The sequence below is a fragment of the Mesorhizobium sp. L-8-3 genome (assembly GCF_016756615.1).
In the GTDB taxonomy this organism is placed as follows: domain Bacteria; phylum Pseudomonadota; class Alphaproteobacteria; order Rhizobiales; family Rhizobiaceae.
Window position 1 is genome coordinate 2,782,844 of the sequence record NZ_AP023262.1, and the last position, 56,865, is coordinate 2,839,708.

General features: G+C 62.9%; 52 protein-coding genes and 2 pseudogenes (1 of these 54 running past the window's edge). 30 read left to right on the plus strand and 24 right to left on the minus strand.

Features of this window, described 5'->3' with window-relative positions; all coding sequences use genetic code 11:
* Positions 1–463: 463 nt before the first annotated feature.
* Positions 464–712, plus strand: coding sequence for a type II toxin-antitoxin system Phd/YefM family antitoxin (locus JN302_RS13100; protein WP_202333162.1), 249 nt, complete (start codon positions 464–466; stop codon positions 710–712).
* The gene (locus JN302_RS13105; RefSeq protein WP_202333163.1) at positions 702–983 is read left to right on the plus strand and encodes a type II toxin-antitoxin system RelE family toxin; all 282 of its coding nucleotides are present in this window, start codon (positions 702–704) and stop codon (positions 981–983) included. The genes JN302_RS13100 and JN302_RS13105 overlap by 11 nt, the downstream gene beginning before the upstream one ends.
* Before the next feature lie 13 nt (positions 984–996).
* On the opposite strand, the gene JN302_RS13110 is transcribed toward JN302_RS13105, so the two are convergent.
* The 4 genes from JN302_RS13110 to puuE all read right to left on the minus strand — a co-directional run bounded on the left by JN302_RS13110 (position 997) and on the right by puuE (position 4,457).
* Positions 997–1,590 carry a nucleoside deaminase gene (locus JN302_RS13110; protein ID WP_202333164.1) on the minus strand — a complete coding sequence of 198 codons (594 nt, stop codon included), beginning with the start codon at positions 1,588–1,590 and terminating at the stop codon, positions 997–999.
* 4 nt (positions 1,591–1,594) lie between these two features.
* Positions 1,595–2,095: an ureidoglycolate lyase gene (locus JN302_RS13115; protein ID WP_202333165.1), complete on the minus strand. Its 501-nt coding sequence runs from the start codon at positions 2,093–2,095 to the stop codon at positions 1,595–1,597.
* Between the two features lie 83 nt (positions 2,096–2,178).
* Positions 2,179–3,012 carry a bifunctional allantoicase/(S)-ureidoglycine aminohydrolase gene (locus tag JN302_RS13120; RefSeq protein WP_202333166.1) on the minus strand — a complete coding sequence of 278 codons (834 nt, stop codon included), beginning with the start codon at positions 3,010–3,012 and terminating at the stop codon, positions 2,179–2,181.
* Between the two features lie 11 nt (positions 3,013–3,023).
* Positions 3,024–4,457 carry an allantoinase PuuE gene (gene puuE, locus JN302_RS13125; protein ID WP_202333167.1) on the minus strand — a complete coding sequence of 478 codons (1,434 nt, stop codon included), beginning with the start codon at positions 4,455–4,457 and terminating at the stop codon, positions 3,024–3,026.
* 184 nt (positions 4,458–4,641) lie between these two features.
* On the opposite strand from puuE, the gene uraH reads away from it, so the two are divergent.
* The 9 genes from uraH to JN302_RS13170 all read left to right on the plus strand — a co-directional run bounded on the left by uraH (position 4,642) and on the right by JN302_RS13170 (position 15,186).
* Positions 4,642–5,007, plus strand: a complete 366-nt coding sequence (gene uraH, locus JN302_RS13130) for a hydroxyisourate hydrolase (RefSeq protein ID WP_202333168.1) — start codon at positions 4,642–4,644, stop codon at positions 5,005–5,007.
* Between the two features lie 2 nt (positions 5,008–5,009).
* Complete coding sequence (gene xdhA / locus JN302_RS13135) at positions 5,010–6,491, plus strand: xanthine dehydrogenase small subunit (RefSeq protein WP_202333169.1); 1,482 nt, start codon at positions 5,010–5,012, stop codon at positions 6,489–6,491.
* An 11-nt stretch (positions 6,492–6,502) separates the two neighbouring features.
* Positions 6,503–8,848, plus strand: a complete 2,346-nt coding sequence (xdhB, locus tag JN302_RS13140) for a xanthine dehydrogenase molybdopterin binding subunit (protein WP_202333170.1) — start codon at positions 6,503–6,505, stop codon at positions 8,846–8,848.
* A gap of 177 nt (positions 8,849–9,025) precedes the next feature.
* Positions 9,026–10,006, plus strand: coding sequence for a xanthine dehydrogenase accessory protein XdhC (xdhC, locus tag JN302_RS13145; RefSeq protein WP_202333171.1), 981 nt, complete (start codon positions 9,026–9,028; stop codon positions 10,004–10,006).
* A 605-nt stretch (positions 10,007–10,611) separates the two neighbouring features.
* A complete protein-coding gene (locus JN302_RS13150) occupies positions 10,612–11,781 on the plus strand; it encodes an ABC transporter substrate-binding protein (protein ID WP_202333172.1) in 1,170 nt (389 codons plus the stop codon).
* A gap of 75 nt (positions 11,782–11,856) precedes the next feature.
* A complete protein-coding gene (locus JN302_RS13155; RefSeq protein ID WP_202333173.1) occupies positions 11,857–12,717 on the plus strand; it encodes a branched-chain amino acid ABC transporter permease in 861 nt (286 codons plus the stop codon).
* The gene (locus JN302_RS13160; protein WP_202333174.1) at positions 12,714–13,745 is read left to right on the plus strand and encodes a branched-chain amino acid ABC transporter permease; all 1,032 of its coding nucleotides are present in this window, start codon (positions 12,714–12,716) and stop codon (positions 13,743–13,745) included. Before JN302_RS13155 ends, JN302_RS13160 begins: the two co-directional genes overlap by 4 nt.
* Positions 13,742–14,488, plus strand: a complete 747-nt coding sequence (locus tag JN302_RS13165) for an ABC transporter ATP-binding protein (protein ID WP_202333175.1) — start codon at positions 13,742–13,744, stop codon at positions 14,486–14,488. Before JN302_RS13160 ends, JN302_RS13165 begins: the two co-directional genes overlap by 4 nt.
* A complete protein-coding gene (locus JN302_RS13170) occupies positions 14,488–15,186 on the plus strand; it encodes an ABC transporter ATP-binding protein (RefSeq protein WP_202333176.1) in 699 nt (232 codons plus the stop codon). The genes JN302_RS13165 and JN302_RS13170 overlap by 1 nt, the downstream gene beginning before the upstream one ends.
* Positions 15,187–15,280: 94 nt before the next feature.
* Here JN302_RS13170 and ligM read toward each other — a convergent pair whose 3' ends face one another.
* Together ligM and JN302_RS13180 are read right to left on the minus strand one after the other, a co-directional pair.
* The gene (gene ligM, locus JN302_RS13175) at positions 15,281–16,696 is read right to left on the minus strand and encodes a vanillate/3-O-methylgallate O-demethylase (RefSeq protein WP_202333177.1); all 1,416 of its coding nucleotides are present in this window, start codon (positions 16,694–16,696) and stop codon (positions 15,281–15,283) included.
* 154 nt (positions 16,697–16,850) lie between these two features.
* Positions 16,851–17,585: a GntR family transcriptional regulator gene (locus JN302_RS13180; RefSeq protein WP_202312716.1), complete on the minus strand. Its 735-nt coding sequence runs from the start codon at positions 17,583–17,585 to the stop codon at positions 16,851–16,853.
* Between the two features lie 175 nt (positions 17,586–17,760).
* Here JN302_RS13180 and JN302_RS13185 point away from each other — a divergent pair, with 175 nt between their 5' ends.
* From JN302_RS13185 to JN302_RS13200, 4 genes are read left to right on the plus strand one after another with little or no spacing between them, the layout of a single operon-like run.
* Entirely contained in the window at positions 17,761–18,501 is a 741-nt protein-coding gene (locus JN302_RS13185) for an alpha/beta fold hydrolase (protein WP_244846310.1), read from the plus strand.
* The gene (locus tag JN302_RS13190) at positions 18,494–18,847 is read left to right on the plus strand and encodes an extradiol ring-cleavage dioxygenase (protein ID WP_202312717.1); all 354 of its coding nucleotides are present in this window, start codon (positions 18,494–18,496) and stop codon (positions 18,845–18,847) included. The genes JN302_RS13185 and JN302_RS13190 overlap by 8 nt, the downstream gene beginning before the upstream one ends.
* Complete coding sequence (locus JN302_RS13195; RefSeq protein WP_202312718.1) at positions 18,840–19,682, plus strand: class III extradiol dioxygenase family protein; 843 nt, start codon at positions 18,840–18,842, stop codon at positions 19,680–19,682. The genes JN302_RS13190 and JN302_RS13195 overlap by 8 nt, the downstream gene beginning before the upstream one ends.
* 5 nt (positions 19,683–19,687) lie before the next feature.
* Entirely contained in the window at positions 19,688–20,011 is a 324-nt protein-coding gene (locus JN302_RS13200; RefSeq protein ID WP_202333178.1) for a YciI family protein, read from the plus strand.
* A 54-nt stretch (positions 20,012–20,065) separates the two neighbouring features.
* Here JN302_RS13200 and JN302_RS13205 read toward each other — a convergent pair whose 3' ends face one another.
* The 6 genes from JN302_RS13205 to JN302_RS13230 are packed head-to-tail and all read right to left on the minus strand — an operon-like array spanning position 20,066 to position 25,251.
* Positions 20,066–20,929, minus strand: a complete 864-nt coding sequence (locus JN302_RS13205) for an NAD(P)-dependent oxidoreductase (protein ID WP_202333179.1) — start codon at positions 20,927–20,929, stop codon at positions 20,066–20,068.
* A gap of 8 nt (positions 20,930–20,937) precedes the next feature.
* Positions 20,938–21,786, minus strand: coding sequence for a formyltetrahydrofolate deformylase (purU, locus tag JN302_RS13210; protein ID WP_202333180.1), 849 nt, complete (start codon positions 21,784–21,786; stop codon positions 20,938–20,940).
* Positions 21,787–21,821: 35 nt separating this feature from the next.
* A complete protein-coding gene (locus JN302_RS13215; protein WP_244846648.1) occupies positions 21,822–22,844 on the minus strand; it encodes a 4-oxalomesaconate tautomerase in 1,023 nt (340 codons plus the stop codon).
* A gap of 43 nt (positions 22,845–22,887) precedes the next feature.
* Entirely contained in the window at positions 22,888–23,559 is a 672-nt protein-coding gene (locus JN302_RS13220) for a 4-carboxy-4-hydroxy-2-oxoadipate aldolase/oxaloacetate decarboxylase (RefSeq protein ID WP_202333182.1), read from the minus strand.
* The gene (locus JN302_RS13225; protein WP_202333183.1) at positions 23,559–24,287 is read right to left on the minus strand and encodes a PIG-L deacetylase family protein; all 729 of its coding nucleotides are present in this window, start codon (positions 24,285–24,287) and stop codon (positions 23,559–23,561) included. The genes JN302_RS13220 and JN302_RS13225 overlap by 1 nt, the downstream gene beginning before the upstream one ends.
* 4 nt (positions 24,288–24,291) lie before the next feature.
* Entirely contained in the window at positions 24,292–25,251 is a 960-nt protein-coding gene (locus tag JN302_RS13230) for a VOC family protein (RefSeq protein ID WP_202333184.1), read from the minus strand.
* Between the two features lie 552 nt (positions 25,252–25,803).
* Between JN302_RS13230 and JN302_RS13235 the strand changes: the two genes are divergently transcribed.
* The gene (locus tag JN302_RS13235; protein WP_202333185.1) at positions 25,804–26,724 is read left to right on the plus strand and encodes a methylenetetrahydrofolate reductase; all 921 of its coding nucleotides are present in this window, start codon (positions 25,804–25,806) and stop codon (positions 26,722–26,724) included.
* 89 nt (positions 26,725–26,813) lie between these two features.
* Here the strand turns inward: JN302_RS13235 and JN302_RS13240 are convergent, their stop codons facing one another.
* Positions 26,814–27,734, minus strand: coding sequence for a LysR family transcriptional regulator (locus JN302_RS13240; RefSeq protein ID WP_202333186.1), 921 nt, complete (start codon positions 27,732–27,734; stop codon positions 26,814–26,816).
* Positions 27,735–27,870: 136 nt separating this feature from the next.
* On the opposite strand from JN302_RS13240, the gene JN302_RS13245 reads away from it, so the two are divergent.
* The 4 genes from JN302_RS13245 (at position 27,871) to JN302_RS13260 (ending at position 32,736) form a co-directional block, all read left to right on the plus strand.
* Positions 27,871–29,091 carry a urate hydroxylase PuuD gene (locus JN302_RS13245; RefSeq protein WP_202333187.1) on the plus strand — a complete coding sequence of 407 codons (1,221 nt, stop codon included), beginning with the start codon at positions 27,871–27,873 and terminating at the stop codon, positions 29,089–29,091.
* Positions 29,092–29,232: 141 nt separating this feature from the next.
* On the plus strand, positions 29,233–30,555 hold the full coding sequence (gene guaD / locus JN302_RS13250; protein ID WP_202312730.1) for a guanine deaminase: 1,323 nt from the start codon (positions 29,233–29,235) through the stop codon (positions 30,553–30,555).
* 132 nt (positions 30,556–30,687) lie between these two features.
* On the plus strand, positions 30,688–31,191 hold the full coding sequence (locus JN302_RS13255; protein ID WP_202333188.1) for a heme-degrading domain-containing protein: 504 nt from the start codon (positions 30,688–30,690) through the stop codon (positions 31,189–31,191).
* 267 nt (positions 31,192–31,458) lie between these two features.
* Positions 31,459–32,736, plus strand: a complete 1,278-nt coding sequence (locus JN302_RS13260) for a glycerate kinase type-2 family protein (protein WP_202312732.1) — start codon at positions 31,459–31,461, stop codon at positions 32,734–32,736.
* Between the two features lie 20 nt (positions 32,737–32,756).
* On the opposite strand, the gene JN302_RS13265 is transcribed toward JN302_RS13260, so the two are convergent.
* Together JN302_RS13265 and JN302_RS13270 are read right to left on the minus strand one after the other, a co-directional pair.
* Positions 32,757–34,142: a glutamine synthetase family protein gene (locus JN302_RS13265; protein WP_202333189.1), complete on the minus strand. Its 1,386-nt coding sequence runs from the start codon at positions 34,140–34,142 to the stop codon at positions 32,757–32,759.
* A gap of 38 nt (positions 34,143–34,180) precedes the next feature.
* On the minus strand, positions 34,181–35,563 hold the full coding sequence (locus tag JN302_RS13270; protein ID WP_202333190.1) for an aspartate aminotransferase family protein: 1,383 nt from the start codon (positions 35,561–35,563) through the stop codon (positions 34,181–34,183).
* 790 nt (positions 35,564–36,353) lie between these two features.
* Between JN302_RS13270 and JN302_RS13275 the strand changes: the two genes are divergently transcribed.
* Positions 36,354–37,535, plus strand: coding sequence for a Fic family protein (locus tag JN302_RS13275; RefSeq protein ID WP_202333191.1), 1,182 nt, complete (start codon positions 36,354–36,356; stop codon positions 37,533–37,535).
* A 503-nt stretch (positions 37,536–38,038) separates the two neighbouring features.
* Here JN302_RS13275 and JN302_RS13280 read toward each other — a convergent pair.
* Positions 38,039–38,995: a LysR family transcriptional regulator gene (locus JN302_RS13280; RefSeq protein ID WP_244846311.1), complete on the minus strand. Its 957-nt coding sequence runs from the start codon at positions 38,993–38,995 to the stop codon at positions 38,039–38,041.
* A gap of 131 nt (positions 38,996–39,126) precedes the next feature.
* Here JN302_RS13280 and JN302_RS13285 point away from each other — a divergent pair, with 131 nt between their 5' ends.
* From JN302_RS13285 to acuI, 6 genes and pseudogenes are all read left to right on the plus strand, one after another.
* Complete coding sequence (locus JN302_RS13285) at positions 39,127–40,815, plus strand: GMC family oxidoreductase (protein ID WP_202312737.1); 1,689 nt, start codon at positions 39,127–39,129, stop codon at positions 40,813–40,815.
* Between the two features lie 24 nt (positions 40,816–40,839).
* Positions 40,840–43,353 (plus strand): CoA transferase, encoded by a 2,514-nt coding sequence (locus JN302_RS13290; RefSeq protein WP_202312738.1) that lies wholly within the window; start codon positions 40,840–40,842, stop codon positions 43,351–43,353.
* Positions 43,354–43,470: 117 nt separating this feature from the next.
* The gene (locus tag JN302_RS13295) at positions 43,471–44,472 is read left to right on the plus strand and encodes an ABC transporter substrate-binding protein (RefSeq protein ID WP_202333193.1); all 1,002 of its coding nucleotides are present in this window, start codon (positions 43,471–43,473) and stop codon (positions 44,470–44,472) included.
* An 88-nt stretch (positions 44,473–44,560) separates the two neighbouring features.
* On the plus strand, positions 44,561–45,448 hold the full coding sequence (locus JN302_RS13300; RefSeq protein ID WP_202312740.1) for an ABC transporter permease: 888 nt from the start codon (positions 44,561–44,563) through the stop codon (positions 45,446–45,448).
* Complete coding sequence (locus JN302_RS13305) at positions 45,441–46,520, plus strand: quaternary amine ABC transporter ATP-binding protein (RefSeq protein WP_202333194.1); 1,080 nt, start codon at positions 45,441–45,443, stop codon at positions 46,518–46,520. Before JN302_RS13300 ends, JN302_RS13305 begins: the two co-directional genes overlap by 8 nt.
* A 34-nt stretch (positions 46,521–46,554) precedes the next feature.
* A pseudogene (acuI, locus tag JN302_RS13310) lies at positions 46,555–47,546 on the plus strand (acrylyl-CoA reductase (NADPH)).
* A gap of 430 nt (positions 47,547–47,976) precedes the next feature.
* Here acuI and JN302_RS13315 read toward each other — a convergent pair.
* Both JN302_RS13315 and JN302_RS13320 read right to left on the minus strand, forming a co-directional pair.
* Entirely contained in the window at positions 47,977–49,173 is a 1,197-nt protein-coding gene (locus JN302_RS13315; RefSeq protein WP_202333196.1) for an MFS transporter, read from the minus strand.
* A gap of 160 nt (positions 49,174–49,333) precedes the next feature.
* Complete coding sequence (locus JN302_RS13320; protein WP_202333197.1) at positions 49,334–50,191, minus strand: class I SAM-dependent methyltransferase; 858 nt, start codon at positions 50,189–50,191, stop codon at positions 49,334–49,336.
* A gap of 155 nt (positions 50,192–50,346) precedes the next feature.
* Here JN302_RS13320 and JN302_RS13325 point away from each other — a divergent pair, with 155 nt between their 5' ends.
* Entirely contained in the window at positions 50,347–50,943 is a 597-nt protein-coding gene (locus JN302_RS13325; protein WP_202312747.1) for a TetR/AcrR family transcriptional regulator, read from the plus strand.
* Between the two features lie 181 nt (positions 50,944–51,124).
* Here the strand turns inward: JN302_RS13325 and JN302_RS39125 are convergent.
* The 4 genes and pseudogenes from JN302_RS39125 to JN302_RS13340 all read right to left on the minus strand — a co-directional run.
* Positions 51,125–51,367: pseudogene (locus JN302_RS39125) on the minus strand (aldo/keto reductase); the annotation flags it as partial.
* 126 nt (positions 51,368–51,493) lie between these two features.
* Complete coding sequence (locus JN302_RS13330; RefSeq protein WP_202333198.1) at positions 51,494–51,832, minus strand: membrane dipeptidase; 339 nt, start codon at positions 51,830–51,832, stop codon at positions 51,494–51,496.
* Entirely contained in the window at positions 51,829–52,230 is a 402-nt protein-coding gene (locus JN302_RS13335; protein WP_202333199.1) for a membrane dipeptidase, read from the minus strand. Before JN302_RS13335 ends, JN302_RS13330 begins: the two co-directional genes overlap by 4 nt.
* Before the next feature lie 298 nt (positions 52,231–52,528).
* The gene (locus JN302_RS13340; protein WP_202314736.1) at positions 52,529–53,644 is read right to left on the minus strand and encodes a pyridoxal phosphate-dependent aminotransferase; all 1,116 of its coding nucleotides are present in this window, start codon (positions 53,642–53,644) and stop codon (positions 52,529–52,531) included.
* Positions 53,645–53,779: 135 nt separating this feature from the next.
* Between JN302_RS13340 and JN302_RS13345 the strand changes: the two genes are divergently transcribed.
* Together JN302_RS13345 and cml are read left to right on the plus strand one after the other, a co-directional pair.
* Positions 53,780–54,451 (plus strand): GntR family transcriptional regulator, encoded by a 672-nt coding sequence (locus JN302_RS13345; protein ID WP_202333200.1) that lies wholly within the window; start codon positions 53,780–53,782, stop codon positions 54,449–54,451.
* A 443-nt stretch (positions 54,452–54,894) separates the two neighbouring features.
* Positions 54,895–56,094, plus strand: a complete 1,200-nt coding sequence (gene cml, locus JN302_RS13350) for a CmlA/FloR family chloramphenicol efflux MFS transporter (RefSeq protein WP_274609265.1) — start codon at positions 54,895–54,897, stop codon at positions 56,092–56,094.
* Between the two features lie 5 nt (positions 56,095–56,099).
* On the opposite strand, the gene JN302_RS13355 is transcribed toward cml, so the two are convergent.
* Both JN302_RS13355 and JN302_RS13360 read right to left on the minus strand, forming a co-directional pair.
* Entirely contained in the window at positions 56,100–56,366 is a 267-nt protein-coding gene (locus JN302_RS13355) for a hypothetical protein (protein WP_202333201.1), read from the minus strand.
* Positions 56,367–56,459: 93 nt separating this feature from the next.
* Positions 56,460–56,865: the end of an oxidoreductase gene (locus tag JN302_RS13360; protein ID WP_202333202.1), read on the minus strand. The gene runs 1,577 nt beyond the window's last position; only the last 406 of its 1,983 coding nucleotides appear in the window; its start codon lies off the right edge, out of view; the stop codon is at positions 56,460–56,462.

Sequence of the window (56,865 nt, forward strand, 5' to 3'; positions counted from 1 at the left end):
CACTTCCTCGAAATCGCAGTTGAAGGCCGGGCTTTCGCCTGGATGGGCCTCGATGCGACCGGTCAAAAGAACACTGTCCGCGTCGCACCGGCACAAAGCTGAAGGTTTGCGAGCGCTCGGACTGTTCTTTTCGCGACGGCGCCTGTGTCCGATGCGTCGGGCCACGCGTCGCCGCGGATCGTTGCGTAGCGGTGGCCGGCGAAACAAGGATGGCCAGGGGCGTTACGATCCGGCAGCCGGCAACCATCCGACATGACGATACACCCAGTCGCGGAACTCGACGACCTCGCGCGGGAGCGGCCGGTTCCCCGAATTCTTGTCCCCATTCGTCGCGATACCCTGTCAGAAACGCCACGAGCGCCGCGAAGGTGTCCCAATTTCTCCTCGTTAGCTTGATGAAATACCCATTGCCTGTATCTAATTTGGTATTATTTTAGGTGCCATATTTAGAACGGAGATTGGTATGCCCCATACGATCCTGGCCGAGGTGACGGCGAGCGTTTCGGAGCTGAAGAAGAATCCCATGGGTACGGTCGCAGCAGGGGACGGCTTCCCGGTGGCAATCCTCAATCACAACGAACCGGCCTTTTACTGTGTTCCTGCAAAGGCTTTCGAAGCGCTGATGGACCGGCTCGAGGACCTGGAGCTCAATGCCATCGCAGATGCCCGCAAGGATGAACCGCGGGTCCCGGTCAATCTCGATGAAATATGACATCGAGTTCCTCGAACCCGCCCTGAAGGAATGGAAACGGCTTGATGCCAATACGCGTGACCAGTTCCGAAAGAAGCTGAAGGAACGGTGCGAGAATCCTCGGATTCCGGCAGCGAAGCTGTTCGGAGCGAAGGACCGCTACAAGATCAAGCTGCGGAGCATCGGCTACCGGCTGGTCTATGAAGTCGTCGATGACAGGCTGGTGGTTCTCGTCATCGCCATCGGAAAACGTGAGCGATCGGAGATATACGAGACGGCGAAGAAGCGCTGAATGGATGCCGCCGTCAATTCAGGGGAATGTCGTTGTCCTGCTTGCCGGACTGATAGGTCTCGGACAACCGGTCGTAGCGGGCCGCGATCGCTCCGGCGCGCGCTTCCAGCCGGGCGCGCTCGGCCTCGGGCAACTGACGCATCAGCTTGCGCAGCGAAAAGCTCTTCCAATAGGCGTTCTCGGCGTTGTAGCCGCCGGGTTCGAGCGTGAAGACCTCCTTGAGGATCTTCAGATCGTGCGGGATCGCGAAGGAGTCGCGCGAATCCTCGTGGCTGAACAGGTAGTAGAAATTGTCGAAGCCGGTCCAGGTGATCGCCGACAGGCAGAGCGAGCAGGGCTCATGCGTGGCCAGGAACACGCAATCCTTCGTGTCGGGCCGATCCGCCTTCGACATCTCGTAGAAACGCTTCAGACAGTGCACCTCGCCGTGCCAGAGCGGATTCTCCGTCTCGTTGTTGGTCTCGGCGAGCACGAGCGAGAGATCGTCCTTCCTGAGGATGGCGGCGCCGAACAGCTTGTTGCCGTGAGCCACACCTTCGGCCGTCTTCGGCACGATGTCGTGTTCGATCACGTCGAAGAGCCTGTCGATCAGCGAGACATCGGTCATGGGTTCAATCCTCGACAGGGAGATGGATTTCATAAGGGTGCGAGAAGTGGAACTCCTCGAGGTTGGAGCCGTCGCCGCCGCGATCGACGACGACGAAATCCTGCGGCTCGCCGACCGGCGTCAGCACGCCATGCCAGAGATTGCGTGGATAGTTCACGCCCTGGCCGGGCCTGGTCAGGAAGGCATGCGGCGTCGCCGGGCCGTCCTCGCCGTCATGACAGACCACCACGACAAAGGGGTGCGGCGACAGCGGGATGAAGGCCTGGCTGCCGAAGGGATGGCGCTCGACCATCGAAAGCTTCAAGGGAAAATCATAAGGGGTGCCCCTGAACAGATTGATCAGCACATGGCCGTTCGGCCCGGCCGCCTCGGCCCGGGCCAGGGCATGGTAGCGCTCGGCCTTGCCGCCATTGATCGGATAATGGTTGTCCGTCGCGGTATCGATCACGTCGCCGAACTCGGCGAAATTCTCCCGCGTCAGGATCCTGGCGACGATCCGCTGCATGGCATTTTCCTCCAGTCTGGCGTCAGCCGCCCTTGGAGCATCGGACACGAAAGTGGACCCGGTTTCGGGGCAAATCCGATGCTCTATCGCCGGCCTGCGCCGAGCTTCATGTGTCGGTTGACGTCCTTGTAGAGCAGGTAGCGGAAATTGTCGGGGCCGCCGGCATAGCAGGCCTGCGGGCAGAAGGCGCGCAGCCACATGAAGTCGCCGGCCTCGACCTCGACCCAATCCTGGTTGAGCCTGTAGACGGCCTTGCCTTCGAGCACATAGAGCCCGTGCTCCATGACATGGGTCTCGGCGAAGGGGATGACCGCGCCCGGCTTCAGCGTCACGATGGTGACATGCATGTCGTGGCGCAGGTCGGCGGGGTCGACGAAGCGGGTCGTGGCCCAGCCGCCGTCGGTGCCGGGCATCGCGCTCGGCTCGATCCCGGCCTCGTTGGCGAAGAAGGCCTCGGGAATGTCGATGCCGTCGACGAATTCGTAGCTCTTGCGGATCCAGTGGAAACGGGCCGTGCCGCCGCTCTCGTTGCGCAGCGACCAGCGGCTCGCGGGAGGCAGGAAGCCGAACCCGCCCTTTTCGACGATGTGCTTCCTTCCCGCGACCGTGACGGCGATCTCGCCCTCGACGACGAACAGCACGCCTTCCGCGGTGCTGTCGGGCTCGGGGCTGTCGCTGCCGCCGCCGGGGGCAACTTCCATGACGTATTGCGAGAAGGTTTCCGCAAAGCCCGACAGGGGGCGAGACAGCACCCAGAGCCGCGTGCCTTCCCAATGCGGCAGGAAACTCGTGACAATGTCCTGCATCACCCCTTTCGGGATGACCGCATAGGCTTCGGTGAACACGGCGCGGCCGGTCAGGAGCTGGCTCTGCGGGGGATGTCCGCCCCGGGGGGCGTAGTAGGTGCGGTCGACCATGGGCACGTTTCCTAGGCGGGCAGAATGTCTTTCAGCCTGAGCAGGGCGATGCGCTCGACCTGCCGGCAGGCTGTGGCGAATTCGGTGGCGCGGTCATTGCCGATCCGGGTCTCGAAGGCAGCCAGGATTTCGGCCTTGGTCTTGCCGCGCACCGCGATGATGAACGGGAAGCCGAAGCTGGCGACATAGTTGGCGTTCAGCCTGGTGAAACGCTCGCGTTCAGCATCGGTGAGGGCGTCGAGCCCCGCCGAAGCCTGCTCGCTCGTCGATTCCGCTGTCAGGCGCTTCGCCTGGGCGAGCTTGCCCGCGAGATCCGGATGCGCCGTCAGCACGCCGAGCCTTTCGGCTTCGCTGGCTGAGCGGAACACCCGGCACAGCGCATTGTGCAGCCCGCCGGCGCTGTCATGGGCCGGGCCGAGTTCGAGATCGAAGGCGCGCTCGGCGATCCAGGGCGAATGCTCGAAGATGCCGCCGAACTTCGCGACGAACTCGTCGCGCCCGAGGCGCGAGGGACGCAGCGCCGGCGCGCTGTAGGGATGATGCTCATGCCAATGGCGGGCGATATCGATGCGCCGGGCGAGCCAGACCTTGTTGTGGCTCTTCACATAGTCAATGAAACGGCGGAGTGCGGCGGCGCGGCCTGGCCTGCCGACAAGCCGGCAGTGCAGGCCGATATTCATCATGCGCGGCCGGCCGGCCTTGCCTTCGGCATAGTGGGTGTCGAAGGCATCCTTCAGATAGGCGAAGAACTGGTCGCCCGAGTTGAAGCCCTGGGGTGTCGCGAAACGCATGTCGTTCGCGTCGAGCGTATAGGGAATGACGAGCTGCGGCCGGATCGGATTGCCGTGGCCGTCGTGATCGAGCCAGTAGGGCAGTTCGTCGTCATAGGTGTCGGAGACGTAATCGAAGCCGCCTTCTTCCGCCACCAGCCGGACGGTGTTGGCGGATGTGCGTCCCGTATACCAGCCTGTCGGCCGCTCGCCGGTGACCTCGGCGTGCAGCCGGACCGCTTCGGCCAGGTCACGGCGTTCGTCCTCGGCGCCGTAGTCGCGGTAGTCGATCCACTTCAGGCCGTGCGAAGCCGTTTCCCAGCCGGCTTCCTGCATGGCCGCGACCTGGTCGGGGGAGCGGGCCAGCGCGGTGGCAACACCGTAGCAGGTGACCGGCACGCCGGTTTCCACGAACATGCGATGCAGCCGCCAAAAGCCGGCCCGCGCACCATATTCGTAGATCGATTCCATGTTCCAATGACGGAGGCCGGACCACGGCTGTGCGCCAACGATCTCCGACAGGAAGGCTTCGGATGCGGCGTCGCCGTGGAGCACGCAATTCTCGCCGCCTTCCTCGTAGTTGACGACGAACTGAACCGCGACATAGGCGCCGCCCGGCCACTTCGGATCGGGGGGATTGGCGCCGTAGCCGCGCATGTCTCTGACGTAACGCATCGAACTCTCCGAATTGCCAAAGGCAGGATATCAAAGGGCCGGGGCTTCATTCCCTCGAAAATTTTTGAAAGTCTTTTTGTGACGCTCCGCTTCACCGGGTTTTATCCTTGGCCTCTAATGCATAGCCCTCAATTCGGGCATAGATTACCGTTCGCGTTCGAATGTACCGGCAATGGGAGGCCGAATGTCGATTGAGAAAACCGGGCGTCTGACGACCCACGTGCTTGATACGGCATCCGGCAAGCCCGCCGCGGGCCTATCCATCTCGCTCTACCGCCTGAGCGGCGAGACCCGCACGCATCTGAAGACCGTCACGACCAATGACGACGGACGCTGCGATGCCCCGCTGCTGCAGGGAGCGGAGTTCGCGGCCGGCGAATACGAGCTGGTCTTTTCCGCCGGCGACTATCTGCGCCGGCAGGGCGCCGCGCTGCCTCAGCCGGCATTCCTGGACATCGTGCCGATCCGCTTCGGCATGGCGGAGGCCGCGCATTACCATGTGCCGCTGCTGATCTCGCCCTATGGCTATTCGACCTATCGCGGGAGCTGAGCATGGCCAAGATGAAGACCCGAAACACGCTCCGCTTCATCCTCAACGGCGAGGACGTCTCGCTGGCCGACGTCGCGCCCGACGAGACCCTGCTCGACTATCTGAGGCTGCGCCGTGCGCTGCGCGGCAGCAAGGAAGGCTGCGCCGAGGGCGACTGCGGCGCCTGCACCGTGCTGATCGGCAAGCTGGTCGACGGCCGGCTCGTCTATGAAAGCGTCAACGCCTGCATCCGCTTCCTCGGATCGCTCGAACGAACCCATGTCGTGACCATCGAACATCTCAAGGGAAGCGACGGCCAGCTCCACCCCGTCCAGCAGGCGATGGTCGACTTCCACGGTTCGCAATGCGGCTTCTGCACGCCGGGTTTCGTCATGTCGCTCTACGGTCTGTGGATGCAGAACCCGCAGCCCTCCGACGCGGCGATCGAGAAGGCCCTGCAGGGCAATCTCTGCCGCTGCACCGGCTATGAGGCGATCATGCGCGCCGCGCGCGCCGTATCGAACTACGGGAAGGCCGCGAAAGACCCGCTGGCGGCCGAGCGCAAGGCCGTGGCGGCGCGCCTGGCGGCGCTCGCCGACGGGGCCCGGGTCGAGATCGGCGAAGGGCGGAAGCGCCTGGTGGTGCCCGCCAATGTCGACGATTTCGCCAGGGTGCTCGAGGCAGAACCCGAGGCGACCGTCGTGGCCGGCGCGACCGATGTCGGCCTCTGGGTGACAAAGTTCATGCGCGAGATCTCGCCTGTCGTCTTCATCGGCGGGCTCGACGAACTGCGCGCGATCACGGAAGAGAAGGGGGCGGTCACCATCGGCGCCGGCGTGACCTACACCGAAGCCTTCGCGACCTTGTCGAAAAAGATCCCGGCGCTGGGGCCCCTCATCGATCGCCTCGGCGGCGAGCAGGTCCGCAACATGGGCACGATCGGCGGCAACATCGCCAACGGTTCGCCGATCGGCGACACGCCGCCGCCGCTGATCGCGCTCGGGGCGGAACTCACGCTGCGCAGAGGCAAGAAACGGCGCACGATCCCGCTCGAGAGCTTCTTCGTCGCCTATGGCAAGCAGGACCGCAGGCCCGGAGAATTCGTCGAGTCGGTGCGCGTTCCCTTTCCGGCGAAGACCAGCCGCTTCGCCGTCTACAAGGTGTCCAAGCGCCGCGACGAGGACATCACTTCGACGCTTGGCGCGTTCCATCTGACGCTCGCCAGGGATGGAACGGTCGGCAGCATCCGCATCGCTTATGGCGGCATGGCTGCCACGCCGAAACGCGCGGCGGCGGTCGAGGCGGCGCTCATGGGCAGGCCGTGGACCGAGGCCACGGTCGAGGCGGCCATTGCCGCCTTCGACAAGGACTTCACGCCGCTCACCGACATGCGCGCCTCGGCCGATTACCGGGCGCTCGCCTCGAAGAACCTGCTTCGGCGTTTCTTCGCCGAAACCAGCGGCACGCCCGGACCGATCCAGGTTACCCGCTACGAAGCGGCTTGAGGGGAATGGCGATGAACAAGCACGCGGCAGTCGACCTGAAAGCGGCGAAGATCACCGGCGGGGTCGGTAACGACCAGCGCCACGACTCGGCCCACAAGCATGTGTCCGGAGAAGCCGTCTATATCGACGACATGCCCGAGCCTTCCGGCACGCTCCACGGCTGCCTCGGTCTCGCGACCGTCGCGCATGGCACCATCCGCAAGATGGACCTCGCCGCGGTGCGAGCCGCGCCCGGCGTCGTCTGCGTGCTGACGGCGAAGGACGTGCCGGGCGAAAACGACATTTCGCCGACCGGACGCCATGACGAGCCCGTGCTGGCCGACGGCAAGGTGCAGTTCCACGGCCAGCCGATCTTTGCGGTCATCGCCGGGACCCGCGAGGAGGCGCGCCGCGCCTGCCGGCTGGCTGTTGTCAAATACAGGGAGTTGCCCGCCATCATCGACATCGGCGGGCTCGATCCTGACAAGGACAAGCTGGTCACTCCGCCGCTCACGCTGAAGCGCGGCGACGCCGGCGAGGCCATCGCCAAGGCGCCGCGCCGCGTGAAAGGCAAGATGCGGATCGGCGGCCAGGACCATTTCTATCTCGAAGGCCATATCGCGCTCGCCATTCCCGGCGAGGACCACGACGTCACCGTCTATTCCTCGACCCAGCATCCGAGCGAGGTCCAGCATATGGTGGCGCATGCGCTCGGCGTGCCGAGCCATGCGGTCACGGTCGAGATCCGGCGCATGGGGGGCGGCTTCGGCGGCAAGGAGACCCAGTCGAACCAGTTCGCCGCGCTCGCCGCGATCGCCGCCAAGAAGCTCGGCCGCGCCGTGAAGATCCGGCCGGACCGCGACGACGACATGACGGCAACAGGCAAGCGGCACGATTTCCTGGTCGACTATGAGGTCGGCTTCGACGACGAAGGCAACATCCTCGGCGTCGACTACAGCTATGCGGCGCGCTGCGGCTTCTCCTCGGATCTGTCGGGCCCTGTGACCGACCGGGCGCTGTTCCACTGCGACAACGCCTATTTCTATCCGAACGTCCATGCCCGCTCGGCGCCGCTCTACACCAACACCGTGTCGAACACCGCCTTCCGTGGTTTCGGCGGCCCGCAGGGCATGGTAGCGGCCGAACGCGTCATCGACGAGATTGCATTCGCCACAGGCAAGGATGCGCTCGACATCCGCAAGCGGAATTTCTACGGCACCACCGACCGCAACGTGACGCCGTATCACCAGAAGGTCGAGGACAACATCATCCACCGCATCGTCGCCGAACTCGAGGAGAGCTCGAACTATGCGCGACGCCGGCGGGAGATCGCGGCCTTCAACAATAACAGCCGCATCGTCAAGCGGGGCCTGGCGCTGACGCCCGTCAAGTTCGGCATCTCCTTCACCGCCACCCACTACAACCAGGCCGGCGCGCTGGTGCATGTCTATACGGACGGATCGGTGCATCTCAACCATGGCGGCACCGAGATGGGGCAGGGGCTCTATCTCAAGGTCGCGCAGGTGGTGGCCGAAGAGTTCCAGATCGATCTCGACAAGGTCAAGATCACCGCCACGACGACGGGCAAGGTGCCGAACACATCGGCTACGGCTGCTTCGTCCGGTTCCGATCTCAACGGCATGGCCGCGCAGAACGCGGCGCGGCAGATCCGCAAGCGGCTCGCCGATTTCGCCGCCGACAAGTTCCAGGTGCCGGCCGACCAGGTCGTGTTCCTGCCCAACCGGGTGCGGATCGGCAACCAGGAGATTCCCTTCGCCGAACTGGTGAGGCAGGCCTATTTTGCCCGCATCCAGCTCTCCGCGGCCGGCTTCTACAAGACGCCGAAAATCCATTGGAACCGCGACAAGGGCGAGGGGCATCCCTTCTATTATTTCGCCTATGGCGCGTCCTGCTCGGAGGTCTCGGTCGACACGCTGACGGGCGAATATATGATCGAGCGCACCGACATACTGCACGAGACCGGGCGCTCGCTGAACCGGGCGATCGATCTCGGCCAGGTCGAAGGCGGCTTCGTCCAGGGCGTGGGCTGGCTGACCACGGAGGAATTGTGGTGGGACGACAAGGGCCGGCTCAGGACGCATGCGCCCTCGACCTACAAGATCCCGCTCGCCTCGGACCGGCCCAAGGTGTTCAACGTGACCCTTGCCGACTGGCCGGAAAATCACGAGCCGACCATCCACCGCTCGAAGGCCGTGGGCGAGCCGCCCCTCATGCTGGGCATGTCGGTGCTGCATGCGCTGTCCGACGCGGTGGCGAGCGTGGCCGACCACAGGATCTGTCCCCGGCTCGACGCGCCGGCGACGCCGGAACGTGTGCTGATGGCGATAGAAGAGCTGCACGCCGAAGCTGCGAAGTAGCAAGGTCCGATCGCCGTACTATCTATTGGAGATGGCGATGCTCGTGGAGACCCCCCTCTGGCCTGCCGGTGATTGGCCGAGTGGTTGCGGCCGTCGGACTTCTCCCCGTGAAGGACGGGGAGAGACTGCTTGCGGCGACCGCGCCGCCAATCGCCATAGTCGTATGGTGGCCTCGTCATGACCGCTACCGCCCGCAGCCTCATTGCTTTCCTCGCCGCCTCGCCGGTGGCGGCGCTGGTCGAGGTGGCCGAGGCGAAGGGCTCGACGCCGCGCGAGAAGGGCGCCCGGATGCTGGTGTCGCCCGCGGCCATCTTCGGCACCATCGGCGGCGGCCAGCTCGAATTCATGGCCATCGACAAGGCTCGGGCGATGCTGAAGGAGCGGGCTCCCATGCTCGCCGCCGAAGCGGGTATGGACGCCGCTTCCGACGCTCTCGCCGTCAGCGGGGAGGTGTCTCCGCCCGGTCCGTCTCCCCGTTCACGGGGAGACGGTGCCCGAAGGGCGGATGCGGGGCAGCGTCAAGTTGGAATGGCCGCCATCATGCTCGATATCCCGCTCGGTCCCGAGATCGGGCAATGCTGCGGCGGGCGCGTGGCGGTCGGCATCCGGCCGATCGACGAGGCGCTGCGGCAGGAACTGATCCGGGACGCCGAGGCCGAAGACGCGCGCCGGCCGCATGTCTATGTCTTCGGCGGTGGCCATGTCGGCCTTTCGCTCGCCTCCGCCTTCGCTCTCTTACCGGTCGAGACGATCGTGGTCGAAACGCGGGCTGACGCTCTGGAGTCGATGCCCGACCCGGTGACGACGCGGCTCACGCCGATGCCCGAGGAGATGGTGCGCGAGGCGCCGGTGGGTGCGGCTTTTGTGGTGCTCACGCATGACCATGCGCTCGACTTCCTGATCGTGGCCGAGGCGTTGAAGCGCGACGACGCGGCCTATGTCGGCATGATCGGCTCGAAGACCAAGAAGGCGACCTTCAAGAGCTGGTATTTGAAGACGGCTGGCGGCACCGAAAAAGGCCTTGCCCGGCTGGTCTCGCCGATCGGCGGCGGAACGGTGAAGGACAAGCGCCCCGCCGTGATCGCTGCTCTCGCGGCGGCCGAGATCATGACGGCGCTGCTGTCGGGCAAGGCGGCGGCTCAAATTCCGTCGCTGTGACATTTGATTGACCGCTGATGCAGACCATCATGGCGGCCAAATGGCAAACAAAGGCCAAACCATAGATCCAGCCAGATACTCCGCTGCGGCGCATTTCGAGTTCTCATGCTCAGTCCGGCATCCCCGCGTTGATCCAGCCAGACTTCGCACGGACGATTGATATCAATGGCACTGGATGTTGATACATGCAGTGGGCGTGGGTGCTGCCGCCCACGCGGCCTCAAACGGCGGCGCAGTCCCTCCGGGCCGCGTTTTCACTCCAAAGGTTGATCTCGTCGACCGTTGGAGTGAAAAAGGTGATCGGTACCGCTCCCGCTGCCGAAGCCACTTTGCCTGAAGCCAAGGGCACCAGGGTTCTTGGTCGATTGCTGGCTCGGCTGGCCCTCAAAAATGGCACATGACTGCCTACCGGGTACCGCTCACGCTTTTCAGGCTGATGAGGATGGCCTCGTCACTTGTACGGATGCGAGATATATGTATACATCCTGTTCACGGTTCGGTTTTCGCATTTCCACCAATTTTCTCTTGAGAGTTAGGAGAAGCAAGGAAATTTCGGGCACATCTCCGGAACGAAGATGTGGGTCCAATCAAAGGGAGGAGTATACATGATTTCCAGAAGGTTATTTGTCGCCGGCACGATGTTGTCGCTGCTGGCGAGCGCGCCTGCCTATGCGCAGGAAACAGTCAAGATCGGCTTGATCTTGCCCATGACGGGACCCTTCGCGTCGACTGGCCGTCAGGTCGAGGCCGGCGTACGCGCCTATATGGCGCTGCATGGCGACGAGGTAGCCGGCAAGAAGATCGAGCTCGTGTTGCGTGACGATGCAGGCACGGCCGACCAGACCCGCCGCATCGCTCAGGAACTGGTGGTCAATGAGGATGCGAAGATGCTCGTTGGCTTTGGGCTGACGCCGCTGGCAATGTCGGTTGCCCCCGTGCTCAACCAGGCGAAGGTCCCGGCAATCATCACGTCGGCCACGACCTCGGCGATCATGGCGCAGTCGGACTATTTTGTCCGCGCAAGCATGGCCGGACCACAGTCGGCCGTGCCGGTGGCCATCTGGGCCGCCCAGAACGGGCTCAAGCGGGTGGTGACGCTTGTGACGGACTACGGCCCGGGCCACGATATCGAGAAGGGTTTCACCGACCAGTTCAAGAAGGAAGGCGGCGAGATCGTCGAAGCTGTCCGAGTGCCGTTGCAGAACCCTGATTTCGCACCCTTTCTGCAGCGCGTACGCGACGCCAAGCCGGACGCCATCTTCGTTTTCGTGCCATCGGGCGTTGGCTCGCTGTTCATGAAGCAGTTCGCGGACCGCAACCTGGCCGAAGCCGGGATCAAGCTGATCGCCACGGGCGATGTAACGGACGACGATCTGCTCAACGCGATCGGCGAGCCGGCCGTTGGCGTCATCACAGGGCATTTCTATTCCGCCAACCACGACAGCCCCGAAAACAAGGCCTATGTTGCAGAAGTCCGCAGGGCCAATAACAATATGCGCCCCAACTTCATGTCCGTGGGCGGCTACGATGCCATGCATCTGGCCTATGAGGCGCTCAAGGCCACCGGCGGCGATACCGACGGAACGAAGCTGGTCGAGGCGATGAAGGGCATGTCCTGGACCAGCCCGCGTGGCCCGATGTCGATCGATCCGGCGACCCGCGACGTGGTGCAGGACATCTACATCCGTGAGGTCAAGGAAGTGGACGGCGAGCTGTATAACGTCGAGTTCGCGACCTACGAGAAGGTCAGAGATCCCAACGCTCCCGCCCAGTGAGGCAATTCGACAAGCCACACTGCGGGAAATGCGCGGCGGAACATGCTTCCGCCGCGCACGAGGAAGTTGGAAGCCATGCTGACAATCCTGTTCGACGGCATCGCCTATGGGATGCTTCTGTTTGTTCTTGCCTGCGGATTGTCGATCACGCTGGGCTTGATGAATTTCGTCAACCTGGCGCACGGCGCCTTCGCCATGGCCGGCGGCTACATCACCGTCATCATGATGAACCATTTCGGCATCTCGTTCTACTGGTGCCTGCCGGTGGCGTTCCTCGCGGTTGCCGCGATTGGCGCAGCGCTCGAGCGCACGCTGTACCGCAGACTCTACAAGGCCTCGCATCTCGATCAGGTGCTGTTTTCGATCGGACTGGTCTTCATGTCGATCGCGGCGATCGACTATTTCGTCGGCGGCCAGCAGCAACTGATCAACCTGCCCCCGGAACTGAGGGGCCGCTTCGAAATGTTCGGCATCGGCATCGGCCGCTACCGGCTGTTCATCGTCCTCATCTGCGCGATTCTTGCGGCGGTGTTGCAGCTTGCCCTGACTCGGACCCGCCTGGGCAGCCAGCTCCGTGCCGCCGTCGATGACGGCCGGGTGGCCCGGGGTCTCGGCATCAACGTCTCGGTCATCTTCACACTGACCTTCGCACTCGGCTCGGGCCTTGCCGGCCTGGGTGGCGCGCTCGGCACCGAAATTCTCGGTCTCGATCCCAATTTCCCGCTCAAGTTCCTGATCTATTTCATGATTGTCGTTACCGTAGGGGGCACTTCCTCGATCACCGGGCCGTTTGTCGCCGCGCTGCTTCTGGGCATCGCCGATGTCGCCGGCAAATATTACGTGCCCCAGCTCGGCGCCTTCATCATCTATGCCGTCATGGTCCTGGTCCTGATCCTCAGGCCGCATGGACTGTTTTCCCGGGAGGGAGGACGATGAGCGGCGACAATATGAACCCTGGCAGGGAGGCGATCGCCCTGCTTCAACGCTCCGGTCGTTGGCAGATCTGGGAAGTCGCTCTGTGGCTCGCGGCCATAGCGATGATATTCATTCTCCCGTCGAAGTCGCTGATCCTCACGGAAATAGCGATCCTGGCGTTGTTTGCGGTGTCGCTCGACCTGATCCTTGGCTATGCCGGCATCGTCTCCCTCGGCCACGCTGCGTTCTTTGGTCTCGGCGCCTATGTCGCGGGCCTGTTTGCCAAGCATTGTTTCTCCGAGCCCGTAACCGGCTTGCTTGTGGCAGGATTGGCCAGCGGTGCCTTTGGATTCGCCACCAGCTTCCTCGTGTTGCGCGGCTCGGATCTGACAAGGCTCATGACAACCTTTGGTGTCGCCATGATGCTGGCCGAAGTGGCGAATCAGGTCGCGTGGCTGACCGGCGGCGCCAATGGCCTCAGCGGAGTCATGATCACGCCGATCCTGGGCGTGTTCGAGTTCGACCTGTGGGGGCGCAACGCCTATATCTACGCCCTCGTCGTACTCATGGTCCTGACCCTGGTCGCCCGTCGCATCGTGCATTCGCCCTTTGGCTTGTCGCTGAAGGCGATCAAGCGCAATCCGATGCGCGCTTCGATGCTTGGCGTTTCGCCGACGCGGCGCATCGTTGTGATCTATACGATCGCGGCGGCCTACGCCGGCATCGCCGGTGCATTGCTCACCCATACGACAAGTTTCGTCTCCCCCGACGTGCTCGCCTTCTCCCGCTCGGCGGACGTGCTGCTGGTTCTGGTGATCGGCGGTGTCGGCTATCTGTATGGCGGTGTACTCGGCGCGGTCCTCTTCTCGGTCCTGCGCGACTGGCTGTCGGTCGTCACGCCGCAATACTGGATGTTCTGGATCGGCCTGATTCTGGTCATCATCGTGCTGGTCGGACGCGAGCGCATCAGCCGCTGGCAGACCTTCCTGCCCGGTTCTGCCGTCAGCCGTTTGGTCAATGTCCGGGTGGCCGTGGGGAAGAACAAATGATACCGGCGCTGGAAACCCTCAACCTGGTCAAGCGCTTCGGCGGTTTTGTCGCCACCAACGATGTCTCGCTCAGCATCACGCAGGGCGCGCGTCATGCCCTCATCGGCCCGAACGGCGCCGGCAAGACGACGCTCATCAACCTGCTGACCGGCGTGCTTGCGCCCAATGGCGGCCAGATCCTGCTCGGCGGAGAGGACATCACCGCCTTGCCCGCCCACGCACGCGTGGGGCGCGGCCTTTCGCGTACCTTTCAGATCAACCAGCTGTTCGGTGACTTCACGCCGCTCGACTCGATGATGCTGGCGATTGGCGAGCGCAAGGGGCATGGCCGGATTGCCTGGCGCCCCCTGTCGGCCGACCGCGAGGTCGCCGACGAAGCAGCCGCCCTGCTGGAGCGCTTCCGGCTGGCCGACGTGATGGCCACGGCCACCACGCTTCTTCCCTATGGCAAGCAGCGCCTGCTCGAGATCGCGCTCGCGATCGCCACGCGCCCCAAAGTCCTGCTTCTCGACGAACCCGCCGCCGGCGTGCCGGAAGAGGAACGGCACGAGGTGCTCGGAATCGTGAGGGAATTGCCGGCCGATGTGACCGTGGTGCTCATCGAGCATGACATGGACCTCGTCTTTTCGTTTGCGGATCGCATCTCGGTGCTGGTCGCGGGAGCCCTGTTCGCGGAAGGGACCGTCGGCGAGATTTCGAAGGACGCTCAGGTCAAGGCCATCTATCTCGGGGAGGATGCGTGATGCCGGAACTTCTGCGCATCGAGCGCCTGGTCGCCGGATATGGGGAGGCACAAGTTCTTGCCAAGGTCGACCTGACGCTCGAGGAAGGCAAGTCGCTCGCCCTTCTCGGCAGGAACGGCGCGGGAAAGACGACACTGCTCGACACGATCGTCGGCGTGACGACCTATCACGCGGGCACGATCAGGCTCCATGGGCGCGACGTCAGCCGCCTGTCGGCGGAGCGGCGCGCGCCGTTGGGCATTGGCTGGGTGCCGCAGGAGCGCAACATCTTCAGGTCGCTCACCGTCGAGGAAAACCTCACTGCCACGGCCCGGCCGGGGGGCTGGGACCTCGGGCGCGTGTACGGGATGTTCCCGCGCCTGAAGGAGCGGAGGCGCAATCTTGGCAACCAGCTTTCGGGTGGCGAACAGCAGATGCTGGCCGTCGGCCGCGCGCTGATGCTGAACCCGAAGATCCTGCTGCTGGACGAGCCGCTGGAAGGCCTCGCGCCAATCATCGTCGATGAGCTTCTGGCCGCCCTGCGGGGCGTCGTCACGGGCGAAGGCATGTCGGCGATCATCGTCGAACAGAAGGCGCGCAAGGTACTGCCCTTGACCGACGACGTGATCGTGCTCGAGCGCGGCAGCGTCGTCTATCGCAACACCGCCGAGGCGTTGCTGGCTTCACCGGAAACGCTGGATGCGCATCTGAGCGTTTGACGCGTCGAAGCGGCGTGGGGCGCGCCCCAACGGCTGGCCAGTCGTACGAAAAATGGCGCCCGAGGGCGCCATTTCCTTGTCCGGCCTTGAAGGATCAATCCTTCTTGGTGCGCCAGCTGTCGGCGTAGTTTTCGCGCGCTTCGCGGGCGTAAGGCGTCGGTGAAACGCGGACGCGGATCTCCGCCTGCTTGTGCGGACGCTCGATCGAAGCCTTGCTCGAACCGCCGTTCGGCTCGCCCCAGACCAGCGTCAGAACGTCGCCTTCCTGGACGTCCTGATCGACGATGCCCAGTGACAGCATGCAGCGCTCGTTGAAGCTGTAGCCGTTGAACATCGACATACCGACCATCTTGCCGTTGCGCAGCACCATATCGGCGCTGGTGGAGGCGTAGTTCGGCTGCGGGAAGTCGATCCATTTGTAGTGTTCCTCGCCGGGACGGAATGCCGAGGCGATGACCTCGACGACGTCCTCGGCATTCCACTCGAACGTCACCTTCTTGCGGTTCTCCTGGCCCTTCATCTTTTCGAGCGCGGCCTTGCCGACGAAGTCATCCTTCTTCCAGCCGATGTAGAAGTCGTAGCCGAGCTCGAACGGATTGACGTAATAGTCCTCGATGTTGTTGGAGACGAAGCTGCCGCCGATGGCCCCGGTGGCCTCGTAGGAGTCGGCGCCGAGCCAGTCGCGATAGTCCTTGAGCATGCCGTCACCGGTGTAGATGCCCGGCAGCGGCGAGGGGATCCAGCCCGATTCCAGCGTATTGGTCGAGTAGGCGCGGCTGCCGCAGCGGACGAGATCGACGCCGGCATCCTTGGCGGCCTCCAATATGCAGGACAGGATGTAGCTCTTGTCCTCGTAAGGCCCCCAGATTTCCAGGCCCGGCGCGCCCGACATGCCGTGGCGCAGGGCCTGCACCTTCCTGGAGCCGATGTTGATCCGGTCGACGTGAAAGAACTTGATCTCCGGGATGGGACCGCCGTTCATCTTCTCGAGGATCTTCGGCGCGTCCGGGCCCTGGATCTGGTAGCGATAGTGGGTGCGCAGCACGCGCTCGCCTTCCGGCCGCGAGGGCGAGCGGGGGTCATGCTTGATGCGAACGTTCCACTTGCCGTAGGCGGCGCAGAACATCAGCCAGTTGGAGGTCGGCGCGCGGCCGACGAGAACGAACTTGTCCTCGCGCTCGCGGAAGATGATGTGGTCGCCGATGACGTGGCCGTTCGGCGTAACCGGCACGAAGTGCTTTGCGCGGTTGAGACCGAAGTTCGAAAACGAGTTGACGCCGTGATAGGCGAGGAATTTCTCCGCGTCCGGGCCTTCGACGATCAGTTCATCCATGTGGTGCGACTGATCGAAAAGGACCGCGGAGTTCCGCCACGCTGCCTGTTCCGTGCGCCAGTTCGAGAATTCCGCCGTCACCACCGGGTATACATACATGCCGGTCTGGGAGCTGCGCAAAAGCTCCACGATGTTCCGATTCTTTTCCAAAACCTGGGAAAGGCTTTGTGACGACATATCGATTCCTCCCTTGGGATCAGCGTAGTGTATACATTCATGCCGATAGGGGCGGAGAATGCAAGTGCCTTTCTTCCCGCAACGCCAACTTTGGGGGGCAAAAGGAGAACGCGGCGACCAAGGTCGCCTCGCTCATGTATTCATGATCGACGTTCTATCTGTGGATCAGGGCGAGGCCCGGAATCTTTGTGAGAAGGCCCGGGTCCTTGGCGAAGATGTATTCAAGGTTGTGTCGAGCGGTGCGCGCGTGCTCGCGTGCGATTGCTTCGGCACGCGCACCCTCCCTTGCGGCTATTGCCTGGACAAGCGCCCGGTGCTGTTCCTGTGCCGACCACAAGGAGCGGCGGAAGGCGACGATCTCCGTCTTGTTCGGCAGGAACGCCGACGGCGAGGCAAAGGGGAGGGCGCTGGCGCGCTCCACCTCGCGCCGAATGATCTCGCTGCCGGGCAATGCCGCGAGTTCCAGATGGAAGCGCTCGTTGAGGTCGGAATAAGTATCAAAATCGACCTCGTCCTGGCCGGGGCCGAAACAGGAATCGAGCTGGACAACGATATCGTTGATCCGCGCCAGCGCCTCCGGCGAAACGCCGCGCTCCGCAGCAAGTCGCGCCGCCGTGCCCTCCATCACGCCACGCAGTTCGATCGAGTCGACGACATCGGCATAGCCGAATTTGCGCACCACAAAGCCGCCGTTCGGCAGGCGGTCCAGCAGGCCCTCCTCGGCAAGGCGCGACAGCGCCTCGCGGACAGGTGTACGCGAAATGTCGAGCGTTTCGGCGAGAGGAACCTCGAAAAGACGCATGCCGCCCGGCAATTCGCCGCTGATGATCTTTTCCCGCAACTCGATCACCGCGCGACGGCCATGTGTTGCGACTTCGCTAATCTTCATCGGCAGTCCCTTTTCCCCTGCATGCAGCTATAGCACCGGCCCCGGAGCGAGCGAAGCCCCCTAAGGCAGTCAGCCAATCCCAGCCAATCATGTATCCATCTCTGTCTCGGAGAACACCAGAAAGCGCGTATCTGCGAGAAATATTGTAGCCGTTTGTTGACACGATGTATACATTATGATGTGGCTGGGGCTGGAGGCCACCAAAGTGACAACGCTCGTACTCATTCCGGGACTTGTTTCAGACGCCCTTGTCTGGGCGTCGCTGGCCGACGCCGTCGCCGCAAGAATGCACGCCCACGCGGCGGACCTATCGACGGGCGCCTCCATCTCCGGGATGGCCGAGCAATTTCTTGGAGAGACCTCAGGCGACATCATCGCCGTGGGGCATTCCATGGGCGGCCGTATCGCTATGGAAATGGCGCGTCTGGCTCCCGCTCGCGTCCGCGGACTGGTGCTCGCCAACACCGGCCACCATCCTCGGCGCGAAGGTGAAGAGATCAAACGTCGGCAGATGATCGAGCTCGGGCATCGCAGCATGGAAGCTCTCGCGGATTCCTGGCTACCTCCCATGCTCGACCAGGCGCGCGTGGCAGACACGGCGCTCGTCTCCAAATTGAAAGCGATGGTGCTCCGTGCCGACGCGCATATCCATGAGCGCCATATCCGCGCGCTCCTCGGTCGACCGGACGCCAGCGCGTATCTGGCCGAGATAACCTGTCCCATCCTGCTCGTTGCGGCGCGCCAGGACGGCTGGAGCCCGATCGCTCAGCACCAGCAGATCGCCGAAATCGCGCCAGATGCGGAACTGGCCGTCATCGAAAACGCTGGTCATTTTGCGCCGGTAGAGCGTCCCGCCGAGGTGACAGCCGCCATCACCGACTGGCTCGATCGCAGATTTGGAGAGGCAAATGCCTGAGCAGAAGACAGCGATTCCCGACACGCCGCTATTCGACCGGGCAGGGTCGATCCGCGGCTACAGGATCAACAAGATGGCCATGGGGCTCGGTCGAGCGGAGAACCGCGCCGCCTTCGAGGCGGACGAGGAAGCCTATCTCGACCGGTTCGGCCTGAATGCCCAGGAAAAAACGGCCGTCCTGTCGCGCGACTGGCATGAAATGGTGCGCCTGGGGGGCAACCTGTTCTTCATCTTGAAGATTTCGGCCGTCGACCCCACTGCCATCACCCAGATCGGCGCGGCGCAGGCAAGCATGTCGCATGACGATTTTCTCTACGAACGACTGGGAAGAAGGCGCAATGGCTAAGATCATCGGCGGCATCGGAACGAGCCATGTTCCCTCTATCGGCGCAGCACTGGACAAGGGCCTGCGCGATACGCCCGACTGGAAGCCGTTCTTCGACGGCTACGAAGCGGGCAAGGAATGGATGCGCGAGGCCAAACCCGACATTGCCGTTGTCATCTTCAATGACCATGGCAACACTTTCTTCCTTGATCGCGTTCCGACCTTCGCTGTGGGCGTTGCCGACACCTACCAGCCCGTGGACGAGGGCTGGGGTCCACGCGCCATCCCGACTTTCGAAGGCGCTGTCGACTTCTCCTGGCACTTCGTCGACCTGCTGGTCGAGCGCCATTTCGATCCGATGGTCTGCCGGGAGATTGAAGTCGACCACGGTCTGCAGGTGCCGATGGAACTGTTCTTCGGCCGTCCGCAGACGTGGCCGGTGAAAGTCCTGCCGATCTGGGTCAACACGATCCAGTACCCCATCCCGACCCCGCAACGCTGCTGGGAGATGGGGGGAGTGCTCCGCGAGGCGATCGAGAGCTGGCCCGGCGACGAACGCGTCGTGATCCTTGGCACGGGAGGGCTGTCGCATCAGCTTCAAGGCGCGAGGGCCGGCTTCATCAACCAGGCCGCCGACCGCGCCTGGCTGGATGGCATCGCTGCCGATCCGGAACCCTACCGCACCATGACTCGGGAAGACTATGTCGAGCAATTCGGCTCCGAGGGCGCCGAACTGATCATGTGGCTGGTGATGCGGGCGGCAATGAACCCGCAGGTCGACCTGATCCACAAACATTACCACGCCCCCGCCTCGATGACGGGCGCTGGAATGGTCGTGTTGGAAAACGCAGGCTGACGCGTATGTTCTTTCTCATGCGTTGTCTGCATCATCCGGGCCAGGATGTCTCCCGCGACACACACCGGCCGGCACATCGTGCCTGGGTGCAGTCGGGCGGAGAAGGTCTTGCATCGGTCCTGATCGGCTCGGCCCTGCTCGACGAAGGTGGGGCGCAGATAGGCAATTTCGGCGTCCTGGAGGCCGAGAGCCTCCAGGATGCGAAAGCCTTCGCCGAGGGAGATCCGTTGCACCGGGCCGGCGTCGTCCAATTCATCGAATTGACCCCGCTTCCCGACACTTTCCAGGCGGCGCGCATCGCCGACCCGATGACGACGATCCGGCGCTGAACGAAGGCGAGCCGCCACAGCGGCTCGCTGCAAATCGGCAGGAGACGGAATCTCCTACGGCGACCTGGCCAGCCGGCGCGCGAGCACGTGATCGACAGTCGGCTTCAATCCCTGCTCCGACGTGACGCCGCAGGCACCCATCCGTTCCTGGACCGCGGCAATCGCCACCGCCAGGCCCCCATGAAGGCCGAGTGCGTCCAGCGTCGCCGCACTCTCGTGCATCTCCGCTGCCCGGCGGCGTCCATGCCGCGTCGTGCGCTCCATCTGGTATTCGGCGAAGTGCGGCCAGTCGAGGCCAGGATACGAACTCGACAGCGACGCGAGAATCTCGTCGAAGCAGCCAGAGGCTCGAGCGGCAAGCAAGGCCTCGACGGTGATGGCTTCCAGCCCCTTGACGAAGACCGAACGCACCATCTTGATCGCGGTCGCGGCACCTGGCGCATCGCCGGCGATCTCTGCCGTGAAACCGAGCGCCAGAAACTCCGGCAGCATCTGCGAGGCGGCAGGCCCGGCGAGCAGTACCGGGGTCCGGTGCTTGCGTGGGTGCACAGGCGCCATCACGGCCATATCGATATAGTTCGCGCCGGCGGCTTCCACGGCCGCTGCCGTCTGGCGCTTGCGCTCCGGGGATACGGAGTTGATGTCGACGAAAACGTGCCCCGGCCCAAGATGCGGCAGGAGCGGCTGGACGGCGAGCAGGCTCTGATCAGCGGTCACGGCGCTGAAGATCAGGTCGGCAGCGCCGAGCGCTGCCGCCGTTTCCGCGACCTGGGCGCCGCGCGCGGACATCGCCTCACGCATCGCTTCGTCGCCGGAAAGAAGCAGAATGTCATGCGCCAGCACGACTGCGGCGGCATCTTTCAATCCCTCGTGGAAGGCGCGCGCCGCCTCGCCATAACCCAGGAACCCGATCTTCATGGTACGTCCTAATTCATGAACACGACGGTCTTGCGCTTGTTGAGCAGGACGCGGTCTTCGAGATGCCAGCCAACAGCGCGCGCCAGCACCCGCCGCTCGATGTCGCGGCCCTTGCGCACAAGGGCGTCGGGCGTGTCTGCATGGCTCACCGCTTCCACGTCCTGGCAGATGATCGGCCCCTCATCGAGGTCGCCGGTCACGTAGTGCGCCGTGGCGCCGATCATCTTGACGCCGCGCTCATGCGCCTGGTGGTAAGGCTTTGCGCCCTTGAAACCCGGCAGGAAGCTGTGATGGATATTGATGCAGCGTCCCGAAAGGTAGGCCGAGAACTCGTCGGACAGCACCTGCATGTAGCGCGCCAGCACCACCAGCTCGACCCCGTTCTGCTCGATCAACGCGCGAATCTGCGCTTCCTGCTGCGGCTTGGTGTCCTTGGTGATGGGCAGATAGTGGTAGGGAATGCCCTCCATCAGCGTCAGGTTCAGTGCTTCGCGCGGATGGTTGCCGACGATGCCGACCACTTCCATGTTGAGCTCGCCAATCCGCATCCGGTAGAGCAGATCGCCGAGACAGTGATCGAACCTGGAAACCAGCAGCAGGACCTTGCGCTTCTGGCCGGCTGGCCGCAGCGCCAGATCGAGGCCGAAAGACTTCTCCTCCTCGGCGATTGCCGCGCGGAAGTCCTGCTCGGGCTCATCCATGGAGAAGGCGACACGCATGAAGAACATGCCTGTTTCGGGGTCGTCGAATTGATTTGCTTCGGTAATGTCGCCGCCGTGGCGCGCGATGCGCCCGGCGACGGCGGCGACGATGCCACGTCTGTTGATGCAGCGCAGGGTCAATATGTAGTCGGCCATAAATCCTCTCTGTCGCGGGGATGCATCCTCGCTTGTCATCCAAATATGTGTCCGTCGAAAAGCTTGCGGGCGGTGCGCAAGACCGCCGCATTCGTGACCACCCCGTCGCGAACCGTGGCAATCACGCTCATCTCGCCGGTGGGATGTTCAACGGAGAGGAGCTTTTCGCCGCCTTCCGGCACAGTTGCAAGTTCGGCGGCCGGGCCTTCGGGCAACAGGCATGCCGTGGCGACGCTGACCGCGCCCAAAACCCCGATCGCGTCATGACAGCGGTAGGGCGTGAAGGTGCGCGTTGCGATGGCGCCACCGCCCCGTGGAGCCGAAACCATCGTCATCTTCGGTACCGATTTGTTGGTCACGTCGCCGAGATTCATCAGCGGCCCTGCCGTCAGGCGGATCGCTTCGAGCTTGGCTCGAAGTTCTGCGTCGGCTTCCAACGCCTTGGGCGTCTCGGTGCCGGAGACACCAAGATCGGAAGCGCGCATGACGACGCAGGGCATGCCATTATCGATCAGGGTGCATTCGATGCCGTCGATGACATCCGATGCATTCCCTGTCGGAAGCAATGCGCCACAGCTCGAACCGGCCGTATCGGCGAAGGTGATCGGCACGGGTGCTGCTGTGCCTGCAACCCCGTCGATACGCGCATCCCCTTGATAGCTCACGCGTCCGCCGGGCGTCTCGATCCGTACCGTGGCGACCTGGCCGGTATTTTCCATGTAGATACGGACTTCGGTCTGGCCTTCCCTCGCGGTCACCAATCCACGCTCGATCGCGAACGGCCCAACGCCCGCAAGGATGTTGCCGCAGTTCTGGCCATCCGTAACGACAGGCTGGTCGACGAATATCTGCAGAAACAGGTAGTCGACGTCGACACCGGGCCTTTGCGATCTTTTCACCACGGCGACTTTGGACGTCAGCGGGTCGGCTCCACCCATGCCGTCGATCTGGCGGGGGTCGGGAGACCCCAATGCGCGCAGCAAGAATCCATCTCGGTCCTCAGGCAGTTCGTGCGCCAGGAAATAGCCGCCCTTGGAGGTGCCGCCGCGCATCCACATGCAGGGTACGCCGGCGGCCGGATCGACCACGCGCCGCGCAGGATCAGACATATTTCAGCCCTTTCTCCGCCAGCCGCTCCCGCATCTTGTAGATGTCCAGGCCAAGTTCTCCAGCCGCCAGCCTGACCCGCTTGGCCTCTTCCGCCGCGACACGGGCCTCGGCCTTGCCGGCGACGCTCTCGGCTTCCTCGCGGCGAACGACGCAGACGCCGTCATCGTCGGCGACGATGACGTCGCCCGGATTGACCAATGCGCCGGCGCAGACGACCGTCACATTGACCGATCCAAGCGTCTCCTTCACGGTTCCCTGCGCAAAGACGGCCTTCGACCATACCGGGAAGTTCATCGCCCTCAGATCGGCAATGTCGCGTACACCTGCGTCGATGATCAGGCCGCGGCAACCGCGTGCCTGTGCCGAAGTCGCCAGAAGGTCGCCAAAATAGCCGTCCTCGCAGGGGCTCGTCGGCGCGAGCAACAGAACGTCACCGGGCTTCAACTGTTCGATGGCAACATGAACCATCCAGTTGTCTCCCGGAGGAGCCGAGATGGTAACGGCGCTCGCAGCCAGGCGCGCACCCGGATGAATCGGCCGCATATAGCTCGCCAGAAGTCCCTTGCGTCCTTGCGCCTCATGAACGGTGGCAACGCCGCAGGCGGCCAACCGGTCGATGACGGACTGCTCGGCGCGCGCGATATGCTGGACCACGACGCCCATCAGAGTTCATCCACCGTGCGCGGAAACACCGACTGGAAGCCTTCGGCATGGGTGGCCTTGCGGCCGCCGGACTGGCCGCCGGAATTGCGCATGAAATGATTGCCGCGGTTCTCGGCGACGTTCTTGTAGTAGTGCCAGAGGTGTTCCTGGCCCTCCATGCACTGGATGGCGGCCCATTTCTTGTTCCAGACGCTGGAGATGTCCAGGAAGACGTCGGGCTTCCACTCCATCTGCTCGGTCTGATGCGGCTCAAAGAGATAGAGCTGCGGGGCGCCCAGCACCTTTTCTCCAGGATTGTGCCCCCAGGCCTGCGCGATCATACGCGCCTCGATGGCGATCTGCGTCGCATACATGTGGTCGGTGTTGTAGGGGTCCCATTTCGAATGGCTCAACATGAATTCGGGCTGAACCTTGCGGATCACGTCGACGATCCGGTATTTCGCCTCGCGGTCCACTTCCAGCGGATAGTCGCCGAGGTCGAAGAACTGGATGTCATGGACTTCCAGAGCCTTTGCCGCGTTCTCCGCTTCCACACGCCGTGCGGCCTTGACTTTCTCTGGCGTCATGCCCGGATTCTTCCACAGCTTTGCGCTCTCGCCCCGCTCGCCATAAGAGAGGCAGAGCACGGTGACCTCGTAGCCCTTTTGCTGATGCAGGGCGATCGCGCCGCCGCAGCGCCAGACGAAATCGGCGGAATGGGCGCTGATGACGAGTGCCGTCTTTGCCATGAGTTCAGTCCTTCCTGCCCACGGGGGGCGTACCATGGGTATGGAATGTTTCGATGGTCTTCAGGCCCCAGGCCTGACCTTTCTTCCGCTCGGTCTCCGTCCAGGTCACCGTCGGCCAGTCGGGCCGCAGGATCAGGCGCGCACCGGCATTGGCAAGTTCCACCCGATTGCCGGCCGGCTCCCAGACATAGAGGAAGAACGTGCCCTGGATCGCATGCTTGTGGGGGCCGGTTTCGATATGAACGCCGTTCTCGAGAAAGATGTCGGCCGCCCGAAGTATGTCCTCGCGCTGGTCGACAGCATAGGTGACGTGGTGAAAGCGGCCTTTCGTTCCGGTGTGATCCTCGGAATAGGCAATGTCGTAGCTTTTGTTGTTGACAGTGAACCAGCACCCGCCAAGACGCCCATTGTCGAGCTGGATTTGTTCTGTCACCCGGCTGCCCAATGCCCGGGTCATGAAATCGCGGATCGCGGAAACGTCTGCTGCGAGCAGGTTGAGATGGTCCAGCCTGCGCGGGCAGGCGCCGCGGCCATGATAGCGCTGGGCAATGTTCTTCAGCGCGGGACGTTCGTTGTCCGGCGCCTCGTAAACCCGGGTATCGTAATAGAGTTCAAAGATGTGGCCATCCGGGTCGGTGAATCGATAGGCACGACCATGGCCAGCGTCGCCTTCCACCCAGCCGATGCCGCAGCCCATTTGCTCGATGGCTGCCACGCGCCGCTCCAGCGCCTCCGGTGATGCGGCCCGGTATGCGACATGGCCAACACCGGTCGTGTGATGGCGTGTCAGCTTAAGGGTGTGGAACTCGTAGTCGTCGAAGGCGCGCAGATAGGCGCAGCCGTCTTCGACAAGGCTCGCGCTAAGTCCATAGACCCTTGTGAAGAAGTCCAGGCTCTCCTCGAACCTGTCGGTATAGAGTTCGACATGGCCAAGATGGGCCACATCATAACAAGGCTCCGTCATGGCGCCATCCTTCCGCAAATGAAGTCATTGCACGGTTGGATCATGGTTCCTCGGTCAGGCATACGTTCGAAGTCCCGATACCGTGTGGCTGATCCGGGATGGATCTCCGATCGCACTGCATTGGGGTGCCCGAGGAGCATGCCCAAGCCCTCACGCGCGCCGGCAATCTCGTTCCGCTGCGGGCCGATAGACCGAGGTTCCCGATATCTTGAGCCTGGTTCGGCAAACCGCCCGGTTCCCATCGGCGGTCATCGCCTGGGAATGGTCTTCAACTCCCCCAATGCAGAAGCAATCCGGCACGCATAACGCAGGAGCAGTCCTGTCGATCCGTTTCATGCTTCTTCCTCCCTTCCAATTCCGCAATCGTCCCGCTGTCTGCCCTCACCCTGCGGCTTTGAAATGTATTCTTTATGAGGCATCCCCCGGCGTGGCGCAATGCGAAAAAGCGCAGGTTTCCGTTATTTTCTCTCTAAATGTCAGGCCAGCTTGAAGAATCGTTTTCGAGTCATGTATACATCTTGCGGCTTTGAGGAGTGTCGCAGGAGGATGCGAATGGGTTTTCTGAATTTCACCGCCAGGTCGAGCGCACGAATCCCCAATCCGGCCTTTTCGGATTTGATCGACGGCTGGTCGATCGAAGTGATGCCGAGAACGGCGGCCAAGATCGACGACTTCAGGGGCATTCTGCCCGCCGGCACCCGGGTGTATGTCGCACACCTGGAAGGCACACCGATCGAGGACATGGTTGCGGCCGCAAAGCGGCTCAACGCTGAAGGTTTTCCTGTGATGCCGCACTTCCCGGCTCGCAGCATCCCCAACGCCTACACCTTGGAAGACTGGATCCAGCGCTACCGCGGTGAAGCCGACGTGAAGCAAGCACTGCTGCTGGGCGGCGGCGCATCGACGCCTTCAGGTATTTTCGACAGTTCGATCCAGCTTATCGAGAGTGGATTGTTCGACCGTCATGGCTTCACGCATCTGCATGTTGCCGGCCACCCGGAAGGCAACCGCGACATAGATTCCGACGGGTCGACGGCAAATGTGGATAGGGCCTTGTTCTGGAAAGAGGATTTTTCAACCCGGACCGATGCGGAAATGGCCATATTGACGCAGTTCGCTTTCGACGGACGCTCCGTGGCGACCTGGGCGGAGCGAATTCAGGCGGCCGGCGTCACACTACCGATCCATGTCGGCATTGCCGGGCCTGCCAAGCTGCAGACGCTGATCAAATACGCAATCTCCTGCGGCGTAGGGCCCTCGCTGAAGGTGCTGCAGAAGCGAGCCCTTGATGTCACCCGGCTTCTGCTTCCATATGAACCGACAGAGGTCGTCGCTGACCTGGCGAATTACACTGCCCGCAACCCAGGCGGTCTGATCCGGAAACTTCATGTCTTCCCGCTGGGCGGCATCAAGAAGAGTGCTGAATGGATGGGAAACCACGCCCCAGCCGAGAATGACACCGTCTTCGCCTGAGCCAGGGACACAAAACCACAGGCGCGATTACGGACGTGCTCCAACTCTCGGGTAAGGCCATTTTCTCCCGGCGTGAGCAAACCGCGTCGTCATTTCCCCGCCAGTATATCCCGGATCAGCCGCTGGCAGCGGTCGGCCATGAAGTCGAGCAGCAGGCGCACCTTCGGGTCCTGCAGCTTCTTGTGTGGATAGACGGCGGCGAACTGCACCGGCGTCGGCGGGGTCTCCTCCAGGATCACCTTCAGGCGCCGGTCGCGGATGAAGGGCTCCACCTCGAAGCGGGGCTTGTTGACGATGCCGCGCCCGGCGAGCGCCCAGCCCGTGAGAACGTCGCCGTCGTCGGAATCGAAGGGGCCATGCACCTCGAATTTCGCCGGGCCGCCCGGCGTCCTCAGCGTCCAATAGAACTCCTTCGATCCGGGAAAGCGCAGCATGAGGCAGTCATGCTTCTTCGAGATCAGCTCTATGGGGTCGGAAGGCACGCCGCGTGCTTCCAGATATTTGGGTGAAGCGACCAGCACGCGCTCGCATTCCATGATGCCGCGCATCCTGAGGCTGGAATCCTCGATCACGCCCAACCGGAAAGCCACGTCGATGCCCTCCTTGAGGATGTCGACATTGTGGTCGGAAAGCCGAAGCCTGACCTCGATATCGGGATATTTGTCGTGGAAGTCGGGAATGCCCGAGGCGATGAAACGGCGGCCGAGGCCGAGGGGAGCGGTGACGCGGATCGCGCCGCGCGGCTGGCCCGACAGGGCGCTGACCGCGGCTTCCGCCTCGACGATCGCCTCCAGCACCTGCTTGGCGCCGGAATAGAAAACCGTGCCGTGCTCGGTCGGCATCAATTGCCGCGTGGTACGGTTGAAGAGGCGCACGCCGAGATGTTTCTCCAGCTCCTTGATGCGGTTGGAGGCGACCGCCGGCGATATGCGCATGTCGCGGCCGGCGGCCGAGAGATTGCCAAGTTCCACGACGCGGACAAAGACGGCGATGTTGTCGAGATAGGCCATGTGTTCCCGGCTGCGTTTCGCGTGCCGGCAAGGTAGTATTTTTTATTTTTTTTTGAAAGTCATCGCGCAGCTTCGGTCTTTCCGTTTGCGGCACGGCACGTAAAGTCCTGAAATCGAGCGAGGTGAGGACCAACGCATGCTGGATCTGGCGATCTTCTGGGACTGGCTGAGTTTCGGCGTGCGCTGGCTGCATGTCGTCACCGGCATCGCCTGGATCGGCTCGTCCTTCTATTTCGTGGCGCTCGATCTCGGCCTGCGCAGGCGTCCCGACCTTCCGGTGGGCGCCTATGGCGAAGAGTGGCAGGTGCATGGCGGCGGCTTCTACCACATCCAGAAATATCTGGTCGCGCCGGCCAACATGCCCGAGCATCTGACCTGGTTCAAATGGGAAGCCTATTCCACCTGGATGACCGGCTTCGCGCTGCTCTGCGTGGTCTACTACGCCGGCGCTGACCTCTTCCTCATCGACCGCAATGTTCTCGATGTCTCGGCCCCGGTGGCGATCGGCATTTCGATGGCCTCGATCGCGGTTGGCTGGATAGTCTACGACCTCCTGTGCAAGTCGCCGCTCGGCAAGAGCGATACCGGCCTGATGCTGTGCCTCTTCGTGGTGCTGGTATTCATGAGCTGGGGCTATACGCAGCTCTTCACCGGGCGCGCGGCCTTCCTGCATCTGGGCGCCTTCACCGCCACCATCATGTCGGCGAACGTCTTCTTCATCATCATCCCGAACCAGAAAAAGGTGGTGGCCGACCTGATCGCCGGCCGCAAGCCCGACCCCGCGCTCGGCGCCCAGGCCAAGCAGCGCTCGCTGCACAACAACTACCTGACGCTGCCCGTCCTGTTCCTGATGCTGTCGAACCATTATCCGCTGGCGTTCGGCACGCAGTACAACTGGGTGATCGCGTCGCTGGTGTTCATCATCGGCGTGCTGATCCGGCACTATTTCAACACGACCCACGCGCGGAAGGGCGACCCGCTGTGGACCTGGATTGCCGCCGGCGTGCTTTTCATCGTCATCATCTGGCTCTCGACCGTGCCGAAGGTGCTGACCGGCGAGCCGAAGGCGGCGGCCGTCAACGCGGTCTACACCGCCTCGGCCCATTTCCCCGCGGTGCGCGACACGGTGATGGGCCGTTGCGCCATGTGCCATGCGGTCGAGCCCTCCTATGAAGGCATCTATCATGCGCCGAAGGGCGTGGTGCTCGACAGCGACGCCGCGATCGCCGACCATGCCCGCGAGATATATCTGCAGGCGGGGCGCAGCCATGCCATGCCTCCGGGTAACGTGACCCAGATCACGCCCCAGGAGCGCGACCTTCTGGTCGCCTGGTTCGAGGAAGCACGGAAGAAGTAGAAGGCTCGGAGAACGCCCCTGATCCGCCTGCCTGACCTTCCTCCGGCTGCCGGAGGAAGGCCAAACGGCCACGCCGATTTCCTCCCCAAACATGGGGAGACGGGCCAGGCCCGAACCGAACGGAAAGATTGCGAGCCTGTCATGACCACGACCCTCATCCGCGGACGCACACTGAGCTTCCACCGCTGGCCCGACAGCATCGACGATATTGCCGCTTACCGTTACGAGGAGGATGGCGCGGTGCTGGTGCGTGACGGCAAGATCGTGGCGTCGGGCGCCTATGTTGATGTCACGGCCGAGGCCGGACCTGACGTCGAAACGGTCGACCATCGGCCGCATCTGCTGCTGCCGGGTTTCATCGACTGCCACGTCCACATGCCGCAGATGCAGATCATCGCCTCCTACGGTGCCGAGCTGCTCGACTGGCTGAATACCTATACGTTCCCGGAAGAGACCAAGTTCCGTAACGCCCAGCACGGCCGCCGCATCGCCCGGCTGTTCCTCGACGAGATGGTCCGCCAGGGCACGACAAGCGTGGTCGCCTTCTGCTCGGTGCACAAGGAATCCGCCGAGGCCTTTTTCGCCGAGTCGCACGACCGCGACATGCTCAACATCGCCGGCAAGGTGATGATGGACCGCAACGCGCCCGAAGGGGTCCTCGACACGCCGCAGTCCGGCTATGACGACACCAAGGCGCTGATCGATGCCTGGCACGGGCGCGGCCGGCAGCATTACGCGATCACGCCGCGTTTCGCGATCACCTCGTCGCCCGAGCAGATGGAGATGGCGCAGGCGTTGATGCGCGAGCACCCCGATCTCCATATGCAGACCCATCTGTCGGAGAACCACGCCGAGATCGCCTTCACCCAGGAGCTTTATCCCTGGTCGACCGACTATACCGACGTCTATGAACGCTACGGCCTGCTCGGCAAGAGAAGCCTGTTCGGCCACTGCATCCACCTGTCGGAGCGCGAAGCGGACGCGCTTTCGGCCAGCGGTTCGGTTGCCGTGTTCTGTCCGACGTCGAACCTCTTCCTCGGCTCGGGCCTGTTCGACTATCAGCGTTTCCGGCAACGCGAGAACCCGCTGCGGATCGCAGCCGCGACCGATGTCGGCGGCGGCACCAACTATTCCATGCTTCGCACCATGGACGAGGCCTACAAGGTCATCGCGCTCAACGGCGAGAAGCTCAATCCTTTCGCTTCCTTCTGGCAGGTCACGAGGGGCAATGCCGAGGCGCTGTCGCTGGCCGACAGGATCGGTACGCTGGAGCCAGGCACGGATGCCGACCTCGTGGTGCTCGACGCGCGCGCGACGCCGGTCATGCGGCTGAGGATGGAGACGGTCTCCTCGCTTGCCGAGGAACTGTTCCTGCTCCAGACGCTGGGCGACGACCGTGCGATCGCGGAAGTCTATGTCTCGGGCAGGGCGGCAAAGACGACGATGGTCACGGTCGACCCCTGATTGGGGGCAATGAGCGGAGAAAATCGGCCTCCTGCTGTTGACCCGGCGTCGCGTTCGCGCCAAGCCGTCAGGACACAGACGCGCTACAGCATCGGCCCAAATCGTGCACGTGGCGCTCCAATGGAGGGAGACATGGCGGCCGCGGACGACATCAGGAAAATCGCTGAGCAGGAGGCCAGCCTTGTCTTCGAGAGCTTCGACGAAGCGACGGCCTTCGCCATCGGTTCGCTGGTCCGCGACGCGGGGCTCGCCGGCAAGCTGCCCATCGTGGTCGACATCAGGACCTGGGACCGTCCGCTGTTCTACGCCGCACTTCCCGGCTCGACCGACTCAAACCGGAACTGGGCGCGGCGGAAGCACAATGTCGTCAGGATGTTCCTGAAGAGCAGCTATCGCATGGTGCTTGAAAAGTCCCGACCCGACCGGACCTTTCCGGTCGGCGAGGGGCTGGACCCAGCCGACTATGTGCTCGCGGGCGGCGGTTTCCCCGTGACGGTCAAAGGCGTCGGCGTCGTCGGCGCAATCTGCGTGTCGGGCCTGCCCGAACGGCAGGACCATGAGGTGATCGTCGCCGCGCTGTGCAAGCATTTCGGGCTGGATGCGGCCGCTCTGGCGCTCGGGCCGGTGGAAAATTGAGCTGTTGCGCTGCCCCTTATCCGGCTGCCCGTCCTCCGCAGCAGCTGCGCTGCAGCTGCGGAGGGTGGACCGTCACCTTCTCCCCGCAAGCGGGGAGAAGAACGATGTCCGCTATCTTGCAACTAGTCGTCTAGGTTGCAAAGCGGGCGCCGTCGTCGATGAAAGCGACCTTCTCCCCGCTTGCGGGGAGAAGGTGCCGGCAGGCGGATGAGGGGCAGTGCGACGTCGAATGACAAGATCCGCATGGACTGGAGGACGGTCGAACTCATGAGCATCGATCCGAGGGAACTCCTCACTTCCATCTTCCGTGCGGCCGTCGCAGCGGCCGATCCCGAACTGACCATCCGCAAACACCTCCCGCAAAAGCCGAAGGGACGCACGATCGTCATCGGCGCGGGCAAGGGGTCGGCCCAGATGGCGGCCGCCTTCGAGAAGGCCTGGGATGGGCCGCTGGAAGGGTTGGTGGTGACCCGCTACGGCTATGGCGCGCCATGCCGGCGGATCGAGGTGATCGAGGCGGCACATCCCGTGCCTGACGAAGCCGGGCTCGGTGCCGCCCGTCGCCTGCTGGACAAGGTGAGCGGCCTGACGTCGGACGACCTCGTCGTCGCGCTGGTCTCCGGCGGTGGATCGGCCTTGCTTCCCGCGCCGCCCGACGGCCTCACACTCGCCGACGAGATCGCGGTCAACCAGGCGCTGCTTGCCTCCGGCGCGCCGATCGCGGCGATGAACACGGTGCGCAAGCATGTCTCGCTGATCAAAGGCGGGCGGCTTGCGGCGGCTGCGTTCCCGGCGCGCGTCGTCTCGTTGGTAGTTTCGGACATACCGGGAGACCATCCGGCCCTCGTGGCGTCAGGGCCGACCGTGCCCGACGCGGCGAGCCGCGCCGACGCGCTGCGCATCGTCGAAACCTACGGCATGAACCTTCCGGAGGCGGTGATGGCGCATTTGAAATCAGCCGCCGCCGATGCGCCTGCGCCCGCCGATGCCAGGTTCTCGCGCAACGAGGTGCATGTCATCGCCTCGGCGGCGGTCTCGCTTGAGGCAGCAGCCGCAGAGGCCCGGCGCCATGGGATGGAGGCCGTCATTCTCTCCGATTCCATCGAAGGCGAGGCACGCGACGTGGGCTCGGTCCATGCGGCCCTCGCCCGCGAGGTGGCGACGCGGGACCGTCCGTTCAACAAGCCGGTGCTGATCCTGTCAGGCGGGGAGACGACCGTCACCTTACGGGCCAAGGGCAAGGGCGGCCGCAACAGCGAGTTCCTGCTTTCCTTCGCCATCGGGATCGACGGCGTCGCGGGCATCCATGCGCTCGCCGCCGACACCGACGGCATCGACGGATCGGAGGACAATGCCGGCGCCTTCGCCGACGGCGGCAGCGTGTCGCGCATGCGGGCTCATGGCGTCGATGCCAAGGCCATGCTGGCGGGCAACGATGCCTGGACTGCCTTCAATGCCACGAGCGATCTGTTCGTGCCGGGCCCGACCGGCACGAACGTGAATGATCTCAGGGCGATCTTGATTGGAGAACCGGCGGCCTTCTGACCGCCGATCCGTGGTAGCGGCTACACCTCGTGGAGGTAGAGGTGGTAGTCGAGCTCGCTCACGGTGCGCGCGACGCGCAGATACTCGGCTTCCTTGATTGCCGTGAAGGTGCGGTGCAGGTCGTCGCCCAGCGCCTGCCTCAGGAAAGCCGAGGCCTTGGCGGCCTCGATCGCGGTTCGCCAGTCTCCCGGCATCGCGCCCTTGGATGATGCCGCCTCATAGCCGTTGCCTGTGGTCTCGGGGCCAGGATCGAGCTTCTCCTCCAGCCCCTTGGCGATGCCGGCCAGGACGGTGGCGGCGACGAGATACGGGTTCGCGTCGACGCCGGAAGGACGATGCTCGATGCGGCGGTTCTTCGCATCGCCGGCCGGCACGCGCAGCGCCACCGAACGGTTGTTGACGCCCCAGGTCGGCGCGACCGGCGCATAGGATTGCGAGACAAAGCGGCGCCAGGAATTGGCGTGCGGGGCGAAGACGAGCATCGATTCGCCCATGGTTTCGGCAAGGCCGCCAAGCGCGTGGAGCAACTGCGGCGACCAGCTTCCTTCCTGCTTTTCGGTGAAGATATTGGCTCCGGCGTCGTCGAGCAGCGAGACGTGGAAATGCATGCCGGAGCCGGCATATTTCTCGATCGGCTTGGCCATGAAACAGGCGGTCACGCCGTGGCGTCGCGCCTGCGCCCGCACCAGGCGCTTCAGCATCAGCAGGTCGTCGGCCGCGCGCATGACATCCTTGCGGTAATCCAGCGTCAGCTCGTACTGGCCCGGCGCATATTCGGAGATGACCGTCTCGGCCGGAATGCCCTGCACCTTGGCGGCCGCGTAGATGTCGGAGAAAAGCGGCTCCATGCCGTGCAGATGATCGACCGAATAGACTTCGGTCTTGCCGCTGTGCCTGCCGTCGACGACGGCGCGTGCCGGCTGGACGCGGCCCTCGCCGTCGCGTTCGTTGGCGAGCAGGAAGAACTCCAGCTCGAAGGCGCCGGCCGGATGCAAGCCGCGCCGGGCGAACGCTTCGACCTGTCGGGCAAGCGCATGGCGCGGATCCGAAGTCATCGGCTGGCCGTCGAGATGATACATCGACATCAGGAGCTGGCCGCGTGCGGGGCTGGTGCCGTGGAGCGGCACAAGCGTGCCTGAGATGGGCCAGGCGCGCAGGTCGCCATCGCCCGAATCCCAGATCAGGCCGGTCTCGTGGACGTCTTCGCCGGTGATGTCGAGGCCGAGGATCGATATCGGCAAATGCCGGCCGTTTTTGCAGAGGCCTTCCAACTCGTGGCGCCGGATGATCTTGCCCCGGCCGACACCGTTGGCATCGGTGAGCACGATATCGAAAGCCTCGATCTCGGGATGGGCATCGAGAAACGCCTGGGCCTCGTCGATCGTCGATCCGGACGGTGAAGTCATGGAAAGCCTTTAAGCAACTGGAATACGGCGCGCTTGTCTCATGCCGCAAGCTTTGCGGCAATATCGCCGAAGGCCGAGATCAGCAGGTCGACTTGTTTTGCCGTGGTCGGCGGAGAAACCAGCATCATATTGTGGAAGGGCGCGATCAGCACGCCGCGATTGACCAGCGCGACATGGATCGCCGCTTCCAGTTCCGGCGCATGCGCATCCTCGGCGTCGCCGCCGTTCCTCAGCGGCCCCGGCGCGCAGATGAATTCGACGCGCGCCCCGACCCGAACCGCATGCCAGGGCAAGTCATGTCTGGCGATCTCGCGCCGCAGCCCCGCCTCGAGCCGGCCGGCGAGCCGCTCCATATGCGCGTAGTTCTTCTCGATCATCACCTCCTCGAGCGTCGCCCGCATCGCGGCGAACTGCAGCGGGTTCGCCGACAGGGTGGTGCCCATGCCGGAATAACCCGGCTCCTTCGTGCTGTTGTATTCCTCGTAGCGCGCTGCCACCGCGTCGCTCATGCCCCAGATGCTGGCCGGCACGCCGCCGGCGACGGGCTTGCCGAGAACGAAAAGGTCGGGCTCCAGACCGTGACTCGACGTATAGGCGCCGAGGCCGGTCGAAATGGTGTGTGTCTCGTCGATCAGCAGCAAGGTGCCTGTGTCGCGGGTAAGCTTGCGCAGGGCGTCGTGGAAGCCGGGATCGGGCAGCACCATGCAGCAATTGGTGAGCACGGGTTCGGTGATGACGCAGGCGACGTCGCGGTCGCTGAGCGCCGCCTCCAGCGCCGGCAGGTCGTTGAACTCGACGATGCGCGTGGCCTCGGTCAGGTCACGGAATTCCCCGGCGAGACCCGGCCGGTTGATCGGCCTGCCATCCTTCAGCCGCACCATCGTCTCGTCGACCGAGCCGTGATAGCAGCCGTTGAAGACGAGGATCTTCGGCCGGCCGGTGACGGCGCGGGCGACGCGCAGCGCGAAGCGGTTGGCGTCGGTGGCGGTCGTGGCGATCTGCCAGTGCGGCAGGCCGAAACGTTCGCGCAAGAGAAGGCCGACGGCCAGCGCATCCTCGCTCGGCAGCATATAGGTCAGGCCCCTGGAGGACTGCCGGCGAATGGCGCGCGCCACGGGGGCGGGCGAATGGCCGAACATCGAGCCGGTGTCGCCCAGGCAGAAATCGGCGAGCGTGTTGCCGTCGACATCGGTGATGGTGGCGCCCCTGGCCTGCTCGACCAGGATGGGGAAGGGCGTCGGCCAGTCCCTCATCCAGTGCATGGGCACGCCGCCGAAATAGCCCTCCGCGCCCTTGCCGACCGCCGCAGCCGCTTTCGGCCGCGCCTTGCGGAAGACCTCGGCTTCGCGCTCGCGCAACTCGGCGATGCGCGACAGCACGATCCCGCGCTGTTGGGATGCGGACATGTCGACGATGTTCATTCCATGACGCCCCTATTTTGCGGCGCCACTCTAGCCAGCGAGATGACCGGCCGGCAATCGCTCCTTCCCGGCTTCGCGCATCCTCAATGAAGGTATCGAGCTGAAACAGCACTTCGGAGGCAAACACGCCCGCTTCGCGGTCGAACAACGCCGCCGTATCGGAATCCAGCGCATGTTCGCAGTCTTCGACCAGGGCGTACATGTCGCGTTGCCATGGCAGGAAACCGTAGCCCGCCTCGTTCAAGCGAATGAAGGTCTGTCGGACCTTGGCGGAAGGGCGATTGGTTGGGCTTTACGATTGCATCCAGAGCCGGTTCAATCACCGCCCTCGCTCCCCGAAGAGCATCCCTGTCGAGGCCGCATTGAAGGGCGATCTCGTCCCAATCGTAGCCGCGCGCCCTGCGAGGCGGTGTTTGCGACTGGGCGATCAGACAGAGGAGAAATTCTTTGATCCGTGTGCTTTCCTGCGGGGGCAATGCGGGATCGACACGGAGGCGGCAGAAGTCGGAGATCTTGCGGGCAAGCAGTTTGGTATGCGGAAGGTCAGGCATGTGGGTAGGCTATGAAGATTCTGTGCGGTGATTGACGAAGGTCGCGGTCCTATCCGATTCGTTGCATCGGATGCCCAATCTCCTTGCCAATTCGCTAGCACTGCCGATCGGACGGCTTTATGCGTCTGATAGAGTAGGCCGAGAGCGACGAGCCTAATTAAGCGCGCTTACGTTAGCATCTCCGTTATTTAAGTATCGATGGGATTGTTTAAATAGCGCCACGCTGCCAAGATGGCGCTATGACCTATTCCGACGCAGATCAGCGCCTTGGCCGATATGTCGAAACGCCCGTCGCGGGCGAGATGGTGCGCGCCTTCGTTCCGCCGCCTCTGCCGCCGAAGCCGCAGATCGACGTCCTGGCGCTTCTGGACCGGCTAAGCCTCGCCGAGCGCGCGCTCGGGCAACTGGACGGCATCACCATGCTGCTGCCGCGCCAAGAACTCTTCCTCTATATGTATGTGCGCAAGGAGGCGGTGCTCTCGTCCCAGATCGAGGGGACGCAATCCACACTGACCGATCTTTTGCGCTTCGAGAACGAGGCTCAGGCCGGGGAGCCGATCGACGACATCCGCGAAGTGTCGAACTACAAGGATGCGATGATGTACGGGCTGGAGCGACTGGAAGAACTGCCATTGTCGTTACGCCTGATCCGCGAGATGCACGCCCGGCTGCTGCAAAGCGGACGCGGCGGCACCAAAAGCCCTGGCGAGTTTCGCCGTTCGCAGAACTGGATCGGCGGCTCGCGCCCCGGCAACGCGCTATATGTACCACCGCCCGTCACCGAACTCGATGCCTGCCTCGATGCTCTGGAGCGCTTCATTCATGAAGACGGATCGCAATTGCCGGCGCTGATCAAGGCCGGGCTGCTGCATGTCCAGTTCGAGACCATCCACCCGTTCCTTGATGGCAACGGCCGCATCGGCCGCCTTCTGGTGACACTGCATCTTTGCGTCAACGGGGTGCTCCGCAAGCCGCTGCTCTACCTCAGCCTTTACCTGAAGACGCATCGTGCCGACTACTATCGGCTACTGCAGGAAGTGCGAGAGCACGGCAATTGGGAGGCTTGGCTTGATTTCTTCCTCGCCGGAGTGGCTGAGACCGCAAACCAGGCTTTCGAAGCCGCCATCCGGATTGTCGACCTCTTCAAGGAGGATCGTGAGCGGATCACGAATGAAAGCGACCGTGCAGGCTCGGCACTCCGCATCCACGACCTCTTCCAGCAGAATCCGTTCCTGACCTCCAACCAACTTGTCCAGCAGACGGGCCTGTCAGCTCCGACAGTCAATGCAGCCTTGGCCGACCTGGAGAAGATGGGCATCGTTGAAGAGATTACGGGACGCAAGCGGGGTAGGGTGTTCGGCTACCATCGCTATCTTGCGATCCTCAGCGAGGGGACCGATCCGTTGCCTGCCGACAGCTGAAGTTTCCGTCGGATGCCCCAACTCTCGCTCGGCAGCTATCGTGTTCGCAAATGAGCCACACAGACAGAAGCACAAGGCAACGTGCGGAAGCCGTATCTGGATTGGGTTCGTACACCCTACGCTGCTGTGCGAAATAATTCTCCAAGGAGCGCTGTGTCCATCTGGAGCATCATGACTTGAAGAGGAGAGGCAGGTCGCAAGTAAAAGATGATTGCAGGCCCCCGCAACCACGCTACAGCACGCTAAACCATTCTAATCTGCGATCCTCTACGACAAGTTATCCCCTTGAATCGATAGGTTCAAATTAGGTTCGACCGCTTCTGAGCGGCAGCCGACTCTGGTGTGCCTTTCGTGCCGTCAACTGGCAGACCATATGCGCGTGAGGGGCGCGCGAGTGACAAGCGGTGGCGGCGACGTAGCGATGGTAGCCTTGCACCCAATATCGGCCGTCGAGGTGGTTGCCGCTACTGTTTGATGAGCGGGACAATGCCGCTCAGCCTCTCCTAACCCCAAACTCTCCTGATAGCATCGAGGGCGACAACGATGGCAGGATCGCCAACGCGCGCTTCTAGGTAGAGAAAGCTCAGAGTCGTCGATATCTTCACGTTATCTGCGATCACAAGCCCGTGCGCCTGTTGCTCATGCAGGGCGATCGACTCTCGGCAAAGGCTTAATCCCACGCCCGTGCGGACCATGGCGACCATAGACGTCTCCTGATCCACTTGGGCAACGACATTTTGTCGGACGCCCAGATCTGTAAACAGGCGCGCCAGCAGTCGATTGTGTACCGAGGCCTGCGGCGTGCCGATCCACGGCAGGGACGCGAGCTGTGCCCAGTCCGCACCGCGCACGAAACCGGCGAGCGATGGCGGGGCGACGACGCGATAGGTCAATTGCGCTAACTCGCGTGCGTGAAAAAGCGGTGCTGCGCCTTCTCCTGAAATCTCGGCGGAAGGGTCATAGTCTCTTGGATCACCGAGGTAGAAGCCGGCATCGAGTTCGTTTCGCTTCAGCCTTTCTGGCACGTCGCCGCTCATGCCATGGCGCAGGGTGGTTTCTATGCCCGGCCCGCTTTCGATCAGTGCCTTCAGAAACGCCCCCAGCCGCGTGAACTCCGGGTCGATGATGGTGCCGATCCGCAACTTACCTCGCACGCGTGTCGCCAGATGTCCGGCCGTCTGGCCGAAATCCGTAAGCGCGGCGAGTACCTGTTCCGCCTTGGCGGCAAGCAAGGCTCCTTCCTGTGTGAGTTCCAGGCCGGTTGAAGTACGCCGGAACAAGGTGAGCCCCGTGTCGGCGGCAAGACGCTTCAGTTGCAGGGTCACAGCCGGCTGCGTGATGCGCAATTGTTCGGCGGCGCGCGTGACATTGCCTTCGCGGGCAACGGTGACGAACGCCTTCAATGTTCTCAGGTCGATCGGCTTTAGCATATTAGTTTTATTTATAATGTGTTGCTTCATTTGTCATTGGATTTTTCCTCAGAACTTCCGCTATTCCTCGAAAACAGAGGTGAAGAGGAGGTTAGGATGCCACAACAAGTCATTGATTCTTATGATTGTGCGCTGTCCCACTGCAATCGGTGGGGAAGCCGATGACGCGTCTGACTTCCCACCCGTCTGGCAATTCCTTCGATTACGTCATCGTCGGCGGTGGCTCCGCCGGCTGCCTGCTCGCCAACCGCCTTAGCCGCGATCCGGCGATGCGCGTACTGCTGCTGGAGGCTGGACGGAAGGACGACTATCCGTGGATTCACATCCCTGTCGGCTATCTCTATTGCATCGGCAATCCGCGTACCGACTGGCTGTTTAAGACAGAGCCCGATGCCGGGCTGAACGGACGTTCGCTTCGCTATCCGCGAGGCAAGACGCTCGGTGGCTGCTCCTCCATCAATGGTATGATCTACATGCGCGGCCAGGCGCGCGACTTCGATGGTTGGGCGGCTGCGACCGGGGACGATGCCTGGACCTGGCAGAACTGCGTTCCTGATTTCAAGGCGCATGAGAACCATTACCGACTGGACAACGGTGCGGATCCGAAGACCGGCGGCAACAGCCGCTTCTCCGACATGCACGGTCATGCCGGCGAATGGCGCATCGAGAAGCAGCGACTCAAATGGGAGATTCTGGAGTCCTTCGCCGAGGCCGCCCTCGAGGCGGGCATTCCACGCACCGACGATTTCAACAGTGGCGACAATGAGGGCGTCGGCTACTTCGAAGTCAACCAGCGTTCCGGCTGGCGCTGGAATACGTCGAAGGCTTTCCTTCGCCCGGTAAAGAGACGTCCGAACCTGACGATTTGGACGCAATCGCATGTCGAACGGCTGGTTCTTGAAACCGAGGGTTCCGGTCGCAAGCGTTGCGTTGGCGTTATGCTTCAGCGGCAGGGGCGGGGTGTCCAGGTCCGTGCGCGCAGGGAAGTCATTCTTTCCGCCGGTGCGATCGGTTCGCCGCAGATCCTGCAATTGTCGGGCATCGGACCGGGCGGCCTCCTGAAGCGTCATGGTGTCGAGGTCGCTCACGACCTGCCTGGCGTCGGGGAAAATCTTCAGGACCATCTACAAATCCGCGCGGTCTTCAAGGTCGGCAATGCGAAGACGTTGAACACGCTAGCCAACAGCCTTTTCGGCAAGGCGATGATCGGGCTTGAATATGTGTTGAAACGCAGCGGCCCGATGAGCATGTCGCCCTCGCAGCTCGGCGCTATTACCCGTTCGGACGACAGCCAGGCCCATGCCAATCTGGAATATCACGTTCAGCCGCTCAGTCTCGACGCCTTCGGCGAGCCGCTGCATAGCATACCCGCCTTCACCGCGAGCGTCTGCAATCTCAACCCGACCAGCGTCGGAAGCGTGCGCATTCGCTCCAACAAGGCCGCGGACGCTCCGGCGATTGCGCCGAACTATCTCAGCACGGAAGAGGATCGCCGCATCGCCGCCGAAAGCTTGCGGCAGGTGCGCAAGATCGTGTCGCAGCCGGCACTGGCGAAGTACCGACCGGAGGAATGGAAGCCTGGTCTTCAATTCCAGAGCGATGAGGAGCTGGCGCGGCTCGCGGGCGATATCGCCAACACCATCTTTCACCCCGTCGGGACGACGAAGATGGGCTGTGACGACGACCCCATGGCCGTGGTGGACAGCCGGCTCAGGGTACGGGGCATCGAAGGCCTGCGCGTTGTCGATGCGGGCATCATGCCGAAAATAACCAGTGGCAACACAAATGCACCAACCCTGATGATCGCGGAAAAAGCGGCCGGCTGGATCGTCGCCGATGCGCGCGCATAGAAAATTCTTGGGGAGATAACAGCAATGACATCGATCGCGCGTTCCGCGCTTCCGCTTTCCGGCGTCCGGGTGGTTGATTTCGGGCAATATATTGCCGGCCCGGCCGTCGCCATGATCCTCGGCGATCTCGGCGCGACTGTCGTGCATGTCGATCCGCCCGACGGTCCACTCTGGGACAATCCCGCCAATGCGATCCTCAATCGCAACAAGCTGATCGTCGCAATCGACCTCAAGACCGACGAAGGGGTGGAGCAGGCCAAGGCGCTGGTGGCCGAGGCCGATATCGTCATCGAGAATTTCCGGCCCGGTGTGCTTGCCCGGCTTGGAATCGATTTCGCGGCGTTGCGCAAGGCACGGCCGGCTTTGATTACCCTGTCGATCCCTGGCTTTGCTTCCAACGACCAACTTCGACGGGATTGGCGTGCTTTTGAGACGGTGATCGCAGCCTCCTCCGGCGTCTTCACGGATATGGGCCTCAACCGCGTCCTGATGGGAATCAATCCGTCCTTCTCGCCGCTACCGCTCTCTTCCGCCTACGGCACCATGCTTGCGGCGTCCGCGACGGTGCTGGCGCTTCAGGCGCGTGAGCGCACCGGGCACGGCGACCACATCGAGGTGCCGCTGGCAAGCGCCGTCATGGAGGGTCTTTCCTACAACTCAATCCTGATCGACGGCTATCCGCTGCGCTACCAGACCCAGCGCGAACGGGAAATCGAGCGGCGGCGCAGTGAGGGCCTGTCGATGGATATGTCCTACGACGATCTTCAGGAGTTCCTCGATCCTTTCTATCGAAGCTATATGTGTGCCGACAGGCGGATGTTTTACGTCGTCTGCCCCAGCCACAAGAACCATGCAAAGCGCTGCCTGAAAGCGCTCGGCCTTTACGATGAACTGGTGGCCGAAGGGCTGCGCGAGGAGGAAGACACCTATCTGCCGGTTTCTGAGTGGTCGTCGGATGTATCGCTCGGCGTCTATCCGCTTCCGAAATTCTGGGCCGACAAGATCGCGGCGCGCATGAAGGAGGTCTTCCTGACGAAGACGGCGGATGAATGGGAACGCATCTTCGGGGAAGGACTGTTTCCGGGCGCGCCGCAGCGCTGGCTGAAGGAGTGGATCGCCGACGATCATGCCAAGGCCGCCGGCCTGATGATCGAGGTGGACGATCCATTTCTCGGCCGCATGACGCAGCCAGGGCCGATGACATGGCTGCAGGAAAGCGCCGAAGCCACGCTGACGCCAAGTCCACGGCGCTGGGGAACGGCCAAGGACGCGCTGATGCTGCTCGCCGGTATGGAGCGCCCTCCCTTGCCGGCTCCCACGGCCGAAGCGCCCGGCGGCTGGCTGGACGGTGTCAGGGTGCTCGATCTCTGCAACGTGATCGCCGGTCCGCATTCCGTCGCCTATCTCGCCCGCTTTGGGGCGGAAGTGATCAAGATCGATCCGGCCAAGCCGCTCTACGATTGCTGGAACACGGTGATCTTCGGCATGTCGCACATGCGTGGCAAGCAGTCCGTGCTGCTGAATATCGGTTCGCCCGATGGCCGTGTTGTCTTCGAGGAACTGGTGCGCTCGGTCGACGTCGTCGTCTGGAACGCTACCGACCGTCAGGTCAAGACGATGGGACTCGATGCCGAAGGCCTTAAGGCGCTCAATCCGCGGGCGATCTTCTGCCAGCTCGATTGCTTCGGTGGCGTGCGTACCGGCCCGCGCACCGACTATCTTGGCTATGACGACCTTGTGCAGTCGGCGACCGGCATCATGTTGCGCTTCGGCGGCTCGATGGAAACGCCGGAGGAGCATGCCCATGTCGGCACCATCGATGTCATGTGCGGCTTCGGTGCGGCGCTCGGCGTTGCCGCGGCTCTCTATCAAAAATCCAGAACCGGGGTTGTTGGTCGACCGCGCACCTCGCTTTCGGCGCTGACCGGCCTCGCGCAGATACCGTTCTGCTACGACTATGCTGGGCGCGGCCCCTTCGACGAGCCGTCCGGGCGTGAAACCAAGGGGTATGATGCCCTGTCGCGGCTCTACGAAACGTCGTCCGGCGATCATCTGCTGCTGTGCGCTTCGGAAGCCGACCTGCCGCGCTTCGCCAAGGTCGAGGGTCTGAGGGGAATACCGGAGATGGCGGCATCCGATCGCGAGGCCTATCTCTCGAGGGCCTTCATGACCGCGCCCGCGGAAACCTGGCAACAGCGGCTACAGGAAGCTGATATCGGCGTATCGCTCTGCGAGAATATCGAAACGATCAGGAGCCAGAGTGCCCGCATTGCCGACGGTACGCCCGGGACCGACCGTGGCAGCTATTCCTTCTCGATTTTCCCGGACCATCCGAGCGGGCACACCATCACCCAGCTCGATCCCTTCGCCATCCGTCCGTCTGTCGGCAAGGTCACCGCTGTCGCACCAGCGGAGAAGTACGGAACATGCACGCGCGCCGTCCTCCGGTCGTTGAACTACACCGATGCCGAGATCGACCGGCTGATTGCTTCCGGCACGGTCAGCGAGACATGGAGTGCGGAGTATCTGCCGAGCTAACAGGAAACGGCGGCTTCGGGTTCTGAGGAGGATACCGGAGCCGCCCGCTGCCCGCCGAGGTACGCGATGGCGTTGGCTGGCTTGGAATTTCAACATCACACATAGGGAGGAAGTGCCATGAAAGAACTCTTTGCCTCGACATGCCTTGCAGCGGCGATGCTGACCCTCGGTAATTCGGCGCAGGCAGCGGATTGCGGCGACGTGACGATCGCGAGCATGAACTGGCAGAGCGCGGAAGTGCTCGCCAGTCTGGACAAGTTCATCCTGAACGAAGGTTACGGATGCAACGCGGAAGTCATACAGGGCGACACGGTCCCGACAATCACATCCATGACCGAGAAGGGGCAGCCTGACATCGCGCCCGAGGGATGGGTCGATCTCCTGCCTGAAGTCGTCAACGCCGGCGTTACGGATGGAAAGCTCGTCGTCGCGTCGACCGTCCTGACCGATGGTGCGGTGCAGGGCTGGTGGATGCCCAAATACCTTGCTGACGCTCATCCGGACATCAAGACGATCGATGATGTCCTCAAGCATCCGGAACTGTTCCCGGATCCCGAAGACAAATCGAAGGGTGCCATTCACAATGGCCCGCAGGGCTGGGGCGGCACGGTCGTCACCTCGCAGCTCTACAAAGCCTATGGCGGCGAGGCGGCTAACTTCACGCTGGTCGATACCGGTTCGGCGGCCGGTCTAGACGGCTCCATCGCCAAGGCCTACGAGCGCAAGGAAGGCTGGGTTGGCTACTACTGGGCACCGACCGCGCTTCTTGGCAAGTACGAGATGGTGAAGGTCGAATACGGCGTGCCTTACGACGCTACCGAGTGGAAGCGCTGCAATACGGTCGCCGATTGCCCGGACCCGAAGAAAAACGACTGGCCGAAGGATACGGTCCAGACGCTCGTCACCAAGGCGTTCTCCGAACGCGCCGGCGAGGATGTCATGGGCTACCTCAACAAGCGCGCCTGGTCGAACGATACGGTCAACAAGCTCATGGCCTGGATGACCGACAACCAGGCAAGCGGCGACGACGGCGCAAAGCACTTCCTCGAAGAGAACGAGGCCATGTGGAAGGAGTGGGTGTCGCCTGAGGCAGCCGAGAAGATCAAGGCGGCGCTCTGATCTCGTTCAAGACGTTGCTGGCGCGTATCGCGCCGGCAATGAACAGCGCGTCAAAGGATGCGCTTGCCGTTATCGAGGAGGATAGATTTTGGATTGGCTATTCAGCTTTCCGCACATGAATGATGCGTCTTTGCGCGATCTCAAGAAGGCGATCGACGAAGGGTTCCGCGGCTTCACGCGTGCCTATGGTGATGGTCTTGAAGCAATGTTCGAGCCGCTACAGCACTTCCTGATCTGGTCGGAACGCTTCATGACGAAGACGCCCTGGCCGATTATCCTCCTATTGATCGCTGCTGTCGCCTGGTTCGCCAGCCGCAATTGGAAGATCGTTGCCGGTACAGTCGCGACGCTGCTCATGATCGGCTATTTCGATATGTGGGACGATACGATGAAGACGGTTTCGATGATCTTCGTCTGCACGGTACTGTCGATTGTTGTCGGTATTCCCATCGGTATCGCAATGTCCCGGTCGAACAGGGTGCAGAACGTGATCAACCCGATCCTCGACGTCATGCAGACCATGCCGAGTTTCGTCTATCTGATCCCGGTCGTGATGCTGCTCGGCATCGGAAAGGTGCCCGGCCTCATCGCTGTCGTCATCTACGCCATCCCGCCGATGATCCGTCTCACCAATCTCGGTATCCGCCTCGTCGACAAAGACGTGCTGGAAGCGGCCGACGCCTTCGGCTCGTCGAGCTGGCAGAAACTGAAGAATGTTCAGATGCCGCTTGCTCTGCCGACCATCATGGCTGGAATCAACCAGACGATCATGATGGCGCTCGCCATGGTGGTCATCGCCTCGATGATCGGCGTGCAGGGCCTCGGCCAGCCGGTTCTGAAGGCGATCTCCAATCAGTATTTCACGCTCGGCATCTTCAACGGCCTTGCCATCGTCGGCATCGCGATCATCTTCGACCGCGTCAGCCAGGCTTTCGGCGCGCGCCTGCAAAAGCACCGGGAGGTTGTACATGGGTAACAAAAAAATCGGTGGCTCCGTCATCGAAATCAAAAAACTCTACAAAATCTTTGGCCCCAACGGTCCGGATTACGTCAAGTTCGTTGAGCAAGGTGTTACGAAGACGGAACTGAACGCAAAACATGGCCATGTCCTTGGCCTGAAAGACATCAACATCTCCATGCCTGCTGGCAGTATTCAGGTGATCATGGGCCTTTCTGGATCGGGAAAGTCCACTCTTATCCGTCACATCAATCGCCTTATTGATCCAACATCAGGTGAAGTCGTCATCGGCGGCGAGGATGTGGTCAAGATGGACGCCGTGCAGTTGCGTGAGTTCCGTCGGCATCAAACCGCCATGGTGTTCCAGAAGTTTGCGCTTCTTCCGCACCGCACTGTTCTCGAAAACACCCTCTATGGCCTGGAGATACAAGGGGCACCTCGTAGCCGGCAGGTCGACTGCGCCATGCGATGGATCGAACGTGTCGGACTCAAGGGTTTCGAGAGCAAATATCCCAATCAGTTGTCGGGCGGCATGCAACAGCGTGTCGGTCTTGCCCGTGCGCTGGCGAACGATGCGCCGATCCTGCTGATGGACGAGGCGTTTTCCGCGCTGGACCCGCTCATTCGCGTCGACATGCAGACCGTGCTCCTCGACCTGCAGAAGGAGATCAAGAAGACGATCGTGTTCATCACCCACGATCTTGACGAGGCGCTGAGGCTCGGTGACCGCATTGCGATTTTGCGGGATGGGGAAGTCGTGCAGCAGGGCACAGGGCAGGACATCGTGATGAACCCGGCCGACGATTACATCGCCAGCTTCGTTCGGGAAGTGAACCGCGCCCGCGTCATCAATGTCGAGACAGTCGCCACCGCGCTGAATGCTTCGTCCCGTGAGCTGAAGATTTCGGTGCCAACTGGTGCGAAGTTGGAGGATGCGGCAAGGGCGATGACTTCGGCTGGGGAAAACGAGATTGCCGTTGTCGACGCCGCCGGTCAGGCCATAGGTGTCTTGACGCTCCCTCAGGCGGTTAACGCCATGGTCAATTCGCAAGTGGCCTGCTCAACGCCCGACGCGAAGAAAGTCGCGTAGGCAAAACAGGGAAATCCAAGAATGGGAGTCTCAGATGCTTGACGCCGTCCTTATCGAAAAGTCCGACAGCGGGCAGGTCGCAGGTCTTTCTGCAATTGATACCCCGCAACTGCCCCAGGGCGACGTGCTGGTGGAGGTCGCGTGGTCGACCCTGAACTACAAGGACGCTCTCGCGATCACCGGCGCGTCGCCGGTGGTGCGCAGTTTTCCGATGGTGCCTGGGATCGATTTTGCGGGCGTCATCGCCGAAAGTTCCCATCCGCCTTTGAACTGGGCGATTGGGTCGTGCTGAACGGCTGGGGTGTTGGCGAACGGCATTGGGGTGGACTGGCGGCAAGGGCGCGCGTGAGTGGAGACTGGCTGGTGCCTTTACCAGAAGGGGTCAGCCTCCGGAACGCCATGGCGATAGGGACCGCTGGCTACACGGCAATGCTGTGTGTCATGGCGCTGGAACGCAACGGTGTGATGCCGGACGGCGGAGAGGTGGTGGTAACCGGCGCGGCCGGTGGTGTCGGCAGTATTGCAACCATGCTTTTGGCCGCGCGTGGCTACAGTGTTGCTGCCGTTACCGGACGGATGGCCGAGGCGGATTATCTCACCGGCCTTGGCGCCACGACCATCATAGACCGGGCTGAGTTCACGCAGGTCGGTCGACCTTTGTCGAAGGAGCGTTGGGCGGGAGCGATTGACGTGGCAGGGGGAGTGGTGCTCGCCAATGTGCTGGCTTCGATGCGCTATCGCGGTGTCGTCGCCGCATGCGGACTGGTTGGCGGGATGGAGCTGCCCACCACGGTCGCGCCCTTCATCTTGCGCGCTGTGACGCTGATCGGGATCGACAGCGTCATGTGTCCAAAGCCCGAGAGGCTGATCGCCTGGCAACGACTCGCGCAGGAACTCGACATGGCAAGACTTGACGCTATGACAACGGAAGTCCAGCTCGCCGATGTTATCGCAATGGCACCGCGATTCCTTGAGGGCAAGGTGCGCGGTCGCATTTTAGTGCCGGTCAATCCGCAGCTTGGTTGAGAACCATAGGCAAAGTCAATTCCGAAAAGCGATGAATTGCTCTAAGGGCCAGCGCGTCGGCCGCGATAGAACGGCACCGAGAGGCAGCCGAAAGGGACAAAGTCACGGGACATCTAAATGGTAGTAATTTCCACGTTCGGTCCCAAAGCGGCCACTCCTTCTGGAAGGCATTTACGCTACGCCGCCGTGCGAAATAGTCCACTGCGGTTACCGGCGGGGAGAAATTTCAGTATATCATTAGATGTTTGGGGTGGGCGCAAGTAATGATTAAATCCTGCCCCCGCAACCACTCCACAGCACGCCACAGCCGCGGAAACCACGATCCTGTACGAAGCGTTGCGATGAAGATTCGATATGTTCAAATCACATGTTGACTCGAGAATACAGCTTCGAAACTGCTGGCCGGCCACAGGTGGTGAAGGGCCTTTGATCAGCGTTCCTCAGGTGGTTTAAGTTGCCGGAACTGCAGCAACAGCAGAAGGTCGTAGGCGATCTTCAGCGTGGCGCAGATGACGAGGGGCCACGATCGATATGAGGCGGCAAAGAGGGCCCCCGCCAGAGCGGGGCTGGCCGCTGCGGCCAGACTGCGTGGCACGGATGTGAAGCTCGCGGCCGCAGCCCGCTCCGCCTCCGTGACAACGGCCATCACATAGGACGAGCGTGTCGGCACATCCATCTGCGAGAGCGCCGCCCGGATCAGCAGCAGGGCGAGTGCCAGGGGCAAGTTGGGCGCGAAGGCCGCCAGTAGAAGGGCAATGCTCGACGGAATGTGGGTGAACACCATGGTGTTGATGAGGCCGATGTGCCGTGACAGCCATGCGGCGACAGGAAACGAGAATGCCGACAGCACACCCGACCAGAAGAAGAACACCCCGGCTTGCGCGAGCGACAGATTGAAACGCTCGAACAGCCACAGGGCGAGCAGCGACTGGACGACGAAGCCGCCGGCGAAGGCGTCGAGGCTGAAGAGTGCCGCCAGCCTCAAGACGATGGCGCGCGAGGGACCGAGGGCGACTGCGTTGGCGGCTTCGGAACCGACCATACGCATCGGTATGCGAGCATAAAGATGGCCACCGGCGATGCCCAAGAACGCGTATAGCACGAACATAAGCTTGATCGCGGTCAGGCGTCCGAGCCCTATGGTGCTTGTTAGATCGGGCAGGGCCGCCGCGAGCGCGCCGGCGGCACCGGCGAACGCTCCGATGAGGCTGTAGCGCGCAAACATCCTCGTTCGCTCCACATCGGTGACTTCGCGGGTGAGCGCTGCGTGTTCCAGCGGCACGAAGACACTAACGCTGCCGGCCGACGGATTGATCGTGCCGGCAAATGCGATCACCAGCAGCAGCAAGTAATCGTGGACCAGGGAGACGGCGACGCCCGTGGCAGTCATCAGGCTCGCGCCGGCCAGAAGCAACCAGCGGAGATCGTAGCGCGCGCCGAGAAACCCTACCGCAATCGTCAACAGCGCAGAGCCAAGGAGAGATACTGTCGCGATGATGCCGACTTGCAGCGGGGAAAATCCGAGAGTGAGCAAATAGACCGGCAACAGGATGGCCACGAAGCCATCGCCGAAGTCACGCAAAGCGCGGGCTGCGAAGAGATATGTGGCGGGATGGCCGCTTTGCACTGGCTCTCACTTCCTTCTCGCCAGCGTCTTCCTTTGCCCGGCGCTGTCAAGCGCTTCAGGGGCCGACCTGCAGCACCGATCGGATCGGGAACGCCCTTCCGGTTTTCAAGCTGACCCTCTTTCTGTCCGTTCTTTGCTATCTCAAACTCGGGATCGCGCCTCACCTCGGCTGCGCGACCAGGTAACGGAGCCGCTTGGCTCCGACGTCACCTTGCTCGACGATCTTGAAGCCGTGCTGGCCAAGATCGGCCGCGACCTTGTCCAGGTCGACGTGGCCGTGTCGGTGGAGGCGGAAAATGCGTTTCTGGCGCGGTGGCTTTGCAAAATCGACGATCAGCATGCGGCCGCCCGGCTTCAGAACCCGGAACGCTTCCCTGCCGAATTCCGCGCGGCCCGTCTTCGGCAGATGATGCAACATCAGGGTACTGAGGACGACGTCGAATTCCCCGTCCTCGTAAGGCAGTTGCTGGGCGGTCGCGTTCGTGAAGCTGACCGGGAACCCAGCTCGACGGGATTTTGCCGTGGCGCGCGCGACCATTTCGGCTGACGCATCGACCCCGTCCACGCGTCCCGCCGGTCCAACCCTCTGCTTGGCGAGCAGCGCCGCGGTGCCTGTGCCGCAGCCGACATCGAGGACTGCTTCTCCTGGCTTCAGCCTTGCGAAACTCAGCATCTTTTCGCGGAAAGCGCGCTCGCGACCGTAGGTGAGAATCCAGGCCAGGGTGTCATAGAGGGCGGCGGAGTGGAGCAGGATGCCAATATGCGGTGTCTTCGCCGCTCCGGGGATCGATTTTTCGGTTGCGACGGCCAGTGAACCGTGGGCACGGGGCCAAATCACCAAGATGGCGATGGCGGCGAGTGCGCCGACATGAAGCACCAGAACAGGAATTCCCAGGGAGAAGATCGCATTTGCCTGGCCCAGCAGGGCAAGTGCCGTGATTACCAGAACCAATTTGAGAACGACGACCGTCCACAGCGGACGCCTTCCGTGAAATTTCTCGAAAGGGCCTTGGTGCATTGCATTGTCTCCCGTTGGCCAGTCCCGCTTCGAACTGTCAGCAGCAGCATAAGATACTGGACGGCGTGTCCAGTATCCATTTTACTGGCCGTTTCGCACCACGGTGCCCAGTACTGGACAGGCTGGTGTCTTGTGACCAAAAAAGGACCCCGTCAGTGACCGCCGGCTCGATCGATCGTCGTGTCGCCAGGACCCGCAGCCGCCTGCAACAGGCACTGCTTAAACTGGCTGCCGAGAAGGGATACGGAGCGGTCACCGTCGAGGATATCTGCAGGGAGGCCGATGTCGGACGCTCGACCTTCTACACGCATTATCCCGACAAGGAGTGCCTGAGAAGGGCAACGATCGACGAGCATATGACGAGCCTGCAGGCGCGCGGCGCCACGCGTGATTCGATGCAAAACACCGAGGGCTTCTCCTTCAGTGGCCCGGCTTTTGCGCATGCGCATGCAACGCGGGAGATGCATCGGGGTCTGATGGGCGGGACAAAGCGCGAAATACCGAAAGAGATCCGCGACTGGATCAGCGCGCAAATACGCCGCGAACTGGTCGGTATCGCAGACGGTGGCAAAGATGGAGTGAGGCTTGAGATCGCCACGCGCTTCGTTACCGGGGCGTTCTTCGAGGTCATGCATTGGTGGCTTGACGGAGATACCAGGTTCCCTCCGCAAGAGGTCGATCGGGTGTTCCAGAATTTGGCCTTCGATGGGGTACGTACGGCGCTCGCCCCACCCGATGACGCCGGCCGTTAAACGGCAATAGGTCGCAAGCGCCCATCGAAATGAACGGAAGAGTGCACACACATTCGCGAAAAAGCCTGGCGCGGGAGGAGGGGTGCTCGTCAAGTCATCAGAGGCGAAACCGAGACTATCAAGCACCGCAACTGTTCAGGTCAGCGCCGATGTTCTCGGCGCTGGAACGAGGAAGCGTTCAGCGGAAGTCGTCGGCGGCCGAAATCTTCCGGGTTCTGGATCTTGCCCATCAGGAAGCCGCGGCCGAGCGGGCTGAACGGCGCAAAACCGATGCCGAGTTCACGGCGGTGTCGAGGCTTTCGCCTTCGGGATCGCGGATCCAGAGCGAATATTCGCTCCGGAGAGCGGAAATCGGATGGACGGGGTGGGCGCGGCGGATGATGTCAGTTCCCGCTCCGGAAAGGCCAAGCCCCAGCACCTTGCCAGACGACGCAACCGCAGACCCGTGTCGCCTCTTCGGTAGTGCGGGTGCTCGCGGGCATCGCCAGGATCTCGATCGCGAGAGCCGCGGTGCGGGCCGCCTCTGCGACGCGAGCGGTGCTTTTGCCGCTCATGACGCGAGCCCTGCGGGCATGGCCAACCGAAGGTAGTTCTCGCCAAGGATTCCGCGGATCTCGGCCTGCGAAAAACCCGTCCGTTCCAGTTCGCCAACCAGCTCACCCAGTTGATCGGGTTCGAAGAAACTCCAGGGCGGGGTCGGATAGCCGCGCGGCCAGCGCGCCTTCTGGCTGTGGTAGAAGCCGTAGTCGCTGCCTTCCAGATACATGAAATCGAATCCGAGACCGAGACGATCGGCCCCGGCGATCCCGGCGATGTGGGCCAGATGACGTGCGATCTCGGGCAGGATTGCCCACCCCTCGACCCCGAGGAAGAAGCCGACGCCGTTCACGCCGATATACCCCCCCCGACTTCGGCCATGGCGCGGATCTGTGCATCGGTGATGTTGCGCTCGTGCTCGTAGATCGCCCGGGCGTTGGAATGCGAAAAGATCGGCGGGCGGGACAGGTCCAGCTCCAGCACGTCCCAGGTCGTCCGCTCGCCGCAATGGGTGAGGTCGACCCGCATCCCCACCCTGTCCATCCGCCGCACCAGCTCGGCGCCGCGGGCGCTCAGCCCCGCGTTGCGCGGCTCGTGGCAGCCATCGGCGAAGATGTTCGCCTCGTTATAGGCCAGGATGGCGCGGTCGATCCCGGCGGTGAAGAAGGCATCGACCAGATCCAGCCCGCGCGAGAAGGGCGTTGCCGACTGGAATGGAACGACGCCGAGATCTGCCCCACGGCGTGGCAAGCCCGGATGGCCTCGGCCGATCGCGCAAGAGGAATGTCCGCCGCGCGCAAAAGGCGCGAAAGCTCGCCAAGGTTTGCCAGCGCGTCCTGCTCGTTCTCCTGTCCGCTGGCGATGGTCAGCGAGACATGGGCAAAACCCGCTGCACGATAGCGCGCGATCTGTTGCGCGAAATCGGCGCCCGCCGGCAGGAAGGGCCGCGACCAGGGCCAGAGCCCGTCGATGACGGGCTGCCCGGCAAGCCAGGGGAAGCGCTCGTCAAGGGTTTTGCTCATATGAGGTTTTCCCTTCTTTCCTGCGCCTACAGAGACCAGGACTGTCGGATGCGTTCGCGCAGACCCTCCAGCCGCGCGACCGGCTCATTGGCGAAGACAAAGCGCAGATAGCGCCCGGCGCAATCCTCCTGTCCCCAGCCGATCATCGGCGTGGCGGCGATCGCGCCATGGCGGAACAGCCGCTCTGCGGCCAAATCGGGCCGCATCCCCAGTGCCACCGTGTCGATCAGCAGCGACCAACCCCCATCGGGGACGACAACCGGAAGGTCACGCATCTCTTTCACGATGATGTCGCGACGGGTTTTCCACTCGGCCGTCGCCGCCGCAACCCCGTCATCCTCGGCGATCAGTGCGGCGGCGGCCCCAGGCATGGCGATGCCGACTTGACACACGACGTTGGTGAGACTGACCAAACCGATGTCGTTCATGATCCGCTTCGGTCCGACGATCCAGCCGACCCGCCAGCCGATCATCCGGTATTCCTTGGACACTGCCCCCACGGTGATCACTCGTTCGGACATGCCGTCGAATGAGGCAGGGTGCAGCACCGGATCGTCGGTGAACAGGATGCGCTCCATCGCCGCGTCGTGCAGGATCCAGGCGTCGGCGCGCTCGGCGGCTTCGGTTATGGCCTGCCATTCCGCCCGTGTATGGACGATCCCGCTCGGCATTGAGGGACTCATCGTCAGGATGACTTTTGTCCTGGGTGAGACCGCATCGCGCAGCGCATCGAGATCGAGCCGCCAGCGATCGTGGGTCACAACCAACCGCACCAGACGCGGCACGCCCCCGGACAGGCGGATCCGGTTCAGCAGCCCCGCATAGGCGGGATCGGTGATAACCACCTCGTCCCCGGGTTCGATCAGGGCCAGCAACGTGTTCAGCACGCCCGACAGCCCGCCGGCCGAAACGATGCATTGCGCATCGGGGTCGTAGTCCACCCCCGTCGTTCGCGACACGCGTTCGGCTGCCGCGCCGCGCAACGCGTGGATACCAAGAAACGGCAGGTAGCTGTTGGCATCATCGCGGCCGACTGCCTCCAGCGTGGCCTCGATGGCCGCCCTCGGCGGAGCGATGTCGGTATCGAGGTTCTCCAGCCGCAGCATCTCGGGCCGGCCATCCGCATCCGCGGCATTGCCCATCTTGTCCACGCCGATCCCTGGGATCGCGGCAAGGCGAGATGCTGTCATCTTATTCTCCAGATTGGATCCAAATAGTTAAAATAGATAACAATGCTTATCATTGCCCGTCAACACTCCATTTGCTAATGACGCGCCATGACCACGAAACCGCTCCAGCGCGGCGACCGCGCCCAGCATGTCGTCAATCAGATTCGTGAGGCGATCATCACCGGTGCGCTGGCTCCGGGGAGCGCGCTGCGCCAGGAGGAACTGGCCGCGAACTATGCTTCCAGTCGCATGCCGATCCGGGAGGCGTTGCGCACGCTGAGCGCCGAAGGTCTCGTGCAGCTCATTCCAAACCGAGGTGCCATCGTCGCGCCGATCGATATCGAGGAATTGCGCGAGAATTTCGAGATGCGCGAAGCCGCCGAAGTTCTGGCGATCCGGCTCGCGGTGCCGCATCTGTCGAATGCGCAGATCGATCAGGCAGCGTCCATCCAAAAGCAGATCGACACCGCTCCGATCCAGGACTTCGGGCCCTTGAACAAGGCATTTCACTGCACACTCTACGCACCGGCCGGCCGGCCGCGTCTGATCGCTCATATCGGCAGCCTGCACGACATCGCCGACCGCTACCTGCGCTTCACCCTGCTGCACCTCGATTACAATGATCGCTCGTCGAGCGAGCACGAAGCCATCCTCGACGCCTGTTACCGACGCGATATCGAGGTGGCGATGCGTCTGACATCGACCCATATTCTCGAAGCCGGCAAGACGCTGGAGAGCTACTTGCGCGAGCACCTGGGGACACGGCTCCGGTCCTCCTGATCGTAGCCCCGCGTCAGAGCTCCAGGGGGCATGAGAGCTCCATGGTCGAGGTGTGATCCAGGGAGAGCCGAAATCCCTCCTGCGGCCTCGATGCGCGGGAGCATGGCAAGGTCCCGGGACGGGACGCCCCGGTCGTAGTGCATCTTCGACAAGGCAGCGGTCGTGTCACGGGCCGCTGGCAGGGACGCACCGCGGGTAGTCCGACATGTGCGCTGTCACTGATGGTTGCAGTGGCACCTCCACGTTGATAGACGGGGCGTCTCGCGCTTCAAGAAAGCGCCATTGGACTACGGGGCAGCGCCATGGAGCCTGGCAAGTCAGCAGACCGGTAGGCCGCAACAACATCCGATCGTTGTTGCGGCGCTCTGTCCGGTCATGTCCCCTTTTCCCCAGGGAAAGGCAGATCGCCGCCAAATGCCAACCATTTGAGCGGATGCCTTACCGTGTCTTACAAAAAAACCACGACGTGGAACCTCTCCTTGCCGTCGGCGCTCCTGCTGATGGCGCCTTTCGATATTCTGGCCTCGCTGGCCATGGACATCTACCTTCCGGTCGTCCCGGCCATGCCTGGTATCCGCGACACCACCGCCTCGACAATCCAACTGACGCTGAGCCTCTATATGGTGATGCTCGGCGCCGGCCAGGTCCTGTTCGGCCCCCTGTCGGACCGCATCGGCCGCAGGCCCGTGCTGATCGGCGGTGCGGTTCTCTTCCTCGTAACCTCCCTTGCGCTCGCCGCCGCCTCGTCGGCAGCCGCCTTCGTCGTCATGCGCCTGCTGCAGGCGGCGGGCGCGTCGGCCGCGCTCGTCGCGACATTCGCGACGGTTCGTGACGTCTATGCCGAGCGTCCGGAAGGGGCCGTCATCTACGGTCTCTTCGGCTCGATGCTGGCTTTCGTGCCGGCGCTCGGTCCGATCGCGGGCGCGCTGATCGCCGAGCATCTCGGCTGGCGCGCCATCTTCGCCACGCTCGGCCTGCTCGCGGCCGCCGCGCTGGCGCACGCCCTGCCGAGGTGGAAGGAGACGCGATCCGCCGCCGGGCCCGTTGTTGCGCCGACGTTCGGAACGATCCTGCGCAGCCCCGACTTCTGGACCTACACGCTGGGATTCAGCGCCGCCATGGGCGCCTTCTTCGTGTTCTTCTCGACCGCTCCGCGCGTGCTGATCGGGCGGGCGGGTTTTTCCGAGGTCGGATTCAGCGTGGTCTTCGCTACCGCCGCATTGGTCATGATCCTCACCACGCGCTTCACCAAGCGGTTCGTGTCGCGCTGGGGGATTGCCGGTTGCGTTGCGCGGGGAATGGCGATGCTGCTGGTCGGCGCCGCCCTGCTCGCGGCGGGACAGTTGCTGTGGCAGCCGTCCTTCTCAACCTTCGTGCTGCCGATGTGGCTGATCGCGGTCGGCATCGTCTTCACCTCGTCGGTCGCCGCCAACGGTGCATTGCACGCGTTCGGCGATGCCGCGGGCACGGCGGTGGCTCTCTATTTCTGTGTCGAGAGCCTCATCGTCGGCGCCGTGGGCACAGTGTTCGTTGTTGCCCTCGGCGGCGATACGGCCTGGCCGCTGGCCGGTTATTGTGCCTTCATGGCGCTGGTCACACTCGCAGCCCTCGGCATCCCACGGAGACGAACCGGAGCGAAGTGACGGCTTCAGCGCCCGACGAGATCGAGCAGGCGGTTCCACTGCATGCCGAGATCTAGGATCGGCGCCCGGAAGCGGTGGAGTGGGAAAGGACGGATCGGGGTCGCCGGGATCTCCGTCCTTTCCGGCGAGTCCGCGAGCCTGGCCGCAAGCCAGGCGCCAAGCCGGTGCGACAGCGACACCCCGACCGTTGTAACCCGCCAGGACGTGCCGACAATAGCACTTCCAAGCCATCCACCGCCGCCAACCACACCGATCCTCATTGGACTGCTCATGTGTGGCTCCTTCTCGTTCCATCACGACTGTCGGTTCTTGATTTGACGCATGTCTTTGTCCCGAAACCGGCGCCCACTTTGAGGAGACATGCTTTAGAGTGCCAGAGCCGCCTTGCGCCCGTCATGGATTGCGAACGCAGCCTGGCGAGGGGCCGTGCAATCGCCGATCGCCGTAAAGGCTATGCCGTGTTGCTCCAGGTCCCGCGAAAGACTGTCCTCCGCGATGTTGGTGGCAGCGTAGACCAGGGCATCGGCCTCAACCTTCTGCGCGCGCTCGTCAAGCAGCGAAACAATCGTTGCCTGTTTGCCATCCCAGTGAACGATCGCGCCTTCGGTCAGGAAACGGACACCGAGGCGGGCGAGGGCGCGGCGCAACGGCAGATCCACCGCCATCCGCTGGAGCTCCTTGCCGACGAGCGCATCCGGCGTGACAATCGTCACCTCATGGCCGTCTTCGGCAAGCTTCCAGGCTGTTCCACTTCCCTTCCAGTTGCCGCCG

Excerpts from the sequence above, each read along its gene's own strand:
- JN302_RS13220 (WP_202333182.1), bottom strand. The coding sequence starts at position 23,559 with ATGGGCGTCGTGGTCCAGCATATCGCGCGCGCCGAGCAGTCCGTCATC.
- JN302_RS13105 (WP_202333163.1), top strand. The coding sequence starts at position 702 with ATGAAATATGACATCGAGTTCCTCGAACCCGCCCTGAAGGAATGGAAA.
- uraH (WP_202333168.1), top strand. The coding sequence starts at position 4,642 with ATGTCGATTGAGAAAACCGGGCGTCTGACGACCCACGTGCTTGATACG.
- JN302_RS13295 (WP_202333193.1), top strand. The coding sequence starts at position 43,471 with ATGAAAGAACTCTTTGCCTCGACATGCCTTGCAGCGGCGATGCTGACC.
- JN302_RS13275 (WP_202333191.1), top strand. The coding sequence starts at position 36,354 with ATGACCTATTCCGACGCAGATCAGCGCCTTGGCCGATATGTCGAAACG.
- JN302_RS13235 (WP_202333185.1), top strand. The coding sequence starts at position 25,804 with ATGGGTTTTCTGAATTTCACCGCCAGGTCGAGCGCACGAATCCCCAAT.
- JN302_RS13150 (WP_202333172.1), top strand. The coding sequence starts at position 10,612 with ATGATTTCCAGAAGGTTATTTGTCGCCGGCACGATGTTGTCGCTGCTG.
- JN302_RS13110 (WP_202333164.1), bottom strand. The coding sequence starts at position 1,590 with ATGACCGATGTCTCGCTGATCGACAGGCTCTTCGACGTGATCGAACAC.
- JN302_RS13180 (WP_202312716.1), bottom strand. The coding sequence starts at position 17,585 with ATGAAGATTAGCGAAGTCGCAACACATGGCCGTCGCGCGGTGATCGAG.
- JN302_RS13115 (WP_202333165.1), bottom strand. The coding sequence starts at position 2,095 with ATGCAGCGGATCGTCGCCAGGATCCTGACGCGGGAGAATTTCGCCGAG.
- JN302_RS13160 (WP_202333174.1), top strand. The coding sequence starts at position 12,714 with ATGAGCGGCGACAATATGAACCCTGGCAGGGAGGCGATCGCCCTGCTT.
- JN302_RS13270 (WP_202333190.1), bottom strand. The coding sequence starts at position 35,563 with ATGAACATCGTCGACATGTCCGCATCCCAACAGCGCGGGATCGTGCTG.
- JN302_RS13355 (WP_202333201.1), bottom strand. The coding sequence starts at position 56,366 with ATGAGCAGTCCAATGAGGATCGGTGTGGTTGGCGGCGGTGGATGGCTT.
- JN302_RS13100 (WP_202333162.1), top strand. The coding sequence starts at position 464 with ATGCCCCATACGATCCTGGCCGAGGTGACGGCGAGCGTTTCGGAGCTG.
- JN302_RS13305 (WP_202333194.1), top strand. The coding sequence starts at position 45,441 with ATGGGTAACAAAAAAATCGGTGGCTCCGTCATCGAAATCAAAAAACTC.
- JN302_RS13280 (WP_244846311.1), bottom strand. The coding sequence starts at position 38,995 with ATGAAGCAACACATTATAAATAAAACTAATATGCTAAAGCCGATCGAC.
- JN302_RS13165 (WP_202333175.1), top strand. The coding sequence starts at position 13,742 with ATGATACCGGCGCTGGAAACCCTCAACCTGGTCAAGCGCTTCGGCGGT.
- JN302_RS13240 (WP_202333186.1), bottom strand. The coding sequence starts at position 27,734 with ATGGCCTATCTCGACAACATCGCCGTCTTTGTCCGCGTCGTGGAACTT.
- JN302_RS13340 (WP_202314736.1), bottom strand. The coding sequence starts at position 53,644 with ATGGGCAATGCCGCGGATGCGGATGGCCGGCCCGAGATGCTGCGGCTG.
- JN302_RS13225 (WP_202333183.1), bottom strand. The coding sequence starts at position 24,287 with ATGGCAAAGACGGCACTCGTCATCAGCGCCCATTCCGCCGATTTCGTC.
- JN302_RS13320 (WP_202333197.1), bottom strand. The coding sequence starts at position 50,191 with ATGCACCAAGGCCCTTTCGAGAAATTTCACGGAAGGCGTCCGCTGTGG.
- JN302_RS13290 (WP_202312738.1), top strand. The coding sequence starts at position 40,840 with ATGACATCGATCGCGCGTTCCGCGCTTCCGCTTTCCGGCGTCCGGGTG.
- JN302_RS13245 (WP_202333187.1), top strand. The coding sequence starts at position 27,871 with ATGCTGGATCTGGCGATCTTCTGGGACTGGCTGAGTTTCGGCGTGCGC.
- JN302_RS13230 (WP_202333184.1), bottom strand. The coding sequence starts at position 25,251 with ATGACGGAGCCTTGTTATGATGTGGCCCATCTTGGCCATGTCGAACTC.
- JN302_RS13265 (WP_202333189.1), bottom strand. The coding sequence starts at position 34,142 with ATGACTTCACCGTCCGGATCGACGATCGACGAGGCCCAGGCGTTTCTC.
- JN302_RS13120 (WP_202333166.1), bottom strand. The coding sequence starts at position 3,012 with ATGGTCGACCGCACCTACTACGCCCCCCGGGGCGGACATCCCCCGCAG.
- xdhB (WP_202333170.1), top strand. The coding sequence starts at position 6,503 with ATGAACAAGCACGCGGCAGTCGACCTGAAAGCGGCGAAGATCACCGGC.
- JN302_RS13195 (WP_202312718.1), top strand. The coding sequence starts at position 18,840 with ATGGCTAAGATCATCGGCGGCATCGGAACGAGCCATGTTCCCTCTATC.
- JN302_RS13255 (WP_202333188.1), top strand. The coding sequence starts at position 30,688 with ATGGCGGCCGCGGACGACATCAGGAAAATCGCTGAGCAGGAGGCCAGC.
- JN302_RS13215 (WP_244846648.1), bottom strand. The coding sequence starts at position 22,844 with ATGTGGATGCGCGGCGGCACCTCCAAGGGCGGCTATTTCCTGGCGCAC.
- guaD (WP_202312730.1), top strand. The coding sequence starts at position 29,233 with ATGACCACGACCCTCATCCGCGGACGCACACTGAGCTTCCACCGCTGG.
- JN302_RS13285 (WP_202312737.1), top strand. The coding sequence starts at position 39,127 with ATGACGCGTCTGACTTCCCACCCGTCTGGCAATTCCTTCGATTACGTC.
- JN302_RS13185 (WP_244846310.1), top strand. The coding sequence starts at position 17,761 with ATGATGTGGCTGGGGCTGGAGGCCACCAAAGTGACAACGCTCGTACTC.
- JN302_RS13200 (WP_202333178.1), top strand. The coding sequence starts at position 19,688 with ATGTTCTTTCTCATGCGTTGTCTGCATCATCCGGGCCAGGATGTCTCC.
- JN302_RS13345 (WP_202333200.1), top strand. The coding sequence starts at position 53,780 with ATGACCACGAAACCGCTCCAGCGCGGCGACCGCGCCCAGCATGTCGTC.
- JN302_RS13260 (WP_202312732.1), top strand. The coding sequence starts at position 31,459 with ATGAGCATCGATCCGAGGGAACTCCTCACTTCCATCTTCCGTGCGGCC.
- xdhA (WP_202333169.1), top strand. The coding sequence starts at position 5,010 with ATGGCCAAGATGAAGACCCGAAACACGCTCCGCTTCATCCTCAACGGC.
- JN302_RS13170 (WP_202333176.1), top strand. The coding sequence starts at position 14,488 with ATGCCGGAACTTCTGCGCATCGAGCGCCTGGTCGCCGGATATGGGGAG.
- JN302_RS13190 (WP_202312717.1), top strand. The coding sequence starts at position 18,494 with ATGCCTGAGCAGAAGACAGCGATTCCCGACACGCCGCTATTCGACCGG.
- JN302_RS13205 (WP_202333179.1), bottom strand. The coding sequence starts at position 20,929 with ATGAAGATCGGGTTCCTGGGTTATGGCGAGGCGGCGCGCGCCTTCCAC.
- ligM (WP_202333177.1), bottom strand. The coding sequence starts at position 16,696 with ATGTCGTCACAAAGCCTTTCCCAGGTTTTGGAAAAGAATCGGAACATC.
- purU (WP_202333180.1), bottom strand. The coding sequence starts at position 21,786 with ATGGCCGACTACATATTGACCCTGCGCTGCATCAACAGACGTGGCATC.
- puuE (WP_202333167.1), bottom strand. The coding sequence starts at position 4,457 with ATGCGTTACGTCAGAGACATGCGCGGCTACGGCGCCAATCCCCCCGAT.
- xdhC (WP_202333171.1), top strand. The coding sequence starts at position 9,026 with ATGACCGCTACCGCCCGCAGCCTCATTGCTTTCCTCGCCGCCTCGCCG.
- JN302_RS13155 (WP_202333173.1), top strand. The coding sequence starts at position 11,857 with ATGCTGACAATCCTGTTCGACGGCATCGCCTATGGGATGCTTCTGTTT.